A 57,671-nucleotide genomic window follows, 5' to 3' on the forward strand; every position below is an offset into this window, starting at 1 on the left:
GTATTACGACGAATCTTTGAATAAAGCTTATGCATGATTAAATTATAAATTCAGCGGCGATATAAAAAATAAAACTAAAATTATAACAAAATAAAATAGATAAAAACAAAAAAAGGACTTATTGGATAAATACCAATAAGTCCTGAAATGCAGATTTAACAAATGGTTCAGGAATTAAATAATATAGTTGACTTTTTCTTTAAGAAACTTGAAAAAAAAAAAATTTATGGTATATTTTAAACAGGAAGTAAAAATATTCAAATATCAAAGAATAAGGAGGTTTGAATTATGAAAAAACTTGTTAAATTTGACCCTTTTTATCCTATTAGGAATGAGATTGAAAAAAGCTTTTTTGACTTTTTTAGTCCTGCGGTTAGAAATACGGCCGGTTATATAGAGCCTGCCGTGGACGTCGTCGAGCAAGACGAAAATATTATCGTAAAAGCGCAAGTTCCGGGAATACCTAAAGAAAATATAGTAATAGAGGTTAACGGCGACCAGCTGACGATAAAGGGCGAACACAAACAGGAAAAGGAAGAAAAAAAAGAAAATTTCTACCGGCAGGAGATTCAGTACGGTTCTTTTTACAGAATAATAGACCTTCCGTCGGAAGTAGACAAAGAAAACGCGAATGCCGAACTTAAAAACGGTGTGCTTGAAGTTACCCTGAAAAAGAGTAAGGCTTTGTCGCCGAAAAAAATTGAGATTAAATAAAATGCATCTGCGGTAATGAATAGACCGTTAAAGCAGATTATCCTTAAAGATTTCGGGGGAAAATTCCGATATGTCATCGGGAGATTCTCCCGTTCCTATAAATCTTACCGGCAAGTTCATCCTGCTTATTATGTCTATTATAATGCCGGCTTTTGCGGAACCGTCCAATTTCGTAACTATAACTCCGGTAATATTTACTATTTCCTTAAACTGTTCTACCTGCACCAAAGAATTTTGCCCTAAACCTGCATCTATAACTATAAAAATTTCGTCCGGTTCGCTGCCGTAAGATTTTGATATTACTCTTTTGATTTTGGCTAGTTCTTCCATCAGATGTTTTTTGTTATGAAGCCTTCCTGCGGTATCTATAAGCAAAATATTATAATCTTGTTCTTTAAATTTCTGGACGGCGTCGTGGGCTACGGACGCCGGGTCTTGATTTTCCTTGCCGGACACGACTTCTATTCCCGTTCTCTGCCCCCAGACCTCTATCTGCTCCTTTCCCGCAGCCCTGAAAGTATCGCACGCCGCTATAATAACTTTTTTGCCCCTGTCTGCGTAATACTTGCCGAGCTTTCCCACGGTCGTCGTTTTTCCTACTCCGTTAACGCCGACTATTATAAAAATATTTTTGTCGTTTCCGTCTTTAATTTCCGGAAATTCAACGGATATTTTATCCCCTACTTCGTCTTTTAATGCCTGTTTTATAATATCGGTAGTCAAGTCTTTATTTTTTGCAAGTCTTTTTTTAACGCTTTCTATTAATTCTACGGCAGTTTTATATGAAATATCCGACAAAACCAGCGCTTCTTCTATTTTTTCGATATCGGCGGCATCAATTTTGCCGGCGCCGAAAATAGAACTTATCTTATTCGATAGTTCCTGCTTAGTTTTTTTAAGGCTTTCACCTAAATTTTTAAATTTTTCGAATATTTTCATTATGTCGCCTCCCGTTTATCTTGTTTTATATTTTCTTAAATATCGCGCTTAACGGCTTAATTCATAGCAACCGACACTATTCCGGAAATACCCGGATGTTTAGAGGTTACGCCGAAAATGTTTTTACCGACTTCCATAGTTTTTTTATTATGCGTTATCATAATTATCTGGGAATAGTTAGATATTTCCTCAATTAATTTATTATACCTTGCGTTGTTGGCAAAATCTAACGGAGCATCGACCTCGTCTATAACGCAGAACGGAGTTTTTTTCGTTAAAAAAATAGCGAATAAAAGGCTTACGGCTACCAGAACCCTTTCGCCCTGAGATAAAATATTAATTCCGGTAAATTTCTTTCCCGGTATCTGGACGTTTATTTCCATTCCCTGAGTTTCTTCGGCATCCGCTTCTTTTTCATTTAATTCGGGTTTTTGGCTCGCTTCAAATTCTATTTCTTCCGAAACCTTAGAAACTACGCTTAATATATCTGCGTTTCCGCCTCCAAACAAAAAAACGAAAAGCTCTTTAAATTTTTGCCTTATATCGCTCATGCTTGATTTAAATTTTTCTTTGGACACTGCATCCAATTTTTTAATAATACCGTTGAGCGTTTCGATTGAGTTTTCTAAGTCTTTTTTCTGTTTTCCAAGAAAATCGAAACGTTCCAGCGCCGTTTTGTATTCTTCGGCGGCATTCATATTTACGTTGCCTATTTCTAGAATTTTTACCGAAAGTTGTTCTATATTTTTTTTAATATTATTATCGCTTAAATCGGCTATGCCGTCTATAAAAATTTTATCTTCTTCGGAAAGTCCGCCGGCTAAACGGACTGCGGCACTATTTGAATCTATTTCGGCAAGTTTTTCGTTATTAATATTTATATAAGCCTGCAAAGAGTTCTGTTTTTTTTCTATATCAGACTTGCGTTCGTTTGCTCTTTCAATATCCTTTTCGGCTGCCGAAATCTTTTCTTTTAAAGATTCTAATTTAGCTTCGGACTCTTTAATAAGAATGTCGGCTTCTTTAACCGATAAATTAAGAGCCTCGATGTTTTTTCTTTTTGCGGACAAATCTTCCGATGCGGCATTAATCTCGCGAGCATATTTTTCGTTCTGTTCGCGCAATGAGTTAATCCTTTTATCGTAATTCGACAGGTTGTATTCCAAGTCTTTTATCTGTTTTTTTAAAAAATTAATATTCTGTCCCGCCGAGTTAATCTCTATCCTTAAAGCAGTTTCTTCCTCTTTGATTTTTTCAATATCTTTTTCCGCAGCCGCTAATTTTTGCTCTTCTTCATTTTTTGCGGCATTTTTTAATTTATACTCGCTTTCCAATAAAATTATTTCGTCCTGCAATTCCTCTTTTTCCCCGTATTCGTTCTGTTTTTCTTTTTCTAAGTTTGCAGATTCTCTTATTAATATATTGTATCTTTCTTTTGATTTTTCGACTATGTTTTTAATATGCTTCAGGTCGCTTTCGATAGCAAACCTCGCCATTTCCAAAGCCCTGATTTTGCCGCTTATCTTTTCTTTATTTTCCTTATGTTCTTTAATTTTGGACTGAACGGAAGCCAAAGAGGTTTCTATCGATTTAAGTTCCTCTTTTTTCACCGATTCTAATGCGGAATATTCGGACAGTTTATTCTTATTTATAAAAAGATTTGCTCCGTCGTCGTCTTTATCTTTTCCTGCCGATATAAAACCGTCCGACGTAAATATCGACCCGTCATCCGTTATTATATTAACTTCAGGAAAAAAATTATTGCGCTCTATATAGTCTAAAATTTTATTTTTGTCTTCGCAGTAATAAAAATCTTTACCTATATCCTCAAACGATATATTTTTATAATTTAATTTAATTTTTTCTTTTATCGGAACAAGGTTTAACTCTCTGCAAACTTCGCATTCTAAGCCGCCGTTTTCGGAATCGTTTTTATTTTTATTTTTTCCCGGAATAAAAATTTTAATTTTTCCTCTTTTATCGGCGTTAATGTATTCTATCGCCTTCCTTGCGTAGCCGATATTATCTAATATAACCGTTTCCACGGCATCTCCGAAACTCGCCGCCGCCGCATTTTCAAAACCGGGTTCGATTTCTATCGCGTCGTATAAAGGGAATGTCTCGTAGTCTTTTTTTGATTTAAGAAAATCTTTGACGCCTTCGGAAAATCCTTCCCTGTTTCCGATAAACTCTTTAAGTTTAGTTATTTCAACATTAACTTTTATAAGCTCTTTTTCTAAAGCGTTTTTTTGGGAGAAATATTCATTGAATTCTTTGTCTAACCTTATAAGTTCGGCTTCGTTATCCGAATATCTCTTTTTAACGGTTTCGGCGGACAGTTCGTTATCTTTTAAATCCAAGTTTTTTTGGCTAAAAGAAACTTCCGCATCTTTTAATTCTGCGGAAATTTTATCTGCGTTATTTTGCGTTTCTATAATTTTTGCTTCTATGTTTTTAATATTTTTATCTATAAAAATAATTTTGTTTTTTCCGTTTTGCGATTTTTCGATGATATCTAAAATCTCGTCTTCGATATCCGCAAGGATACCTTTGGCTTTCAGCATAAACTCTTTTTTTTCGGAAAGAGATTTTGCCGTTATATTTAATTTTTCGTTAAGGTTTTTGAAATTAGATTCGTCGTTCAAAAGTTTTTCCTTCAACCCCGTCAATTTTTCGGCGTTTCTTTTGCGTGATTCGTCCTGCTCGTCCGCTTCTTTGGTTTTTTTTGTTATTTCTGATTCCATATCTTTAATTTTTATTTCTAAATATTCTATATCGGAACCAAGCTTTGCAAGTTCTATCAAGCGACTGTTTTTTTCGTTTGCCGCTGTTTTATAAGTTTTTTCTATATCGTCAAACGAAGTTTTAGCATCGGTTAGCATGTCTAATAAAGAAGCGATGCGCGCGCCCGCTTCCGCAAGCTGAGCCGAATAAATTTCAAGCTCGGACTTATACTTTTCTATATCGGAAATTATTTTATTTTTCGACCTGAAGTACAATACGTATTCATAACGGTTTTTTTCGGTTTCGGCGAGCCGGTATTCTTCTAATTTTTTAGCCGATTTCTCCAAATCTTCGAGACGGCTTTCGACTTCGCCCAGCAGATCGCCTATTCTTAAAAGATTATTGACGGCGGCCTCAAGTTTTTTAGAAGCCGATTTTTTCTGGATTTTATATTTGGTAATTCCGGAAGCTTCTTCAAAAAATAAACGTAATTCTGCCGGCTTAAAATTTAGCAAAGAGTTAATTTTATAGGAATCTATTATGGAATAATGTTTCGATAAACCGCTTTCGTTAAAAAAATCTAAATATTCTCTGTACGGAACGGAAATCCCGTTTATTTTATACTCGGTTTCTTTGTTTTTAAAATGCCTGCGTTCAACCATTATTTCCGAAAAATCTTTATATTTAAAACTTCCGCCTGCGCTGTTTTCAAAAACGCCCCTGCACAAAGCGACGGATGAACCGTTTCTTATGTTTGAGCCGTGGAATATTATATCGTTCATGCTTTTCAATCTTAATTCTTTGAGGTTCTGCTCTCCGAGAATAAATCTTACGGCATCGACGATATTGGTTTTTCCGCATCCGTTAGGACCGACTATTACGTTTATACCTTTATCGAAAGGTATTCTTATTTTATCGGGAAATGTTTTAAAACCGAAAAGCTCTATATATTTAAGATGCATAATATACTAAAATTTTTAATACGAGTAGCATATTAAATTGGAAACCGAATAAATAGAAGCGGTAAAAGTACTCATGATGTAATCGGTCAACTTAACCTGCGTCAATCCGTATTTTTTGGAAAGTTCTAACTCGGATACCGAAAAATCGCCTTCGGGGCCTATGAAAATTCCCATAGAAATATCTTTTTTGCTAAAATCAAAAGATTCTAAATATTTTTTAAGATACAAGTCTGCCTGAGGAGCAGCTATAAGTTTGACGCCGTAATTTTCGGTCGCTTTAAATGCGTCTTCTAATGTTTCCGGTTCTTTTATCTCCGTAGAAAAATTTTTTCCCGCAATTATCATGGCGCCTTTAGAAATCTTATCCCATTTAGACATCTTTGAGCTTATCTCTTTCCTGTTTTTTAAAGTTATCGACCTTTCGGTTATAACGGGAATCACGGCGCATATTTCAAGCTCGCAAATCCTGGCTATTAGCTGATCCATAATATGTGAAGTAATCAAAGGCAAAAAAATGTTTATTTTATGTCCGTCTTCCGTATACCTATCTACCGACAAGAGTTCTAACGTTACGCTTCTTTTGCCTATTGCTATAATTTCTGCGGAAAATACAGATCCTGCGCCGTCGTAAAGCAAAATTTTTGAACCGGCTTGTTTCCTAAAGGCTTTAATATGCGAAATTATAGACTCTAAAACTATTTTTTTTCCCGAAATTTTGCCGTCTGCTTCTATTTTTTCTTCGATAAAGAATCTGTTATGCATTTTTCGTCAAAATTTTTATAAGCTATCGGGAAAAGCTATTCCGGCCGAAAGAACTATCTGGATACCCTGTTCTACTTTTAATCCGGTATCTATCACGTCTTCTTTTTTTGCTATAATATTCATTCCAATATATAAATGGTTAGTAGGTATATATACTACCGCATATTCGTCTTTGCCTCCGGTTTTTATTCCGGTAGCGGAAGTTAAAAAGCCGTATATAAATTTATCGTCGTTATATTTTACCAAAACGAATTTTTTAAATGAACTCTTGCCGGGAGAAAAAATATCTACCCACTGTTTCGTAGATTTATAAAGTAAATTTACTACCGGAATTTTTAACATTACGTTTTCGTAAAAGTTTATAATAGACCTTCCCGCTAAATTCGTAATAAGATAACCGGAAGCTAAAATTAAAATAAGCAAAAGTATTAACCCTATGTCCGGTATATAAATATGAATATAATTTTCGAGAAAAACGGAAAACGGATTAAAAATAAGGTTTATTTCCTTTAACAGCCAGACTATTATAAAAATAGTCAAAGCTCCCGGAATGACCACAGTTAAACCAGCAAGAAACCTGCTTCTTATTTTAGACAAAAAAGTTTTACCCATTAATTTTATGACATTTATTTTTTAAAAAATTAAAGCGCTTTCACTATTATTAAGAAAGCGCTTTAAAATAGTTATAAAATTATATTTATGCGGCGTCATAATTTAATTCCGGCACCGCCACAAAATGGCCTAAATTTACTGCTTTTATTATATATATTATATATCTTAATTTCTATTTTTCAAACAATAAAGTATCCTATGTCGTTGCAATATTTTTTTAAAGCGTCTTTCCACGACCTTAATTCAATTCCGTAATCTTCCTTAATCTTGGCGTTATCAAGCACGCTGTAAACTGGTCTTTTCGCCGCTCTTGCCGATTTATCGGAACTTACGGGAATGATCTCGCAGTTTGTCCTTTTAAAAACATTTACTATTTCAAGGGCAAACTTATACCACGTCGTATGTCCGTCGCTTGAATTAGTCAAATGATATATTTCGTTTTTCGAGTTATCCTTTATAATTATTTCGGATATTGCATAGGCTATGTCTTTAGTGTACGTCGGGCTGCCGAACTGGTCGTCTACGACTTCTATTTTTTTCTGGCTGTCGGCTAATTTTAGAATAGTATTTACGAAATTTTTCCCGTTTTTTCCGTAAAGCCAGGAAGTACGCAGTATTATATAGCTTGCGCCGGAATTTTTTAAAGATTCCTCCCCTCTCAGCTTAGACGAGCCGTATTCGTTTATCGGGTTAGTCACGTCGTCTTCATTATAAGGCGTTCTTTTTGAACCGTCAAAAACATAATCGGTGCTGATATGAATTATTCTGGCGCCGGTGTTTAAAGCCGCATCGGCTAAGTTTTGCACACCGACGTTATTAACGGCGTCCGCCAGCTCTTTATCAGCTTCGGCTCCGTCCACGTTAGTATAAGCCGCGCAATTAACGATATAATCCGGCTTGAAACTTTCGACGGCTGAATTAACCGCTTCCGAATTTGCAATATCCAAATTTTTTGAGTTAAAATTTTTGATTAAAAAGTTAACGCCTTTTAGGGCGGCATTTACGTCGATACCGAGCATGCCGGTCGAACCAATAAGGGCAATTTTAAGCATAATCAAACCTCATCTGTTTTCATACATTTTTTTATAATATTCTTTATAATCGCCGGATAATATTTTACGCCACCAGTTTTCGTTGTTTACATACCAGTCTATTGTATCGTCAAGACCTTTTTCGAGAAAATACTCCGGCAAAAAACCCATATTTTTATTTATTTTTGAAAAATCCATAGCATATCTTCTGTCGTGCCCTAATCTGTCTTTGACGTATTTTATTAAAGAATGCGGTTTATTGAGTTTATCGAGTATATATATAATTATATCTATATTTTTAGTTTCGGCATTGCCGCCTATATTATAAACTTCTCCAAAATCCCCTTTTTCTAAGACTAAGCATATTCCTTTCACGTGGTCTAAAACGTGTATCCAGTCTCTTACGTTTTTACCGTCGCCGTAAAGAGGAATTTCTTTATCGTTTAGAGCGTTTATTATTGTTAAGGGTATTAATTTTTCAGGAAACTGATACGGCCCGTAATTATTAGAACAACGCGTAATTAAAACCGGCATATTATAAGTGTGAAAAAACGACATGACAAGCATATCTGCGGCGGCTTTTGAAGCGGAATAAGGGCTTCTCGGCGACAAAGGAGTTTCTTCGGTAAATTTTCCGGCGTCTCCTAACGATCCGTAAACTTCGTCGGTAGAAATTTGCAAAAATTTTTCTACTTTATGTTTCATAGACAACTCAAGAAGATTTAACGTTCCTTCGACGTTAGTCCTTGTAAAAATAGAAGGTTCCAGAATAGACCTGTCGACGTGGGATTCAGCCGCAAAATTTATTACGAAGTCTATTTTATTTTCGTTAAAAATTTTGGACAAAGTCTGCTTGTCGGCAATATCAGTTTTATAAAACCTGTAATTTTCGGTATAACCTGCAAGATTTTCCGGATTTGCGGCATAGGTTATGCTGTCTATGTTTATAATATCTACGTCTTTTCGATTATCCAAAATATAACGTATAAAATTAGCCCCTATAAAACCGAACCCCCCCGTTACCAGATACGTCTTCTTCATAAAATTTATCTTACCTCCTTTCGTAAATTTTTAAAAACTATTGCTGAATCCCGGGCCGCTCATAGATAAACCTGAATTAGCCGCTCCGGGCGAAATCATATTGCCGAAACCGTATGTGCCTATTCCCCTTAAAATTAAACCGAAAGAAAAAGCCCATTGATGAAAATACGGCAGATTCATATAATTTGCAATAAAACCTATACATCCGGTTTGATATAAGACGCCTATTGAATTAGATATATCTTTATGAACAGTCAAATCTATATTTTCCGTCGTATTAACGCTGAAACCGCCGATTATATTTAAATTAGCCGATAAACTGGCATAAGACAAAGTGTTCAGGTCGGTTATAGCGGACGTCGTCTGCGGAAAAAGATTTGCGTTAGTCGAATTAAACATATTTAAAGCCGATATATACCCCTGGACGTCGTTTATTTCGGTGTAGCCTATGCCGAAAGAATCTTTTCTAAAATCGGTAATTTGCGAGTTTATATTATAATCGTGAAATATATAATTATAATCGTCGTAACTGGCGTTGCCGAAAAAATACAGATTGGAAATCGGATGTACTTTAATTCTCGTTATAATATCGGAATTTGCATTATCGTAATTAAAATAATTAACCGGATTAATAAAATTTCCCGAAATAGAATGGTACTGGTATAAACTTAATCTCAGCAAATTGCTTATGCCTTTATCGTTATAACCTTCTAAATTAAAATTTAATCCGTATTTAAATGCGCTTTCCTTTGGAATATAATCCGTCTGGTCGATTAACGGAAGACCCGACTGATTAACAGGCTTTACAAGATTATAATTTAAATAAGGAGTTAAAAAAGCTAAATAACCTGCGTTGTTTTTAGGAGAAGTCAAGTAATTATTAAACAGGGTAGTATTGTCGTCTATAGAAGCATAATAAATCTGTCTGTTCTTGTCAGTCGAAGAAACGTCGTTATAGCCGTCCGTTATATTAAAATAGCCTGTATCCCTCACTCCTATCCTCGGCGTTATATGAACTCCTTTTATTATATTTAAAGGCATATAAACCGAAGGGTAAACATCCAACCTTTCATCGTTTAAGTATGCCGGACTCCTGAAGACGTCAAAAGAAGAATGCAGATTGAAATATAAAGGATTATTAAAAAATTTACCGAGTTCGGACTGTCCGTCTAAAGAAAAAGCAGGATACTCGTTCACCGTAGCGTAGTTTGGAATAAACAGGTTATCGAGCCTCAGGAAATTCATTCTCGCCGAATAACTTTGAAAATCGTAAGTAGCGGAAAAATTAGAAGACAGCCTGTTTTTCGTCATCTGATAAACGCTTGTAGAAAAATCTGAATAAAACGCATTATCGGAAGGAATGTTAAGATTAGTCTTAACCGCAAGTTTACCGAAAAAATCTATATTATGCGAAAACAGCAGATAGCGCGTTAAGCTTGGGGACTTAGAAAGGCTTTTTTGGTCGTCGTTCTCGTGCATATAAAAACCGTAAATAGAACCGTGCGAGTATGGATTTAGGCTGTATCTGTATTTTAAAGAGTTGCCGTATCCTAAATAGCTGTAATAATTAAGTTCGTAGGTTAAATCCTGCGAACGTCCCAAGTCGAAATAATAACCTTCTCCTGCCTGATAACCAGTAAGAGAGCTGTATCCGGCGGTAGGTATTAAAAGCCCCGAAGATTTTTTGGTTTTAATAGGCGTAACCATAAAAGGAAAATAGAGGATAGGAACGTTATGGATATAAAATATAGAATTATAAGAATAAGCATAACTGCCTTCGTAAATATCGCAAAAGGAAGAATAAAGTTTCCATGAAGGCGGATGCATTTTACAGGAAGTTAAATATCCGTCTTTGACCTGATAAAAACCTTTTCCTTTATGATAAATTTTTTTGCCGTAAACGTAAATATTTTTGTCGATGTAATGTATATGGGTATTATAAGTAGTTCCTATGCGGCTTTTTAAATAAACCTTTATTTTTTTGGCCTTAGTAACCGTTCCCTTTGAATTTACTACGACGCGCCCGACGGCGACGGCGTAACCGGTTTTAAAATAATAGACTACTTTTTCGGCTTTGAGAATAAATTTTTTTCTCGTTATTATAACGTCGCCGGTAAAAGTATATGTATGATTATGTTTATTATAAACTACCTTATCGGACTTTATGTAAATAGGAACGGCTTTGCTATTAAGAGCATTGGAATTATTAACGCTTAAAACAAAAACTATTATAAAAAACGCAATAAAAAAGTATAAGCAAAATACTGTTTTTTTCATTTATTTATCGAGCCTTTCGTCAATTTTTTAAATTCCCCTATCAAATAAAGAGAACCGCATATCAATATAATATCGTCCGCGCTCTTAATTTTTAATGCGGTTTCAAGAGATTCTTTTATGCCGCTGGAAAGAAATATATCTTTAAAATATTTATTGTCTAAGGAAATTTTTTTTAATTCTTTAATTTTAAGCGCTCTTTCGTTGTTGCGCAATCCGGTAAATATAATTTTTCCGCCGAGCGTCGAAAGCCTTTTTAAAATCATGTTGTAGTCTTTGTCTTTCATAACGGCAAAAATAGTCACGAAATTATTATTCGGAAAAATTTTCTTTAAAGAAGCGATAAGTTTTTTAATTCCGTCGGGATTATGCGCTCCGTCTAAAATAATATCGTTATTTTTATATTTTATTATCTCAAAACGGCCTTCATTTTTAAATTTAAGAACGGCACTCTTTAATAATCCTTCGTTTAAATTAAATTTAAGAGCCTTAGAATAATATTTAGAAATAATTTCGGCCGCTAAAACAGCCAATTTAAGATTGTCGTTCTGATATAAAGCAAAATTAGGATTTTTTATATTTTTTATATCTATATTTAACCCTTTATACTCGAAAAAAAAACTTTTTTTGATTAATTTTACGGTATCGGACGAAAAAAACAAAGAATTTACGCCTAAAGCGTAATATTGTATAATTTGTCTTATTTTTTTATTTTTTTCTCCGCAAACGGCTATCGAATTTTTTTTTATAATTCCGGCTTTTTCGAGCGCAATTTTTTTAAGCGAATTGCCTAGTATATCTTTATGATCCGCCGATATATTCGTAATAACGGAAACTAACGGCTTTTTAATTATGTTGGTTGCGTCTAATCTGCCTCCAAGACCGGTTTCTATTACTGCAACTTCTACTTTTTTTTCAAAAAAATATTTAAAACATATTGCCGTGGTAAGCTCGAAAAAAGTAGGCTTGCCTATGTTTTTAAAAATATTTTCTTTATTCGTTATTTCATCAAAAAAACTACTAAGCCTTGCAACATCCGAATCGCTAATCGTATCTTCGCCGACTATTATTCTTTCGTTAAAATTATCCAGATGGGGAGAGGTATATAAACCGGTTTTTAAACCGTGTTCTTTTAAAATATAATATAAAAACCTGCAGGTAGAACCTTTCCCGTTAGTTCCGGCTACATGTATTATTTTGAGCTTATTTTGCGGGTTGCCGGCAAAATTCATTAACGCTTCGATTCTTTCCAATCCGAAATCCATAAAAAAATCGTTTAACCCGTTAACCTTGTATAAGCTATTCATTTATGAGAAGCGTCAACAATTTTTTTAAGACTTCACGCAAGTTTTTTCTTTCGACTATCATGTCTATCATGCCGTGTTCCAGAAGGTACTCCGACCTTTGAAACCCTTCCGGAAGGCTTTGATGTATAGTTTTTTCTATAACCCTGGGCCCTGCAAATCCTATTAAAGCTTTAGGCTCGGCTATAATAACGTCTCCTATAGTCGCAAAACTTGCCGATACGCCGCCGGTGGTAGGGTCGGTAAGAACGGAAATATAAGGCATGCCCGTCCTGTTAAATTCGGAAACTAAAGCCACCGTTTTAGACATCTGCATAAGAGAATAAATGCCTTCCTGCATTCTTGCTCCGCCGGAAGAAGTAAATATTATTACGGGAAACTTGTTTTCTATGGCATACCGAAACGTCCTTGCAATTTTTTCGCCCGCGACTCTTCCCATAGAACCGCCCATAAAATTAAAATCAAACACCGAAGCGGCAACGGATATTCCTAGTATTTTACCGATGCCCGAAACAACCGCATCCGAAAGGCCGGTTTTTTCGGTATCTTCCTTAAGTCTTTCTTTATATTTTTTTGTATCTACGAAATTAAGAAGGTCTTGAGGCTTGATATCGTCGAATAATTCCTGAAAACTGCCCTCGTCGAATATCATTTTTATTCTTTTTTCGGCTTCTATCCTGAAATGATAGTTGCATTTGGGACATACCTCAAGATTTCTTTCCAACTCTTTTTTATATATAATTTCGCTGCAGCTTGGACATTTAATCCATAAACCCTCGGACACCTTGCCAGGCTTACTTTGTTCTTTTTTACCGTTTTTTGATTTAAATAAAAGCATAGATTATAAAACCGACCTTATATCCTTCGAAAATTCCGCTATTTTCTTTAATATAAGCTCTTTATCGTTAATATTGTCTTCTATAAACTGAATTATGCGCGAACCTATTATTATTGCATCGGAATGTTTTGCGATATCTTTTGCCTGCTCCTTCGAAGATATGCCGAAACCCACTCCGACGGGAAGAGCTGTTATTTTTTTAATCTCTTTAACATTTGACTTGACGGTTTCCGGAAGATTTTTTCTAGCTCCCGTAACGCCGGTTACGCTGACGTAATATACGAAGCCTTTCGCATATGACAGAACTAGACGCATTCTGTCCTTATCGGTAGTAGGCGCAAGCAGAAAAATCTGATATATATTTCTATCTTCTATATATTTAGTAAATTCTCCGCACTCTTCCGGCGGCAAATCCACTACAAGAACGCCTTCTACGCCGGCTTCTTCGGCTCCTTCCGCAAATTTTTCGCCCATTACGAAAACCGGATTATAGTATGTAAACAAAATTACCGGAATGTCCTTAAAATCTTTTAAGCGTTTTATAAAATTGAATGCATCTTCCATAGCAATTTTATTCTTCAACGCTCTTTCGTACGACCGCTGTATTACCTTGCCGTCTGCCATAGGGTCGGAAAACGGAAAACCTAGTTCTATTATGTCGGCTCCATTTTCGGCTAAAGTTTTAGCTATATCTAAAGACGTTTCAATATCGGGATCGCCTATTGATATAAAAGGTATAAAAGCTTTCTTTTTTTCTTCTTTCAGTTTTTTAAATACGACGTCTATTTTATTATTATGTTTGAAATTTATATCGTTCCGCATTTTAATTATGCTCGTCCTCCGCACCGCTTTTGACTTTACCAAATTTAGTCGCCGAAAGATACTCCGAAATAGTATGCATATCTTTATCGCCTCTGCCGGAAAGATTTATTACTACGGTTTTACCTTTTATTTCTTTTTTTATTTTTTCTAAATATGCTATTGCATGAGAACTTTCTAAAGCAGGAATAATACCTTCAAGTTTGCAAAGTTTTTGAAAAGCTTTAACCGCCTCTTCATCGGTAACGCTGTCGAAAATAATCCTTTTTTCGTCTGCGAAATAGCTGTGTTCCGGACCTATACCCGGATAATCTAATCCTGCGGCAATCGAATGGGCATCTTTAATTCTGCCGTATTCGTCCTGAAGAAGATAAGTTTTATTTCCGTGAAGTACTCCCGGCTTTCCTCCGGTAATAGAAGCGGCGTGCATTCCGGTTTCTATTCCATAGCCTCCGGCTTCTACCGCATAAATTTTAATCCCGTCATATTTTAAAAACGGATAGAACAACCCTATAGCGTTGCTTCCTCCGCCGACGCAGGCTATTAAAATGTCGGGGAGTTTCTTTAATTGTTTTAATACTTCTTTGCCGATGACCGATTGAAAATCCCTTACTATTAAAGGATAAGGATGGGGTCCGGCAACCGTCCCTATCATATAATAGGTCGTTTGAATATTGGTTATCCAGTCTCTGATAGCTTCGTTCATAGCGTCTTTTAAAGTCTGCGAGCCCGCCTCTACGGAATTTACTTTTGCGCCGAGAAGCTCCATCCTGAAAACGTTCTGTTTTTGCCTTTCCACGTCTTTTTTCCCCATAAAAACTTCGCAGTCTAAGCCGAATAACGCACAAACAGTCGCAGTAGCGACGCCGTGCTGTCCCGCTCCGGTTTCGGCTATAATACGCTTTTTGCCCATTCTTACGGCAAGCAGAGCCTGTCCGATAGTATTGTTGATTTTATGCGCTCCGGTATGGTTTAGATCTTCGCGCTTAAGAAATATTTCGGCGTCGTAAACCTTGGATAGTCTCTCTGCAAAATAAAGAGGGCTCGGTCTTCCTACATAATTTTTCAGGTAATATTTAAAATCTTTAATAAATTCTTTATCGTTTCTTATCTTTTTATAAAATTTTTCAAGTTCTATTACGGCAGGCATTAAAGTTTCGGAAATATATCTTCCGCCGTATTCGCCGAAGTGACCGTTGTCGTCAGGCAATTTCATCCGCCACCCTCCTGAGGTTTTGAAAAAATAAACTCATCTTATCTATATTCTTTTTGCCGGGAAAAGATTCTATTTTTGAAGAAAGATCCAAACCGTATGGCTTAACTGACTTAACTATGCTTTCCACGTTTGTTTCGTCTATTCCGCCTGCTAAAATTATATCGTTCATATTTAAACCGTTAAGTAAATCCGTACTTACCCTTATGCCCGTTCCGCCGAACTTGCCGCCGTCTGCGGAAGCATCTATCAGAACGCTAACGCCGGCTTTTTTATATAATAAAATTTTATCGACATCGTCTTTAGTTTTAACGTGCACGGCTTTTATTATAAATTTTTTGTCTATGCCGAGCTTTTCTATATATTCTACCGGCTCGTTTCCGGACAGCTGAACCAGGTCTATATCGGCATCTTTAATAATTTTTCTTAGTTTCAAAGGGTCTTCGTTAACAAAAACTCCCGCAACTATAACATTTCTTTGTGCCGATAAAAATTTTTTTACGGCATTTTCGCTCAGCCTGAGGTCTTCTATTAAAAATTTAGCATCTTCAGGCCGTATGTATCTCGGCGATTTATCGTAAAAAATAAAACCTATAGCGTCCGCCCCCAGCCTTAATGCTTGGCGGGCATCCGCCGCATTAGTCAATCCGCATATTTTAACGCTTGGAATATCAGCCATAATTCCCGTAATCCATAATGTTCGTTTACTGGATATAATCGTTATCCAAGGAATACGGCGACAGAAAATTTTTTAACGTTTCGGCGGCATTTGAGGAAACAACCAGCGCTTCGCCGACAAGAAAGGAGTTTACTCCTCTTTTCATAAGCATCTCGATATCGTTCCTGCCGTTAATTCCGCTTTCGGCTACGATAAGTTTTCCGACAGGTATTCTTTCGGCTAAATTAGCCGTTTTAAATAAATCCGTTTTAAACGTTCTTAAATCCCTGCTGTTTATTCCTATAATTTCGGCATTATATTTATAAGCAATTTCCAACTCGCCTTCGTCCGATATTTCGGTAAGGACGTCTAACGAAAGTTCGTCTGCAAGTGCAAGCAATTTTTTATATTCCGGTTCTTTTAACGCTTTAATAATCAATAAAATAGCGTCCGCTCCGATTAATTTAGATTCAAAAACCTGGATTTCGTCTATAATAAAATCTTTTCTCAAAACGGGAAGGCTTACCTTATCCCGAACTTTTGCAATATCGGACGGACTGCCCATAAAAAATTTTTTATCCGTAAGAACGGAGATAGCGCTTGCTCCTCCTTCCTCGTAAAGCAATGCAAGCTCTTCGGGTTTATAATTTGCCGAAAGAAGTCCTTTTGAAGGAGATGCCTTTTTAACCTCCGCTATAATACTGCAAATCCGGTAAGAAACGGCCTCTCCGTTAGACCTTGGCTTTAAGGCGTCTTTTAAACTCCTTCTGCCGTTAAAAAAATTTAATGCCTTGCTTTTATAAGCAGATTCGTCTATGGACGACTTAAATTTTTCTACTTCTTTCTTCTTTTCATTTAATATGTCGTCTAATATCATCGTTATATTTTTATATTCTATTATTTAAGCATTAGTTACTTCTATAAGATTTTGCAAAGCCTTTAACGCCCTGCCGGATTCTATAGAATTTCTCGCCTCTTTAAAAGCGTCGTTTAAATTATCAGCTTTACCGGCAACTATAATTGCAAAACCTGCGTTTAAAATTGCGATGTCTGTTTTAGGACCTTTTTTGCCTGTTATTATATCATATAAGATTTTTGAATTTTCGGCAACAGATAAAGATTTAAAGTGTTCTTCGCTAAACAACTCAAAACCGTATTCTTCGGGGTTAAATTCAAAATATTCAACTTCCCCTTTATCGTTTAATTTATAAATATCGGTCACCGAGGACAGACTTATTTCGTCCATTCCGTCTCTGCCGTGAACTACGAATGCCTGATCAATGTTTAACAGCTTCAACGCTTTTATAACTTTTTCGGACAGGTCTCCGGAATATACTCCCATTATCTGTCTTTTTGCGCCAAAAGGATTCGTAAGAGGGCCAAGTATATTAAAAATCGTTTTAAATCCCAATTCTTTCCTGACCGGCGCCGCATATTTCATTGCGGAATGAAATTTAGGAGCAAATAAGAAACCTATATTTGCATACTCTATAGACTCGATTACCCGTTCTGCTTCCAAAGATATATTAACGCCAAGTTCCTTAAGGACGTCCGCGCTGCCGGATTTAGAAGATACCGCATAATTGCCGTGCTTTGCAATCTTTACGCCTGCGCCTGCCGCAATAAAAGCAGAACACGTCGAAATGTTAAACGTATTCTTGGAATCTCCTCCGGTTCCGCACGTATCCACCAAGTTTTTTTTATATTCTTCGCCGATGCCCGCAGATGACGACAGGGCATTTTCTCTCATAGCGATTGCCGCTCCGGCAATTTCTTCGACGGTTTCGCCTTTTATTTTTAGAGAGGTCAATAACGATGCTATCTGCGCTTGCGTAAGCAGGCCTTTTAATATTGCGTTAAATATTTCGTAAGATTCATCCCTTTCTAAAGAATAGCCGGAAGCCGCTCTAAGCAGTATTTCTTTTATTAACTTTTCTTCCATAAAATCTCAATATATTACATTTTTAAACAGATAAAAAATTATTTATTAACTGTTTGCCGTGAGAGGTTAGAATAGATTCGGGATGAAATTGAACTCCGAATACTTTATAACCTTTTACCTCTATCCCCATTATTTCGTTATCGCCTAAACTTATGGCGGTAACCTTTATAGCCTCAGGCACTTTTTCTTTATTAATTACAAGCGAATGATACCTCGTCGCTTCAAAAGGGCTTGGTATTCCGCCGTATATTATCGAAGAATCGTGTTCGATGGCGGAAACTTTGCCGTGCATTATGTTTGCGGCGCGTATTATTTCGCCGCCGAATGCATATCCTATGGCTTGATGGCCTAAGCATATTCCAAGTATCGGTATTTCTTTATAGAAACTTTTAATAACGTCGACTGTAATTCCGGCATATTGCGGAGATTTAGGCCCCGGAGAAATAACTATTTTTTCCGGCTTCATCTTTGCGATATCGGAAACGTCTATAGCGTCGTTTCTGTATACGACGGTATCGTAGTTTAGTTCGCCTATATACTGCACTATATTGTACGTAAAAGAATCGTAATTATCTATTATTAGTATCATTTTAATATATTATATCGAAATAATGCCGTTGTCAAAGTATTCTTTAACCTTTAATTCTGTATTGAAAAAGATGTCAGATAATTTTACGCCTTTTTTATAATTCAGCTAAACCTTTCAACCATCTTTAACGCAGTTATTAAATGCTTTAATTTGTTTTCGGTCTCGGCAAACTCGTTTTCCGGGGTTGAATCGTAAACTATACCGCCTGCCGCCTGTATGTAAGCTGAATCTTTTTTAAATAGGGCGGTTCTTATAGTTATGCAGAATTCCATCCTTTTGCATAAACCTTCTTCTAAAAAACCGAAATAACCTATTCCCCCGCCGTAAATTCCTCTTTTCGATTCTTCTAATTCGTTTATTATTTCCATTGCCCTTACCTTGGGAGCGCCCGTAAGAGTTCCGGCAGGATAAGTCGCCTTTATAAGGTCGAATGCATCCATACCTTTTTTAATCTTTGAAACTACGCTCGTTACTATATGCTGAACATGGGAATACTTTTCTATATACATAAGGTTGCCTATTTTCACCGAGCCTTTTTCGGAAACTCTGCCTATATCGTTTCGGCTTAAATCGACAAGCATTATGTGTTCGGCTCTCTCTTTAGGGTCTTTAAGGAGTTTTTCGGCAAAATATTCGTCTTCTTCCGGGTTTTCGCCTCTTTTTATAGTGCCGGCTATAGGCCGCGTCTCTATAGCGTCTCCTTCCAATTTAACTAAATTCTCGGGTGAAGAGCCGGTAATAACGAAATCGTCTATTTTTAGATAAAACATGTAAGGCGATGGATTTACAATCCTGAGAGCCCTGTAAAAAAGAAAAGGGGCAGGGGGATTTATTATTTTCTTTCTTCTTGAAATTTGTACCTGAAATATGTCTCCGCGAAGTATATACTCTTTTGCCGCTAAAACTTTATTTTTAAATTGTTCGTACTCTATTTCGTCGATAATTTCAAAATTTAATTTATCGTTTCCGTTTGATTCATTTTGTCCGGCATCTCTTTTTTGTATTTTATCGGACAGAGAATTTAATCTTGAAAGAGCGGATTCATATTCTTTTTTAAGTGTTTCTATATTTTTGACGTCTTTAAAAATAAACGACATTATTTTTATAGACTGTTCTATAGCGTCATATACTATGACATCCCTAGGCAGCATAAAAAAAAGGTCGTAAACGTCGGTAACGTCTTTTTTATCTGGAGGGAGTTTTTCGATAAGTCCGCTTATTTCATATCCCAAATAACCAAACAAACCGCCTATAAAACCGTCTATAAGATTATTTTTATAAATATTGAATTTTAAAAGGATTGTTTTTATATAAGAGAAAATATCCTGTTTTATATCGTCTAATTTTATATTTTCAGGATAGTTTATATCTAAGCCGGTTAGATTATCCGTACTCAGCACCTCTTTATATAAACGAAAAGTAAGCGCCGGATTTAGGCAAATAAATGAATACCTTCCCCACCTGCCTACGCCTTCCGTGCTTTCGAATAAAAAAGAATATCTTTCTTTTTTAAATGCGGAAAATATAGATACCGGAGTATCCATATCGCCGCTTATTTCTTTTATAATAGGAATTACGTTGTATGATTCCGGAGTTCTTAAAATATCGTCGTAGCTTAATACCGGCTTAATAGACATAATATGATTATTATAGCATATTTTAATTCTTTAAAATTATTCTTACGCAAAATAAAATAAACCTTTCGATATTATCTTGCGCGGATCTTTAATCTTAAAGAATTACGACTGTTTATCGTCTTTTGAAATAAACTCTATTATGCCGAGAGGACTGGCATCGCCGGCTCTGTAACCGGTTTTTATTATTCTGACGTATCCTCCTGGCCTGTCGATAAATCTAGGTCCAAGGTCTTTAAAAAGTTTGGTCGTCGCTTTTTTGCTTCTTAATCTTGCAAAAGCCAATCTGCGTCTCGCGACGTTATCGGATTTTCCCAAAGTAATAAGCCTTTCTACGTAGCTTCTTAATACTTTAGCTTTAGGCAGTGTAGTCTCGATTCTCTCGTATTCGATAAGAGAAGAAGCCATGTTTCTTAAAAGAGCCGCTCTGTGCGAAGAAGTCCTGTTTAATCTTGTTTTTATTTTTCCGTGACGCATTTTAACCTCTATATATATTTTTTATATATTTTATAATTATTTATCTTTCTTTGCAATATTAGCCGGAATATCAACCTTCATACCAAAACCTAAGCCCATAGTGGACAAAACTTCTTTGATTTCGTTAAGAGATTTTCTGCCGAAATTTTTTGTTCTGAGCATTTCTCCTTCTGTTTTTTGCACAAGTTCGCCAATAGTTTTTATATTGGCGTTTTTAAGGCAGTTTGCCGATCTTACCGACAGTTCAAGTTCTTCGACGGATTTCAAAAGATTTTCGTTTAAATTGCTCTCGTTAATCTTTTCCGTTTCCGGCAGTATTTTTCTTTCATTAGGCATATGGTCTAACTCGCCGAATAAAGAAAAAACGGAAATCTGGTCCTGCAATATAGTTGCGGCAGACCTTAAAGCATCTTCGGGAGTGATGTAGCCGTTCGTAAATATTTCCATTATAAGTTTATCGTAATCTGTAATTCCTCCGACCCTGGCATACGAAACGTCCATAGTCACTTTTTTAACCGGCGAAAAAGATACGTCTAAAGAAATAGTTCCTATCGGAGCTTCTTCTCGCGAATTTAATTCGCTGGGAACGTATCCTCTGCCGCCGGAAACAAGCATTTGTGCTTGAAAACGACCGCCTTTGGATATCGTTAATATCTTTTTATCGCCGTTTACTACCTGAACATTGTGCGGGGTTTTGATATCGGAGGCAAAAACTTCGCCTTCTTTGTCCGCGTCGATATATACCGTTTCCGGCTCTTCCGAATCCATATTAAAATCTATATCCTTTAAATTTAATATAATTTCGGTAACGTCTTCCACTATACCGGGTACGGACGAAAATTCATGGGAAATGCCTTCAATCTTAATTTCAACTATTTTGTAACCGATTATAGAAGATAAAAGTATTCTTCTTAAAGAATTCCCGATGGTTGTACCAAAACCTCTTTCCAGCGGCTCTACAATCATTTTTCCGTAATAGTCAGTATATGTATCTTTATCGAATTCTATTTTCTTTGGCTTAATAAGGGAAAGCCAATTTTTTTTCATATTTCCTCCAAAAAATTTTATTTGTAGCTTATTTAGAATAAAGCTCTACTATAAGCTTTTCATTTGCCGTAGATATAATTTCGTCTCTTAAAGGAATGCTTTTTAAATTACCGCTAAATTCTTCGGCAATCGCTTCGTAATATTCCGGACGCGTTTTTCTCGCGGACGAATCGACGGAATTTTTTATAACGTCTAATTTTTTGCCGTTTTCCGAAACGGATATCTTTTCGCTTGGCCTTAATATGTATGACGGAATATTAACCTTTTTCCCGTTTACTAAAAAATGCCCGTGGGTAATCAAAAGTCTTGCCGACTTTCTAGAAACCGCAAATCCCATTGTATAAACGGCATTATCAAGCCTTCTTTCCAATAATGAAAGCAGATTTTCGCCGGTAATTCCCTTCATTCTTTCGGCTGTTTTATATGTTTTTTTGAATTGTTTTTCCATAAGTCCGTATGTTCTCTTTAATTTCTGTTTTTCTCTTAACTGCTCGCCGTATTCAGATAATTTTCTTCTTATACCCTTATGTTCGCCCGGCGCGTATTCTCTTTTGTCGTATGAACATTTATCCGAAAAACATCTGTCGCCTTTCAGAAACAGTTTTCCGCCTTCCCTCCTGCATAATTTACAAACAGGTCCTTTGTATTTAGCCAATTTTCACCTCTTAATTTCAATATTACTTTATTTTTTATATTTTAAAATTTAAACCCTTCTTCTTTTTGGAGGTCTGCATCCATTGTGAGGTATCGGCGTAACGTCTTTAATAAGGGTAATATTAAATCCGGAACTTTGAAGCGCCCTTAATGCAGATTCTCTGCCGCCGCCAGGCCCTTTTATATAAACTTCGATATTCGATACGCCGTAATCTGCAACTTTTTTAGCTGCTTGCTCGGCCGCTACCTGTCCCGCATAAGGCGTGCTTTTTCTTGAACCTTTAAACCCGCTGGTTCCTGAACTAGCCCATGCAAGAACGTTTCCGCTTAAATCGGTAATACTCACGATAGTATTATTAAAGGTAGATTTTATATGTGCTACCGCATTTTGAATATTTTTTTTCTCTTTTCTTTTTTTTGGTGCGTTTTTCTTTATATTTGCCATCGATACCTCTTTTTATTAATTTTTCCTCAAGTTAAATTATTTTGCTTTAGCTGATGCTATAGTCGACTTTCTCGGACCTTTTCTTGTTCTTGCATTGGTTTTGGTTCTTTGGCCTCTTACCGGCAAACCTTTTTTATGTCTCAATCCTCTGTATGCGCCGATATCTATCAGCCTCTTAATATTCATCTGCACTTCTCTTCTTAAATCGCCTTCTACCTTATGCTCCCCTTCTATAGACTGCCTGATATCGTTTACCTGAGCATCCGATAAATCCTTAACTTTAGTATCCAAAGATACGGCGGCTTTATTTAAAATTTTGACGGATAAAGCGCGTCCAATTCCGTAAATATAAGTAAGCGCAATTTCTATCCTTTTATTTTTCGGTAAATCTATTCCTGAAATTCTTGCCATAATTATTCACTCCTCACGTTATATCTAAATCTTTTATATTATAATTAGTTATTAGCCCTGGCGCTGTTTATGCTTTGGGTTTTCGCATATTATCCTGATTACGCCTTTTCTTTTGATAACTTTACATTTATCGCAAATTTTTTTAACCGACGACCTGACTTTCACTTGTAAACTCCTTTTTAATTTATATTTATTACTTTCCTCTAAAAATAATCCTGCCTCTAGTTAAATCGTACGGCGAGAGCTGAACCGTAACCTTATCGCCGGCTAATATCTTTATGTAATGCATCCGCATTTTTCCGGATATGTGAGCCAGCACTTTATAACCGTTCTCCAATTCTACCCTAAACATGGCATTGGGCAAAGGCTCTACTACAGTTCCTTCAACTTCAATTAAATCTTCTTTATTAGACATAAATTCCTTATGTAAGTATTTGAGGCCCTTCTTTCGTAACTGCGACGGTATGCTCAAAATGAGCCGACAACTTCTTGTCTTTAGTCGTTACCGTCCATTTATTCTGCTTTATCTTAACCTTATATGAAGACTCGTTAATCATAGGTTCGATCGCTATAACCAATCCCTCGTTAATCAAAACGTCGTTCGATTCAATGTAATAGTTTGGAACCTGAGGATCTTCATGCAGCTTAAAACCTACGCCGTGTCCTACGAAGTCCCTTACTACCGAAAACTTATTCGTAACCGCATATTCTTCGACTGCTTTTGATATATCGTTTATTTTGTTGCCCATTACAGCCTTTGATATACCGATATTTAAAGCCTGCTGTGTAACTTCTATCAGCTTTGAAGCGTTATCGCTTATCTTTCCTACCGGTACCGTAATAGCGGCATCTGCATAATACCCGTTATAATAAATGCCGAAATCCAAACTTACTATATCGCCTTCTTTAAGCCTTCTCTGTGACGGAAACCCGTGTACGACATCTTCGTTTACGGATACGCACACCGAATAAGGAAATCCGCCGTACCCTTTAAACGCCGGCGACGCATTTAACGACGACGATATTTGTTCTGCCTTTATATCGTATTCAATAGTTCTTATTCCCGGCTTCGTTATTTCAGCGAGTTCATTTAATACTTTTCTGACTATTTGTCCTGATTTTTTTATGCCTTCTATATCTGTCTTATTTTTTAAACTGATCATTAATAAGGTTAAATCAGTGAAAGAATTTCGGTTTCCACCTCTTTCGGCGATTTCTCTCCGTTTACTCTTATTACTTTGCCTAATTTTTCAAAATGTTCTACGAGAGGATGGGTTACCTTATGATAAGTAGCTAATCTGTTTTTAATAACTTCAGGTTTATCGTCGTCTCTCGTTATCAAAGGTACCCCGCAATCATCGCAAGTTTCGTCGTTCTTAGGCTTATTATATTTCATATGATAAACTTTTTTACATTTCGGACATACCCTTCTGTTGGTTAACCTGTCTAGAATCGCTTCGTCTTTAACGTCTATATAAATTACTCTATCGACTTCAATGTTAAACTCGTTGAGCATTTCGTCCAACAGCACGTTCTGAGAAAGATCTCTCGGAAACCCGTCAAATAAAAAACCTTTTTTGTTTAAATTCTGCTGAATATTAGTCTTTATTATTTTAGCGACTAATTCGATAGGAACAAATTCTCCTTTATCCATATAAGATTTGGCTATTTGTCCGAGTTCGGTCTTTTTTTCCACATTTTCCCTTAATAAATCTCCGGTAGATATAAGTACGAAATCTTTTGTAACTGCAATATTTTTAGCCTGAGTGCCTTTTCCCGCCCCCGGAGGTCCTATAAGAATAAAGATTTTGCTTTTCATTTTTTTGCCCCTTTTTATATTTATATTATAGTTATTTTTTTGACGCTTTTTTTAACAAACTGTCGTAATTTCTGTATAACAGATGAGATTGTATCTGCACGATAGTATCCATTGCAACGACAACGACGATTAATAAACCGGTTCCGCCGAAATAAAACGGAACGTGAAATTTATTAATTAATATAGTAGGTATTAAGCATATTAGCGAAACGTATATTGCACCTATAAAAGTAACTCTGTTCAATATTTTATCTATAAAAGAGGCAGTTGATTTTCCGGGTTTAATGCCGGGTACATTACCTCCGTATTTACGCAAATCGTCTGCGACGTCGTCGACTTTAAAAGTTATAGCCGTATAAAAATAACAGAAGAAAAAAATTAAAATTACAAAAAATATATTGTATATTAATCCGTTAGGATTAAGATACTCGGAAATTTTTTCAAAAACCGGAACTTTTATAAAATTTGCAATCGTTGCTGGAAATAAAAGTATCGACATAGCAAATATAGGCGGTATAACACCTGGAGTATTAATTTTTAGAGGAAGATAGCTTGTCTGTCCTGAGTATAGTTTCCTGCCGACCATTTTTTTTGCGTACTGTATGGGAATTCTTCTCTGCGCAGATTCGACGAATACTATAAATCCTATAACTAATATCATAAATGCCACAATTAATATCAGCAGCATTATATTTATTTCTCCGGTCTGAACAAACTTTATAGTATTCATAAATGCGCCCGGAATTGCCGCTACGATTCCCGCAAATATTATAAGGGATATACCGTTTCCTATACCGTGTTCCGATATTTCCTCGCCTATCCACATTACAAAAACAGTTCCCGCAGTAAGAGAAATTACCGATATAATAAGAAAGCTTAAGCCGGGATGCATAACTACCCGCATTCCGTCGGGGCTTCTCATGGCCATAATTCCGTAACTTATGCCTATAGACTGAAATAACGATAGCAAAACTGTACCGTATCTCGTGTATTGCATAAACTTTTTTCTTCCGGCTTCGCCTTCTTTTTGCAGTCTGTCAAGCGACGGAACTACCATAGGTAACATCTGAAAAATAATAGACGAACTGATGTAAGGCATAATACCGAGCGAAAATATGGAAAAACGGGCTAAAGCTCCGCCGGTAAACATATTGAAAAGTCCGAATAAATTGCTGTTTGTAGCGTTAAAAAACTGCGATAAAGCAATAGGGTTTACGCCTGGCGTAGTAATATGCACCCCTACCCTGAAAACTATAAACATTAAAAGAGTATATAGTATCCTATTGCGTAATTCAGGTATTTTCCCGATATTTTCGTAACTTTGAGCCATTTATTATATTATCCTTACGCTTCCGCCGAGCGATTCAATTTTTTCTTTAGCGCTTTTAGATATTTTATTGCATACTATATTTATTTTTCTGTTAATATCTCCGGAACCGAGCATTTTAAATTTGCTCTCGTTTTTCTTAAGAATTCCGTTCTCTTTTAAAATATCTATAGTAATATCGCCGGTTTTTATATTTTCGATAGCAGAAAAATTAATTACGGCATATTTTTCTTTAAGGGGGTTATTAAAGCCTCTTTTGGGAACTCTCCTGCTGAAAGGCATTTGTCCGCCTTCGAAACCGGGTCTTACTCCTCCGCCTGCCCTGGCATTCTGTCCCTTATTTCCTTTGCCCGATGTTTGTCCGTGTCCGGAACCTGCGCCTCTTCCAAGTCTTTTGACCTTTTTATTATTATGTCTGCCGAATTCGCTTAAACTGATCATTATAGTGTATTCCTCTTAATGTAAATATTATTGTTTGTTTCTTCTCTTATTTAGTTCGCCTTTATAAAAAAAAGACGATATGCATTTTAAAGTAGCGTTTGCAACGTTATGAGGATTAGAAGAACCTATGGATTTTGCGTAAACGTTTTTAACTCCCGAAAGTTCAAAAATAGCTCTCATTGCGCCGCCGGCTATAATTCCCGTACCTTCAGGCGCAGGTTTCATAAATACGTATCCTGCTCCGCTTTTTCCATACTGCTCGTGAGGTATAGAATTTTTATGCACCTTAACCCGTATAAGATTTTTTTTTGCCTGCTCTGTTCCTTTTCTTATAGCTTCAGGCACTTCCTTTGCTTTGCCCAGCCCGATACCGACATAGTTTGCATCGGGATCTCCCGCGACTACTAAAGCAGAAAAACCGAATCTTCTTCCGCCTTTAACAACCTTGGCTACTCTTGAAATATGAATTACTTTGTCCTTAATATTTAAATCTTCAGCGTTTAACCTATCCAAATTATCCTCCAATTTTCATGTATCTAAAATTTTAAACCGCTTTCTCTTGCCGCGTCGGCTAAAGCTTTGACTCTGCCGTGATAAATGTATCCGTTTCTGTCGAATGCAACTTCCGTTATGGACCTTTGCAGGCACAGTTCCGCAATTTCTTTGCCTACTATTTTGGCAGTCTCTACGTTTCCCTTATGGCCTTTAATCTTGCCTTTAACTGCGGCATTGAGCGATGAGACTTGCGCAAGAACTTTATTGTCGAAAGAAAAAACCTGGACATAAATGTTGTTTAAACTCTTAAAAATGCACAAACGCGGTTTCGTGTTATTTTTCATTACGGTTTTAATATGCGCTTTTCTGCGAATTCTCTTTTCAATCTTATCTTTCATATTTTATTCCTTATGTTTTTATTCTGTTTTTTTATATTATTTTCCGGAAGCCTTTCCTACTTTCCGCTTAATAACTTCATCCGAATATTTAATTCCTTTGCCTTTATAAGGCTCCGGTTTTTTAAGTTCCCTTATTCTTGCCGCAACAAGACCGACAAGCTCTTTATCAAACCCGCTTATTTTCAGCAGAGTATTTTTTTCTACCGCTATTTTTATACCGTCCGGGATTTCAAAATTTACCTGATGCGAAAAACCGAGATTTAAAACTAAAATTTTATTTTTTACTTCAGCCCTGTAACCTACTCCTATTATTTCTAAATCCTTTACAAACCCTTTAACTACCCCTATAACCGAATTAGCTATTATAGTTCTGGTTAATCCGCTGAATTTTTCAAATTCGGGATTATCGTTTTTTAATTTAACCGAAACGGATGAATCGGTCATTTCTAATACAATTCCTTCGGGAATTCTTTTAGAAACTTTTCCGAGAGGACCGGATGAAGTAAACACTCCTTCCTTCAGTTCTATTTTAACTTCTTTGGGAATTTCGATAATTTTCTTTCCTATTCTTGACATTTTATTATTCCTATTACCTTTAAGTTTAGTATAGCCTAAAATCTATACCTGTTATTAAGCCGATTAATAAATACGACAGCGTTATTATACTATTTTAATTAAAAAACTTTCAATAATGAAAGTCCGCCTATATTTTTTTCTTTGCATTCCGCATCGGATAATATTCCGGCAGAAGTAGAAAAAACCTCCACGCCTAATCCGTTTTTATACGACCTTATATCTTTTACTTTTTTATAAAACCTTATGCCTGGAGTGCTCGTTGTCTCAATATCGATAATCGTCGGCTTTTTATTTTCAAAATAGGCTAATTTTACGTTTATCGACTTTAAAGGCACAGAGTCGGCATTTTCTATCGAATAATCTTCTATAAAACCTTTTTTCTTTAAAATTTCGCATAAATTTTCTTTTAATCCGGAATAAGGAATATTTACGTTTTCCTTTCCAGCCTTATAAGCGTTTTTAATTCTTACTACCATATCCGATACCGGGTAATTCATTTATTTTTCCTCTCGCAAATATTTATAAATATTATTATTTTATTACCAACTGGATTTAGTGACCCCTGGAATTAATCCTTTGCTTGAATTTGTCCTGAAACATATTCTGCACATATCAAATTTTCTGTAATATCCTCTCGGTCTTCCGCAAATTGGACACCTGTTATGCGCTCTTACTTTAAATTTCGGCGCTCTCTGCGCTTTCACTATCATCGATTTTTTAGCCATTTATTGTCTCCTAATTTCTAAAAGGAAAGTTAAAGCTTTTTAAAAGTTTATATCCGTCATCGTTATTTTCTGCGGACGTAACAATAGTTATATTCATACCTTTAATTTTTTCGATAAGTTCATAGCTTATTTCCGGAAATATAACCTGCTCTTTTACTCCAAGGGTATAATTGCCTCGGCCGTCAAAAGCTTTTTTCGATAAACCTTTAAAATCTCTTACCCTTGGAAGCGATATATTTATAAGTTTGTCAAAAAAATCATACATCCTGTCGCTTCTTAGCGTAACGAAACAGCCTATTTCCTGATTTTCTTTTAATTTGAACGCCGCAATAGATTTTTTAGCTTTAGATACTACGGGCTTTTGGCCAGCAATTTTGGTTAACTCGTTTAAAGACTGCTCGATAATTTTCGAGTTGGAAGTCGCCTCTCCAAGCCCCATATTTATTACAATTTTAACCAGCTTAGGTATCTGATTTATGTTTTTATAACCGGTTTCTTTAATCAAATTCGGAATTACCGAGTTCTTGTAAAATTCTTTATATCTTGATGACAATTTTTAATCCTCCAAAATTATATTTCGGATCCGCATTTCTTACAAATCCTTGCTTTTTTCCCTTTATCGTCTATATTTACGGAAAACCTGACGGCTTTTTTGCATTTTTGACAATACAATTGAACGTTAGACAAATTTACTGGAGCTTCTTTATCTACAATTCCTCCCGGTTCTTGCGCGCTTCTCGGCTTTATATGCCTTTTAATCATATTGATTTTTTCGATATAGACTCTATTTTTTTCCGAATCTATACGAATTATTTTACCGGTTTTTCCTTTTTCCTTGCCTGCGGTAACCATTACGTTATCGTTCTTTTTTAATTTAATAGTCATATTATAGGACCTCTGGGGCTAAAGATATAATTCTCATAAATTTTTTTGCTCTTAATTCGCGTGCTACCGGACCGAAAATACGCGTACCTATAGGTTCATTCTGATTATTTATTAATACCGCTGAATTATTATCGAATCTTATATAGCTTCCATCAGGACGTTTTACTTCTTTTACCGTCCTGACTATAACAGCCTTAGAAACGTCTCCTTTCTTTACTTTTGAATTTGGAATTGCCTCTTTGACGGAAACTACTATTATGTCGCCTATCTCTGCATATTTTCTTTTAGATCCGCCAAGAACTTTTATGCACATTAGTTTTTTAGCACCGGAGTTATCGGCTGATTTTAATACCGTCTGCATCTGAATCATTTTTATAGCCTCATAATTAAATTGTAATTATAAAATTGTTGCCTTAGATAACTTTTTTAAGATTCCACCTTTTATCTTTTGAAAGCGGTCTTGTTTCTATAAATATAACTTTATCGCCTTCATGCGAAATGTTATTTTCGTCGTGAATTTTAAATTTTTTAATCTTTTTTACGTATTTTTTATATACGGGATGTTTTACTATGTCCGAAACTATAACAACCCTCGTCTTGTCCATTTTATCCGATGAAACTATGCCGGTTAACGTTTTTTTCATATTTATATCTCCTGCTTCCTTTCGTTAAAAATAGTTTTTATTCTTGCAATAGATTTTCTGACGGCTTTAATTCTTTTTGGATTTTCTAAAGCGCCTAACGACTTTTGGACGACAAGATTAAATATTTCTTTTCTTAAGTCGGACTCTTTTACCTTCAGTTCATCTTCTTTCATGGCTTTTAATTCTTTGAATTTCATAATATGTTAAAATTCTCCTCTTTCGATAAATATAGTTTTAAGCGGCAACTTATGAGATGCAAGTCTGAGAGCTTCTTGCGCTACTTCTTTAGGAATACCCTCCATCTCATATAGTACCAAGCCTGGTCTGGCTACGCAGACCCATTCTTCAACTGAGCCTTTGCCTTTTCCCATTCTGGTTTCGGCAGGTTTTTTAGTAATAGGTTTATCGGGAAATATCCTTATCCATACCTTTCCGCCCCTTTTTACGAATCTGGTCATTGCAATTCTGGCGGCTTCTATCTGTCTAGCCGTAATATATCCGCATTCCGTAACTTTTAAACCGTAATCTCCGAAGGCCAATGAATTACCGCGTGTAGCCTTGCCCTTCATTCTACCCTTCATCTGCTTCCTGTATTTTGTTTTAGCAGGCATTAACATAATCTAATCACCTTTTATTGTTATTTATAATACGTCTCTTTTATAAATCCAAACTTTTATACCGATTTTGCCGTATGTCGTATTAGCTTCGCACGTACCGTAATCGATATCTGCTCTTAAAGTATGCAGGGGCACTCTTCCCTCTCTATACCATTCCGTTCTCGCTATTTCGGCACCCGCAAGTCTTCCTCCGCAGGTAATCTTTATTCCTTTTGCTCCGCTTTTCAATGCCATAGTTACGCTCTTTTTCATAGCTCTTTTAAATGCGACCCTTTTTTCAAGCTGGGAAGCTATGCTTTCGGCGACTAAAATTGAGTCTAATTCGGGTTTTTTAACCTCAAGCACGTTAATTTCTATATCTTTAGCTTTTATATTATTTATATCGGCTATCTCTTTTTTAATGTTGTCGAATTCCGACGAACCTTTTTTCCCGTATATAATACCGGGTCTGGCCGCGAACACGTCTATTAATAATTTTTCGGCTTTCCTTCCTATATTTATTTTAGATATACCTGCCGAATACAGTTTCTTCTTTAAAAAATCTCTTGTTTTTAAATCGGCATGCAAAAATTTTGCATAATTTCTGTCGCTGTACCATCCTGAATCCCAAGTTTTATTGATGCCTATCCTAAGTCCTATTGGATTAACTTTCTGCCCCAAAATCTACCTCCGTTTTAAATTTCTTCTAGAACAATTTTTATATTGCTCATACGTTTTTTAACGGTTGCGCCGCGTCCCATTGCCTTAGGCATCAACCTCTTTAAAGATAACGACATATCTACGTTAATTTTAGATACTATTAAATTATCGACATCCACTCTTCCCGTCGTCGATGCGTTAGCTATGGCGGAATTTAAAAGTTTTAATACAGGATAGGCGGATTTCTTTTTAGTAAACTTCAGAACGTTAATAGCATCGTAAACTTTTTTGCCTCTAATCAAATCCACAACTAATCTTGCTTTCTGTGGAGACACTTTAATATATTTTGCCTCTGCTTTAAACTGCATTTTCTACCCCTTATATTTTGTTTTAATGGTCTATTTAGAACCGCCGCCTGTTTTTACTTTAGCCTTCCTGTCGCCGGAATGCATTGTAAATGTTCTTGTAGCGCTGAACTCGCCTAATTTATGACCAACCATATTCTCGCTTACAAAAACCGGAATAAATTTTTTTCCGTTATGAACCGCAAATGTAAAACCTACCATGGAAGGTATAATGGTAGATCTTCTTGACCATGTTTTAATTATTTTTTTGTCGTTAGAGTCAAATGCTTTTTCTACTTTTTCTAAAAGCGATTTATCGGAAAACGGACCTTTTTTAATAGACCTTGCCAACTTTCATTCTCCTTTATTAATAAATTTATTTACCCTTTCTTCTTGAAATTATATACTTAGAGGTTAATTTATTTTTTCTGGTTTTATAACCTTTAGTGGGTACGCCCCAAGGTGTAACAGGATGACGACCTCCTGAAGTTTTTCCCTCGCCTCCTCCGTGAGGATGATCGATTGGGTTCATGGCTACGCCTCTTACAGAAGGTCTGATCCCAAGCCACCTTGATCTGCCCGCCTTCCCGATGCTAATATTTTCATGTTCTATATTTCCAATCTGTCCTATAGTTGCATAACATTTTTCTGGTACAGTCCTAAATTCGCCCGACGGCATTTTGAGCTGTGCATAACCTGCATCTCTTCCGAGCAATTCGGCATACGCTCCTGCGCTTCTTACAAGTTTTCCGCCGTTATTTGGTTTCATTTCAATGTTGTGAATCATAGTTCCAACGGGTATATTATACAACGGAATACAGTTTCCAGGCTGTATATCGGCCTTTTCGGACGATATTACCGAATCTCCTTTTTTTAAACCCGCCGGACAAAGAATATATCTTTTTTCTCCGTCGATATAGCTTAGCAGGGCAATCCTTGCAGACCTGTTAGGATCATATTCTATTTCTATTACTTTTGCGGGAACTTCTCTTTTATCCCTTTTAAAGTCGATAATTCTATATCTTCTTTTATGCCCTCCGCCTTGGTGTCTTGTAGTAATTCTGCCGTAATTATTTCTACCGGCATTTTTTTTATATTTAGCGAGAAGACTCTTTTCGGGAAAATCCCTTGTAATTTCAGAAAAATCGGAAACGCTTTGAAACCTTCTTGCGCTTGAAGTTGGTTTGTATTTTTTTATTGGCATATTATTCTCCGAATTAAACTTCTAATGCAGATATTCTCTGCCCTTCTTTAAGTTTTATATAGGCTTTCTTAGTATTTGGAAGTTTTCCATTGTACTTTCCGACTCTGCGAAACTTTCCTCTCGTAATTACGGTGTTCACGTCTTCTACTTTGACGTTAAAATACTTTTCTACTGCATCTTTTATATCTTTTTTATTTGCCGATTTATTCACGTTAAAGATAAAAGTATTGTTTAATTCTCTAAATTTTAAGCTTTTTTCCGATTGAACGGCTTTTTCAATGACTAAACTTAATTCTTTCATATTGAAAGGTTCCTCTCTAATTCTTCGTTTGCTTTAAGCGTGATTATAATTTTTTCATATTTTAAAAGGTCTATAATATTAAGCAAATTTACTAACACCGCTTTATAATTCATAAGATTTCTAGTAGATTTAATAATCTTAGAGTCGTTATTCGACGTAGGCAGTACAAGCAATCCTTTTTTTATCCCTAAATTATTAAAAATACTTGCCATCTCTTTTGTTTTTATCGCAGGCAATTCAAAATCTTCCACAAATACGATTTTATCTTCTTTTAAAAGATGCGATAAGGCTGATTTTATAGCCGCCTTTCTTGCTTTTTTCGGCATATCTTTTTTATAATTCACTTCATTCGTCGGTCCAAAAACAGTACCGCCGCCTTTCCATATAGGCGATCTGGTAGAACCCGCCCTTGCTCTTCCTGTTCCTTTTTGCTTCCATGGTTTAATACCGCCGCCGGAAACTATTTTCCTGTTTTTTGTTGAAGCTAAACCAAGTCTTTTATTTGCTAAAGTCAACAAAACAAACTCTTTTATTAAAGGTTCTTTAACCGGATACATATAGACTGATTCGTTTAAGTCTAAATTTCCTACCGGTTTATTGCTTATATTTACGACACTTGCGCTTTGACCCATTATAATAAACCTCTTTTTCTCACTTATTTAATTTTCTGCCGGACTTATCAGCCGCGTATATATATATTATGTTATTGTTTGCGCCCGGAACTGCGCCTTTAACATACATAAGATTTTGTTCGCCGTCAATCTTAACTAATTTTAAATTCAAGACGGTATTTCTTGCCATACCCATATGCCCCGGCATTCTCAAACCCTTAAATACTTTAGAAGGATATGAAGACTGTCCTATAGAACCCGGCGCTCTGTGAAACATGGAGCCATGCGTATCTTTACCGCCGCCGAAACCCCATCTCTTTACTACGCCCTGATAGCCTTTACCTTTAGAAATGCCGGTTATAGATACGCTTTTTACATCGTTAAAAACGGATATATCGATAGTATCGCCTATTTTAATTTCATCGATTTCCGCACCTCTGAATTCCTTGAGAACTTTAAGAGGAGTTAAATTATTTTTAGTAAATTTACCGAGAACAGGTTTGTTTAATCTAAAGGACTTTGCTTCTCCGTAACCTAACTGCAATGCGTCATAACCGTCAGACTGTTTATTTTTTTTTTCGACTACCGTACATGGACCGGCTTCTATAACTGTTACGGGGACTATCATACCGTCCTGGTCGAATATCTGCGTCATTCCTATTTTTTTTCCAATTAGCGCTTTTATCATTTTTAATACTCCAAGATTCAATTATATCTGCTTAATATCGACGTCTATACCGGACGATAAATCTAATTTCATTAATGCATCTATCGTCGCTTGATTCGGTTCAAGTAAATCTATAATTCTTTTATGCGTTCTCATTTCGAATTCTTCCCTTGATTTTTTATCTACATGCGGCGATCTTAGAACGCAATATTTATTAATTTTTGTAGGCAGAGGTATCGGTCCGCTAATTTTAGAACCAGTTTGCTTAGCGGTTTCCACTATTTCTGATACGGATTGGTCAAGTAAACGATGATCGTATGCTTTCAGCCTTATTCTTATTTTTTGAATTTCCATGTTAATCTTATATTTCCTCTTTATTTGTTATATTTCCAGATTACTGTATCCGTTGATTTATTCGATAACCTCTGTTATAACGCCTGCACCTACGGTATGTCCGCCTTCCCTGATTGCAAATCTTAATTCTTTCTCGGCGGCTATGGGAGTGATAAGTTCTACGGACATTGCGACGTTATCGCCGGGCATAACCATTTCGATGCCTTCGGGGAGCGTGCAGACTCCGGTAACGTCGGTAGTTCTAAAATAAAACTGCGGACGATAGCCGTTAAAGAAGGGAGTATGGCGTCCGCCTTCTTCTTTGGTAAGTATGTATGCTTCGACTTTAAATTTTTTATGGGGAGTAATAGAACCGGGTTTGGCTAAAACCATACCTCTTTCTATCTCTTCCCTTTTTTTGCCTCTTAAAAGAACTCCTATGTTATCGCCTGCCTGACCTTCGTCAAGAAGTTTTCTGAACATTTCTACGCCGGTTACGACCGTTTTTGAAGTCGGAAGTATTCCTACTAGCTCCACTTCTTCTCCGACTTTGACGATTCCTCTTTCTACCCTGCCCGTTGCGACAGTTCCTCTTCCCGAAATGGAAAATACGTCTTCTACCGGCATAAGGAAAGGTTTATCTATATCTCTTTTCGGAACGGGGATATATTCATCTACCGCATCCATAAGATCTACTATTTTCTGAGTCCATTCGTTATCGCCTTCAGACTCTAATGCTTTAAGGGCGGAACCTTTTATTACCGGAACGCTGTCTCCGGGGAAATTATAGGAGGTTAAAAGTTCTCTTACTTCAAGTTCGACAAGCTCAAGAAGTTCGGGATCGTCAACCATATCGACTTTGTTTAAAAATACTACTATGTATGGAACGCCTACCTGGCGGGCTAAAAGGATATGCTCGCGGGTCTGAGGCATAGGGCCGTCCGCAGCGGAAACGACTAAAATTGCTCCGTCCATCTGTGCGGCTCCGGTTATCATATTCTTAACATAGTCGGCATGACCCGGGCAGTCGACGTGCGCATAGTGTCTTTTATCGGTAGAGTATTCTACGTGGGAAGTAGCGATGGTAATACCTCTTTCTTTTTCTTCCGGCGCGTTGTCTATCTGGTCGTATGATTTAAAAGTCGCCTGGCCTTTTTTTGCTAGTACTTTCGTGATGGCGGCAGTTAAAGTTGTTTTGCCGTGGTCAACGTGACCTATGGTTCCTATGTTGACGTGAGGCTTAGATCTGTCGAATTTCTCTTTGGACATTTAGTTCTCCTCCTAAACTATTTACCTTGTGATTTAGCAATAATTTCTTCCGATATAACCTTCGGAACTTGTTCATATTTTAAAAATTCCATGGTGTAATTAGCCCTGCCCTGCGTTTTAGATCTTAAATCGGTAGAATAACCGAACATTTGCGCAAGAGGTACTTCGGCATTTATAACCTGAATTCCGGCTCTTGCTTCAAGATTTAATATTTTACCCCTTCTCGAATTTAAATCGCCTATAACGTCTCCCATAAACTCTTCCGGCACTAAAACTTCTACCTTCATAATAGGCTCAAGAAGAGCGGGGGCTGCTTTTTTTGCACCGTCTTTAAAAGCCATAGATGCGGCAATTTTAAAAGCCATCTCAGATGAATCGACGTCATGGAACGATCCGTCGAAAACGGCAACTTTTACGTCGACTACTGGATAACCTGCAAGAACTCCCGTAGTTAAAGCTTCCTGTACCCCTTTATTTATTGCAGGTATATACTCTGCGGGAATAACGCCGCCTTTAATCTTATTTTCAAATTCATATCCGGCGCCTTTTCCAAGCGGTTCTATTTCAAGCCAAACATGACCGTATTGGCCTCTTCCGCCGGACTGGCGTATAAACTTACCTTCCGATTCGACTTTTTTATTTATTGTTTCTTTATATGCAACCTGCGGTTTACCTACGTTTGCGTCGACTTTAAACTCGCGCGTTAATCTGTCTACTATGATTTCAAGATGAAGTTCGCCCATTCCGGAAATTATCGTCTGTCCGGTTTCTAAATCCGTCTTAACTTTAAACGAAGGATCTTCTATGGTAAGCTTCTGAAGCGACAAACCTAACTTTTCCTGGTCGGCTTTAGTTTTCGGCTCTATGGCAACGGAAATAACGGGATCCGGAAATTCCATAGACTCAAGAACTATTATGCTGGATTCGTCACAAAGCGTATCGCCGGTAGTCGTACTGCGCAATCCGACGGCTGCCGCTATATCTCCGGCATGTACCTCTTTTATTTCTTCCTTTTTATTTGCATGCATTTTTAAGAGCCTGCCGATTCTCTCTTTTGAATCTTTAACGGAATTATATACGTAAGAACCTGATGCAAGAATTCCGGAATATACTCTTATATATGTTAGTTGGCCTGTATAAGGATCGGAAGCAATTTTAAAAGCTAATGCAGAAAACGGCTCATCATCTGAAGGACGCCTTATTTCTTCTTTTTCTGTTTTAGGATTTATTCCCGTCATCGGCGAAACGTCTAACGGTGAAGGCAGATAATCGACTACTGCATCAAGCAGCGGCTGTACGCCTTTATTTTTAAAAGCCGAACCGCAAAAAACGGGCACTACTTTAAATTCTAAAGCAGCCTGCCTTATAGCTTTTTTGGCCGCATCGACGTCGACTTCTTCGCCGGCAAGATATTTTTCCATTAACGAATCGTTAAAATCACAGGCTTTTTCAATAAATTCGTCATGATATTTCTTTGATTCTTCTTTATACTCTTCGGGTATTTCGATTATGTCGTACTCAGCGCCCATAGTTTCGTCTTTATATAGATAAGCTTTCATTTTAGCAATATCTATAATCCCTTTAAAATTTTCTTCCAATCCCATCGGAATTTGCATCACTACCGGAACTGCATTAAGCCTTGTTCTAATCATATCTACGCATCTAAAAAAATTGGCTCCGGTTCTATCCATTTTGTTTACGAAGCATATCCTTGGAACTTTATATTTGTCCGCCTGTCTCCAGACTGTTTCCGACTGAGGTTCGACACCGGCAACGCCGTCAAAAACTGCTACAGCGCCATCTAAAACTCTTAGCGACCTTTCTACTTCGATAGTAAAGTCGACATGCCCGGGAGTATCTATAATATTAATCCTGTGATTTTTCCAAAAACACGTCGTAGCGGCAGATGTGATAGTTATACCTCTTTCCTGCTCCTGCTCCATCCAGTCCATTGTTGCGGTTCCTTCATGGACCTCTCCTATCTTGTAATTAACGCCGGTATAATAAAGTATTCTTTCGGTGGTCGTCGTTTTTCCGGCGTCGATATGCGCCATGATACCTATATTTCTTGTTTTATCTAATGAAATTTTATCTGCCATTTATTTTAACCCCTTACCATTTGAAATGGGCAAAAGCCTTGTTTGCTTCGGCCATCTTGAACGTGTCTTCTTTCTTTTTTATAGAACTGCCTCTGTTATTTGCCGCATCTAGTAATTCAAGCGCAAGATTTTCTTCCATGGATTTTTCGCTTCTCAATCTTGCGTAGCCTATTATCCACCTGATTGCCAGATATAATCTTCTGTCCGGCCTGACTTCGACGGGAACCTGATAGTTTGAGCCGCCTATTCTTCTAGCCTTTACCTCTAAAACAGGCTTAACGTTTTCAATAGCCTGCTTAAAAATTTTAAAACCGTCGTCTTTTGTTTTTTCGGCAATTATGTCGAGCGATTTATAAAATATTTTCTCGCTGACGCTTTTTTTCCCGTCGTACATAAGTTTATTTAAAAACTTTTGAACTACTTTATCGTTAAATTTAGGATCGCCTTCCACTATTCTTTTAACTGCTCTTTTTCTACGCGACAATTTTCCACTCCTTCGCTAAAATGCTGTTTTCTTTTTTATTATTTATTTAGCTCTTTTAGTTCCGTATTTAGACCTGCTCTGTTTTCTGCCGTTAACTCCGACGCAGTCGAGAGCGCCCCTGATTATATGATACCTGACGCCCGGCAAGTCTTTTACTCTTCCGCCTCTTATTAAAACAACCGAGTGTTCCTGCAAATTATGTCCTTCGCCCGGAATATAAGTAGTAACCTCCATACCGTTAGTCAGCTTTACCCTTGCTACTTTTCTTAACGCCGAATTCGGTTTTTTAGGCGTCGTAGTATATACTCTGACGCATACTCCTCTTTTCTGAGGAGAGCCTTTCAACGCTGGCGAAGATGTTTTTTTTACCGATTTTTTTCTTGCATTCCTTATTAACTGATTTATCGTCGGCACTTTTACTCCTTTACTTTGTTATTATAGAACGATGCTTTTCTTTCGTCCTTCTTAATTTATTATTTATTAACAGTGGAATTATTGATTTTAATACTTAATAAATTTTTTGTCAATATGTTTTTTATATATTTTTTACTTTTTTTAAATAACCTCGACATCAAGAGACGAATATTTTTCAAATCCCGTTCCGGCAGGAATGAGCCTTCCCATAATTACGTTTTCTTTTAATCCATTTAAGTTATCGATTTTGCAGTGTATAGCGGCTTCGGTCAACACCTTCGTCGTCTCCTGGAACGATGCAGCGGAAATGAAACTTTCAGTGCTTAGCGACGACTTTGTAATACCCATTAATTCTGGCTCGGCTATAGCAGGAATGCCGCCATCTTTTAAAACCCTTTCGTTTTCTGCGTCAAAAACGATTTTATCTACGATTTCGTCTTCGAGAAATTTAGAATCGCCGGGGTTTTTAATCCTTACGTTTTTAAGCATCTGTTTAACTATAACTTCTATATGCTTATCGTTAATTTTAACGCCTTGAAGCCTGTATACTTCCTGTATTTCGTCGACCAAAAATTTGGCTAGTTCCTTTTCTCCAAGAACCTTCAATATATCGTGAGGATTAGGCGACCCGTCCATAAGAGGTTCTCCTGCATTTACATAATCGCCTTCGTGTACGCTGACGAGTTTTCCCTTAGGTATAAGATATTCTCTCGGTTCGCCGTGCGGAGGCGTAATAATAACGCGTCTTTTCCCTTTAAAATCACGGCCGAATGATACTTTTCCGTTTATCTCGGTAATGACTGCCCATTCCTTCGGCTTTCTGGCTTCAAAAAGTTCTACGACTTTCGGCAAACCTCCCGTTATATCCTTGGTTTTAGTAGTTTCTCGAGGAATTCTGGCTATTATATCGCCTGCAAAAACTTCATCTCCTTCCTGAACTGAAAGATGCGCTCCGATCGGCATCAAATATGACTTTTCCTGTTGAGCAGATTTAATTATTATCTTTGGCCTTAATGTCTGGTCCCTGGATTCTATAATAACCTTTCTCGACAATCCGGTCGTTTCGTCGACCTGTTCCTGCATCGTTTCATTTTCCCTAATGTCGTCGTATTTAATTTTACCGGATATATTAGAAATTATCGGATTAATATAAGAATCCCAGTCGGCAATAAGAGTGTTTTTCTTAACGGACGACTCCGGCTCCACTTTAATTTTAGAACCGTAAGTAAGTTGTATTTTCTCAAGCTCCCTTCCCAATTCATCTAAAATAACTATATTGCCGTTTTTATTCATTACTACGTATTCATTTTCTCTATTCTTGATAACGTTTAGGTTATTAAATTTTACCTTACCTTCATATTTATTCTCTATGCTTGTCTGTTCCGTCCTTCTAGAAGCCGTACCTCCGACATGAAACGTTCTCATAGTAAGCTGGGTACCGGGCTCGCCTATAGACTGCGCAGCCATAATTCCTATTGCTTCGCCTATATTAACTAAATGCCCTCTGGCAAGGTCTCTCCCGTAACATTTTACGCAAACGCCTCTTTTTGTTTTACATGTCAAAACAGACCTTATTTTAACGCTTTCTATATGAGCATTGCTTATTTTATTGGAATGAAATTCCGTAATTTCTTCATTCGCTTTAACGATAAGTTCGCCTGAAAACGGGTCGACTATATCTTCAAGCGCAACCCTGCCGAGTATTCTCTCTTCTATAGGCTCTATAGTTTCTCCGCTTTCTACTAAGGTGGAAACTATTATGCCGTCCATAGTGCCGCAGTCTTCTTCGGTAATAATATTATCCTGCGAAACGTCGACAAGCCTTCTCGTTAAATATCCGGAGTTTGCAGTCTTTAATGCTGTATCCGCAAGACCTTTCCTTGCTCCGTGAGTAGATATAAAATATTGGAGAACCGTCAAACCTTCCCTGAAATTTGCAGTAATAGGCGTCTCTATAATTTCTCCTGAGGGCTTTGCCATAAGCCCTCTCATTCCGGCCAGCTGCCTTATTTGAGTTTCGGAACCTCTTGAACCGGAATCTGCCATTATATATATAGAGTTAAAACTTTTGCCCTGTATTTTCTTATTATTTTTTTTGTCGGAATATTCCTGGATACCGAGCTTATTCATCATGACTCCGCCTATCTGGTCGGTTGCGCCTGCCCAAGTATCTACGACTTTATTATATCTCTCGCCTTTTGTTATTAATCCTTCTTTATAGCTGTTTTCTATTTCTTCTACGGCTTTTGTAGCATCTTTAATAATTCTGTGCTTCTCTGCCGGAACTTCCATATCGCTTATACATATCGATATTCCGGACTTTGTCGAGTATTCATAGCCCATAGATTTTAATCTGTCTGCAAGAATAACTGTTTTTTTAGGCCCGCATACCCTGAATGCATAATCGATTAAGTTAGTAATCTCTTTTTTAGTCATTACCGTATTAATTAATTCAAAAGGAATTTCCTCAGGAATTATTTCAAATAGAATAACCCTTCCTACCGTAGTGCTTTCTATTTTATTTTTTATCCTCACTTTTATGGAAGCATGAAGGCTTACATGTCCGTTGTCGTAAGCAAATTTTACTTCGTCCGGATCCGCAAAAATCTTATTTTCGCCTTTAACAAACGGCATTTCTCTCGTCATATAATAAAGTCCAAGGACTATATCCTGCGAAGGAACTATAATAGGTTTTCCGCTTGCAGGCGAAAGTATGTTGTTTGTCGCCATCATTAAAACTCTTGCTTCGACTTGAGCTTCTATAGATAACGGAACATGTACGGCCATTTGGTCTCCGTCGAAATCTGCATTAAAAGCCGCGCAGACAAGAGGATGTAAATGTATGGCCTTGCCTTCGACTAATATAGGTTCAAATGCCTGAATTCCAAGCCTGTGAAGGGTTGGCGCCCTGTTAAGCATAACGGGATGTTCTTTTATAACCTCTTCCAATACGTCAAAAACTTCAGGAGCTTCCCTGTCGACTATTTTCTTTGTAGTTTTTAGAGTGTCCGTAATGCCTCTTTGCAGCAGTTTATTAAATATGAAAGGCTTGAAAAGCTCTATAGCCATTTTTTTGGGCAAACCGCACTGATGAAGTTTTAATTCAGGTCCGACGACGATAACCGACCTTCCGGAATAATCGACCCTTTTTCCGAGAAGATTTAGCCTGAATCTGCCTGTTTTGCCTTTAAGCATGTCGCTTAAAGATTTTAGCGGCCTTCTGTTAGAACCCATTATAGTGCGTCCGCGTCTGCCGTTGTCGAAAAGAGCATCGACTGCTTCCTGAAGCATTCTTTTTTCGTTTTTAATAATAATTTCGGGAGCCGAAAGTTCCATCAGCTTCTTTAACCTGTTATTCCTGTTTATAACTCTCCTGTATAAATCGTTTAAATCGGAACTGGCAAATCTGCCGCCTTCAAGAGGCACTAAAGGACGCAAATCCGGCGGTATTACAGGAATAACGTCTAATATCATCCATTCCGGTTTATTGCCGGAAACCCTGAAAGCTTCAATTAATTTAAGCTGTTTCGCAAGCTTTTTCTTTTTTATGCCGTTAGGTAATTCGGCAATTTCTTCCTTCAGGCTTTTTGACAGCGATTCTAGGTCTATATTGCTAAGCAAAGATTTTAATGCTTCGGCGCCTATCCCAGCCTTAAAATTATAGCCCTCTTTATTTAGCTTTTGGTAATTCTCTTCATTTATTAAATCTTTATATTTTAAACCTAATTTTGCCGCATCTCCGGATTCCAATATAACGTAAGATTCAAAATAAAGAACTTTTTCGATATCTTTAAGTGTCATATCGAGAATACTGCCGATTCTTGACGGCAAACTTTTAAAAAACCATATATGGGCAACGGGCGAAGCCAGTTCTATATGCCCTAATCTTTCTCTTCTAACTTTTGAAGATATGACCTCTACGCCGCATTTTTCACAGACTATGCCGCGATGTTTCATTCTTTTATATTTGCCGCAGTTGCACTCGTAATCCTTAATCGGTCCAAAAATTCTTGCGCAAAAAAGTCCGTCTCTTTCAGGCTTTAATGTTCTGTAATTTATAGTTTCCGGTTTCTTGACCTCGCCGTGTGACCATTTTTTTATAGTATCGGGAGAAGCAATTCCAAGTTTTATTGCGTTGAAACTCAAAGGATCGCTGATTCCCTCGCCGTCGTTGAGGAAAAAATTTCTTTTACCCGATTTTTCAAATATTCTCTTAAGGTCTATATCTTTTTCATTCGTAACTGCGCTTTCTTCCTCGTCCTCCGCAATATCGTCAAGACTCACCGTTAATTCGTCGTCCGTCGGATTATCCGAATATTTATCTATATCTTCATCAAACTGCATTATCTCCCTCCTTTAATAGCTCTACGTTGAGGCAAAGGCTCTGTAATTCTTTAATTAAAACATTAAAAGATTCTGGTAAGCCGACTTTAAATGAGTTATCGCCTTTAACTATAGCTTCATACATTCTTGTTCTTCCGACCGAATCATCGGATTTTACGGTAAGAAATTCCTGCAGAGTATGTGCGGCACCGTATGCTTCCATTGCCCACACTTCCATTTCTCCGAGCCTTTGACCTCCAAATTGAGCCTTGCCGCCCAAAGGCTGCTGAGTAACTAAGGAATACGGTCCGGTAGACCTTGCATGTATCTTGTCGTCGACCAAATGATGCAGTTTAAGCATATACATTATTCCTACCGTAACCTTCCTGTCGAAAGACTCTCCCGTTCTTCCGTCAAAAAGCTCAACCTGTCCTGTTTCATCGACACCCGATATTTTGAGATAATTTTTAATATCGTTCTCTTTGGCTCCGTCAAAAACCGGAGTAGCCATATACACGCCTTTTTTATATTTTCTTGCTGTTTCTATTACTTCTTCGTCGTTCAATCCTTTAATAAAATTAGACATAGTAGGTTCGGTAAATATTTCTAACAGTTTTTGCCTTACCGCTTCCGGCCCAAAATTATCTTCGATAAGCTTATTTATTTGAACGCCTAAATTATGCGCGGCCCAGCCGAGATGAACCTCTAGTACCTGCCCTACGTTCATTCTCGAAGGAACGCCGAGCGGATTTAACACCATATCGACTATCCTGCCGTCCTTCATAAAAGGCATATCGTTAAGCGGCAGTATTCTTGAAACTACGCCTTTATTGCCGTGCCTTCCCGCCATCTTATCGCCGACAGACAATCTTCTTTTTATAGCTATATATACTTTTATCGTTTTTAATACTCCAGGCGGAAGTTCGTCGCCTCTCTGAAGTCTTTCTATTTTTTCGTCATAGTAAGATTTAAGCAAATCGGCGTCTTCAAGCGAGTCGTCTTCAATTTTTTTTAACCTGTCGTAAATACCTTTTGAATTTCCTTCAAATTCTAAATTAAAAATATCCTCTTTGGTCAATTTAGCCGCTATAATCTCCGTTATAGCGTCGCCTTTTTTCAAAGAAATAGATTTATGACCGGCCGACGACAAAGTTATGCCGGATTTAACTTTTTTATTTACTATTAGATGCCTCATCTTATGAAGCGCTTCATTTAAAACGGACTTTTGCTTTGATTCCATTTCTCTGTTTAAATTTGCAACTTCGACGTCTTCTATTTCTTTTTCCTTAACGTCTTTTTCTATGCCTTTCCTAGAGAAAACTCTTATATCGACTACTACTCCTGAAACCCCAGGCGGCACTTTCAAAGACGTATCTTTGACTTCCTTTGCTTTTTCTCCAAATATGGCGCGCAGCAATTTTTCTTCCGGAGTAAGGACGGTTTCGCCTTTAGGAGTAACTTTTCCTACGAGTATATCCTGGGCTTTTACTTCGGCGCCAATCCTGATGATACCGTTTTCATCGAGATTTTTTAGTGCGTCTTCGCTTACGTTAGGAATATCGGCGGTAATTTCTTCTTTTCCGGATTTAGTTTCCCTGCACGCAACTTCAAATTCTTCTATATGTATTGAAGTAAAGGCATCTTCATGGAGCAATTTTTCGCTTACGAGTATAGAATCTTCAAAATTATAGCCGTTCCATGGCATAAATGCTACAAGCACGTTATGTCCTAGAGCTAATTCTCCATTTTTGGTAGAAGTTCCGTCTGCTATAATCTGCCCTTTAACAACATTATCGTCGGCTTTAACAAGAGGCCTCTGATTTAAGCATGTATTTTGGTTCGACCTCTGAAACTTTACGAGATCATATTCATAATCTGTGCTTAATTCTTCATCATGGCCGTTTCCGTCCGACTTTATTATAATCTTGGTCGAATCAACGTAACTTACCTTTCCGGACTGGTTAGCCGTAATGCTTACCCCTGAATCTTGCGCTACTATTCTTTCTATACCGGTGCCAACTATAGGCGGGTCGGGCATTAACAACGGAACTGCCTGCCTTTGCATGTTTGAACCCATAAGTGCGCGGTTTGCGTCGTCGTTTTCCAAGAAAGGTATAAGCGAAGTAGCTACCGAAACGAGCTGCATTGGGGAAACGTCTATATAATCGACTTCGTTAGGATAAACCATTACGGTTTCTCCGCTATGCCTTACGGGAATCAATTCGTTCTTTAGATATCCGTTTTTATCTATTTCTGCATTTGCCTGGGCTATGACGTATTTTTCTTCTTCCATAGCCGTCAAAAAATGCACCTCGTCCGTTACTTGAGCTTTGTCTTCAGTTACGTTAACTTTTCTATAAGGCGTTTCGATAAAACCGTATTCATTTACTCTTGCGTAAGAAGAAAGCGAGGCTATCAGACCTATATTAGGGCCTTCGGGAGTTTCTATAGGACATATTCTTCCGTAATGGGTAGGATGAACGTCTCTGACTTCAAATCCTGCCCTTTCTCTTGTTAATCCCCCAGGTCCAAGAGCCGAAAGCCGTCTTTTGTGCGTTATTTCTGAAAGAGGATTAGTTTGATCCATAAATTGCGACAGTTGGCTTCTTCCGAAAAATTCTTTCATTAATGAATTAACAGGCTTAGGATTAATGAGGTCGTTAGGCATGAGGGAATCTAATTTTTGAGCCGTCATTCTCTCTTTTATAGCCCTTTCCATTCTCACCAAACCTATTCTGAATTGATTTTCTAACAGTTCGCCTACAGACTTGACCCTTCTGTTGCCGAGATGGTCTATATCGTCGACGGATCCTCTTCCGTCCTTAAGCTCCATTAAATATTTTAAAACATTTAATATATCGTCCGGCGATAAGACTCTGTCGTTTAAGCTTTTATTTAAATTTAGCTTATTATTGATTTTGAGCCTGCCGACTTCCGACAGATCGTATCTTTCGGGATTAAAAAACAGGTTTGCGAAATATGTAGCGGCAGACGTTAAATGAGGAGGCTCCCCGGGTCTCATTCTCTTATATATATCTATTATAGCTTCATCTTTAGTATTTACTTTATCGGACAGTAAAGTTTCTAAAATAGATGATGAAACGTTCATATTGTCGATGTAGTAAACTTTAATTTCATTAATTCCTACGCTCTTTAATGTTTCTAAAAGCGCTGAATTTATGGGCTGTACCGATTTTGCGATAATTTCTTTTGCGTCCGTTATATCTTCGGCAATATATTTGCCGAAGATATCCGATTCATCGCAAGGCAAAAAATCTATTCCCAATTCTTCGAGCTTGTTAATTAGCTGTCTTGTAATCCTTCTGTTTTTTTTGATTATAACTTCATTAGTTTTTGGATCGATAATATCGTCGTAAGCCCTGGCTGATACAAGAAAATCTTTCGGTGTTTTTTTGAAATATTTTCCGCCTTCAATTTTGAAAGTTTCTATTTTGTAAAAATTTGCCAAAATATCTTCTTTAGAATATCCGACTGCTTTTAACAAAATCGTTGCGGGGAGTTTTCTTTTTCTGTCAATCCTGACAAAGACCATATCTCTCTGGTCGAATTCAAAATCTAACCATGAGCCTCTATAAGGAATAATTCTGGCGGTATAAAATGGTTTACCTTGCGCGTGGCTCCTAATTTTATCGCTGTCGTAAAATACGCCGGGAGATCTTTGCAACTGACTTACTATAACTCTTTCTATACCGTTAATGATGAAAGAGCCGTTATTGGTCATTAGAGGAATTTCACCGAAATATATTTCCTGTTCCTTAATATCCTTTATATCTCTCTGCGTGCTTTCGCCTTCGTTAATTCCGTTTCCAACCTCGTATGTAACAAGATCGAACAATACTTTTAACGAAGCGCTGTAAGTAAGACTTTTTTGTTTGCATTCATATTCGCTGTATTTCGGGTCGCCTATAGTATATCCCTTATATTCCAACGAAAAATTTTTATTTAATCCTTCTATAGGAAATACAGATTTAAAAACTCCCTCAAGACCGAAATTAAGTCTTTTATCTTGAGAGAGTTCTTTTTGTAAAAATCTTCCGTATGAATTCCTCTGAACCTCAAGAAGGCTTGGTATATCTATAACCTTTTTGATTTTAGAGAAGTTCTTTCTTAATATAATGGGATTACCCATTCCTATATTTATTTCGGATTTTGCTTTTGACATTTAAATTTAAACTCCCGTTTTTTTATAACTTAAATACGACTATATTTTAATTTATTTCACTTCAACGGTAGCGCCGACTTCTTCTAATTTTGCTTTCATTTTTTGCGCATCTTCTTTGTTTACTCCGGTTTTAAGGGGTTTTGGCGCTCCGTCGACTAAATCTTTAGCTTCTTTTAATCCAAGGCTTGTAAGCTCTCTGACAACTTTAATAACTTGAATCTTATTGGAACCTGCATTTGCAAGAACGACATCGAATTCCGTCTTTTCTTCAGCCTGTGCCGGAGCTGCAGCTGAGGCGGCGCCTCCTGCGGCGGGAGCAGCCATTGCAATCTGGTCGGCTTTAACTCCGAATTTTTCTTCTATAGATTTAATAAGCTCGTTCAATTCGATTATTGATACGTTTTCGATATAGTTTAAAACATCTTCTTTAGTTATGGCCATTCTTTTTATCCTCCGATAATTATTTAATATTAAATGAATTAATTATTTTAAAATTTACGGCATTTACGCAGCCGCTTTTTTTGCTTCCAACGCTTTCAACGTTCTTACGAAATTCACGACAGGCGCTTTTAACGTAAATACTAAGCGTACTTCCGGCGACTTAATAATAGAAATAAATCTTCCGATTAAGACGTCTTTGGAAGGCAGCGTGGCAAGAGTATCGATTGCGGCTTTATCAAGAACAGTTTGATAATAACCGGCTTTAATCTCGATATTATCAGGATTTTCTTTGGCAAATTTCGACAGAGCTTTTGAACTTGCAAGCGGTTCGTTTGTAAATATCAAAAAATTAGGTCCGTTTAAGAATTCAGATAAAGATTCTACGTGCGTTCCTTTGAATGCAATCTTACTCAGCGTATTTTTGAAAACTTTGAGCATTGCGCCGGCTTCCCGCGTCTGTTTTCTTAAAAAACTAAATTTCTCTACCGTTAAACCCTGATATTTTCCTATGAATACCGCCTGGTTAGACTCAAGGCTTTGCTTTAGAAATTCAATTTCTTGACTCTTTCTTTCTTTTTTCAATTTTTTCTCCCCTCCTTTCTTTTAAATTTTCTTGAATACGTCAACAAACCAAGAGCAATTTAAAAGAAAATCAGGAAATTTAGCTCTTATGTCTGGGCAGGATTTACTTGTTTTACCTGTCGTCATTGACGATAAAGAATTTTTTGAATTATTATTTTGTATGTTTAAATCATTTTAAGTTTTAAAGTATCCACGTTGACTCCCAAACCCATAGTTGAAGATAAAGAAACTTTTTTTACGTACACGCCCTTGCTTGCAGCCGGTTTCAATCTGTTAACGACTTCGAGCAGTGCAGTAAAGTTTTCCTTAAGCTTATCGGCACCGAAAGATACTTTGCCTATAGATGCCTGAACTATGCCGTTTTTTTCGGCTTTGAATTCTATTTTTCCTTCTTTTAATTCTTTGACTATTTTACCTACTTCAAACGTTACGGTTCCGACTTTCGGATTCGGCATTAAACCCCTTGGACCTAATATTTTCCCGAGTTTTCCGACGCTTGCCATCATATCCGGCGTTGCGACGACTCTGTTAAAATCCATAAAGCCCTGCTGTACTTTTGCAATCATATCGTCTTGTCCTACATAATCAGCGCCAGCAGTCTGAGCTTCACGCTCTTTTTCGCCCTTTGCGAAAACTAAAATTTTAACCGTCTTTCCGGTTCCGTGAGGCAAAAGAACCGCTCCCCTAACCTGCTGGTCGTTCTTCTTTACGTCTATCCCAAGATTTATTGCTACGTCTACCGCTTCATCGAATTTAGCATAGTGCGATTCGACCACGATTTTTATGGCATCGTCCAACGTCATATTTTTATTGCCTGCGTCGGCTTTTTTTAATGCGTCTGTATATTTTTTTCCTCTTTTCATATATTTATAGTCTCCTTTGATATTGAATTCAATCTTTAATCGGTAATATCTATGCCCATGCTTCTTGCCGTTCCTTCAATAATCTTCATCGCCGGCGTTAAGTCGTTTGCATTCAGGTCGGGCATTTTTATTTTGGCTATTTCCATTACCTTAGCCCTTTTAAGAACCGCAACCTTATTTTTATTCGGCTCTTTTGAACCTTTTTCTATTCCTGCTGCCTGCTTCAACATTACGGAAGCGGGCGGAGTTTTTAAAATAAAATCGAATGATCTGTCTGCATAAACAGTCAGTACTACCGGTATAACCGTACCTTCCTGCGATTTAGTGCGTTCGTTGAATTGTTTGCAAAATTCCATTATATTAACGCCATGCTGACCTAAAGCAGGTCCGACGGGAGGAGCCGGATTTGCTTTGCCCCCGACAATCTGCAATTTAACCATTGCTTGAACTTTCTTTACCGCCATATTATTTATCCTCTTTATTAAGAAACGGATTAAATCCGCCTCGTTTATATTTTAATTAATTTCTTTCTACCTGGGTAAAATCCAATTCGACCGGCGTTGCTCTGCCGAATATCGATACAAGAACTTCCAATTTGCTTTTATCGGGTTTAATTTCATTAATTATACCGTTAAAACCAGAGAAAGGACCTTCCGTAATTTTAACGCCGTCCCCCTTGGAAAACTCGATTTTTGCTTTAGGTCTCTTGATTCCTTCGGTTATCTGTGCGACTATCTTTCCCATTTCAGATTCGTCGACGGGCATAGGATTTAGCTGATCTCCTACAAAACCGGTTACTTTCGGAGTCGCTTTAAGAAGATGCCAAGAATCGGTATTCACGTTCATTCTTATAAAAATATAACCGGGGAAAAATTTTCTTTTTATTTTTTTCTTTCCGCCTTTTGCGGTTTTTTCGATTATATCTTCTTTTGGAACAATTATATCGCCGAAATATTTTTTTAAACCGCTGGAAACAATTCTCTCTTCCAACGCCAGCTTAACGTTATCTTCAAAACCGGAATAAGTATGGACGGCATACCATTTTTTCGGAATAGAGTCGTCTTCGGCGGATTCGATAATTGCGGCATTTTCTTCAGCTTCGCTTGCCGTATTTTCTTCCGATATTTCCTTTTCTTCTTTAGTCATTTATTTTTATTTTTATAATTACGATTAATTAAATTTGAAAAAAATACGAAAATATTTTTGAGAAAAATATATCGGTTAAACCAAGAAAAGCCGTGACAAGTACGATAAAAATTAACACGACGTAAGTAGTTTTAGTCGCTTTATCTCTTTCAGGCCATACTATCTTGCTTAATTCCGCCCTGACTTCATACAGGTATTGTTTGCTTTTTTTTATGAAATCAGAAACTGGATTGCTTTTCATATTTAATATACCGATTATTTTTATACAATTAAATTATATCTACGTGCCGATTTACTGGCAGGCCAGGAGGGATTCGAACCCCCAGCCCTCGGATTTGGAGTCCGATGCTCTAGCCGTTAGAGCTACTGGCCTATAAAAGTATTATTTTGTTTCTTTGTGCTCCGTATGAGTTTTACAAAATTTGCAATATTTTTTTACGGATAATTTTTCCGAAGAAAGTTTTTTATTTTTAGTGGTTGTATAGTTTCTTTGCTTGCATTCGCCGCATGCCAGCGTTATTATTTCTCTCATTGTTTATTTATTTCCTCTTTATTTGTTATATTTCCAGATTACTGTATCCGTTGATTTATTCGATAACCTCTGTTATAACGCCTGCACCTACGGTATGTCCGCCTTCCCTGATTGCAAATCTTAATTCTTTCTCGGCGGCTATGGGAGTGATAAGTTCTACGGACATTGCGACGTTATCGCCGGGCATAACCATTTCGATGCCTTCGGGGAGCGTGCAGACTCCGGTAACGTCGGTAGTTCTAAAATAAAACTGCGGACGATAGCCGTTAAAGAAGGGAGTATGGCGTCCGCCTTCTTCTTTGGTAAGTATGTATGCTTCGACTTTAAATTTTTTATGGGGAGTAATAGAACCGGGTTTGGCTAAAACCATACCTCTTTCTATCTCTTCCCTTTTTTTGCCTCTTAAAAGAACTCCTATGTTATCGCCTGCCTGACCTTCGTCAAGAAGTTTTCTGAACATTTCTACGCCGGTTACGACCGTTTTTGAAGTCGGAAGTATTCCTACTAGCTCCACTTCTTCTCCGACTTTGACGATTCCTCTTTCTACCCTGCCCGTTGCGACAGTTCCTCTTCCCGAAATGGAAAATACGTCTTCTACCGGCATAAGGAAAGGTTTATCTATATCTCTTTTCGGAACGGGGATATATTCATCTACCGCATCCATAAGATCTACTATTTTCTGAGTCCATTCGTTATCGCCTTCAGACTCTAATGCTTTAAGGGCGGAACCTTTTATTACCGGAACGCTGTCTCCGGGGAAATTATAGGAGGTTAAAAGTTCTCTTACTTCAAGTTCGACAAGCTCAAGAAGTTCGGGATCGTCAACCATATCGACTTTGTTTAAAAATACTACTATGTATGGAACGCCTACCTGGCGGGCTAAAAGGATATGCTCGCGGGTCTGAGGCATAGGGCCGTCCGCAGCGGAAACGACTAAAATTGCTCCGTCCATCTGTGCGGCTCCGGTTATCATATTCTTAACATAGTCGGCATGACCCGGGCAGTCGACGTGCGCATAGTGTCTTTTATCGGTAGAGTATTCTACGTGGGAAGTAGCGATGGTAATACCTCTTTCTTTTTCTTCCGGCGCGTTGTCTATCTGGTCGTATGATTTAAAAGTCGCCTGGCCTTTTTTTGCTAGTACTTTCGTGATGGCGGCAGTTAAAGTTGTTTTGCCGTGGTCAACGTGACCTATGGTTCCTATGTTGACGTGAGGCTTAGATCTGTCGAATTTCTCTTTGGACATTTAGTTCTCCTCCTATAAAAAAATATTCGTTTTTAAAATATTCTAAATTATTTTTATTGGAGCCCATGATCGGGATTGAACCGATGGCCTCTTCCTTACCAAGGAAGTGCTCCACCACTGAGCTACATGGGCATACATCATAAACGTATCTTAAAAAATGGAGCGGGAAACGGGGTTCGAACCCGCGACATTCAGCTTGGAAGGCTGACGCTCTACCAACTGAGCTATTCCCGCATTAAAAAAAATATTAATATTTTAAATCATAACTTCATATTTCAATAATATTTACCGAATATGAAATATATTTAAAATTAAGACTTAAATGGTGGAGAGGGAAGGATTCGAACCTTCGTAGACTCGCGCCGACAGATTTACAGTCTGTTCCCTTTAGCCGCTCGGGCACCTCTCCTTAACACCCAACCCAATCAGATTTAAATCTTAATTATAGTAAAATTATTTCTAAAACTATATGGAGCTGGCGATGGGAATCGAACCCGCAACCTGCTGATTACAAATCAGCTGCTCTGCCATTGAGCTACGCCAGCAAGTCAAAAAAATTCCCAAAAACCCCGCAATATTTAGAAACTTTAATAATAACAAAATCTTTAATAATTTGTCAACATTTTTTTTCCTTAAACCATTCATACGTCATTTTAATACCTTCGCCGAAATTTACTTTAGGCTTAAAACCAAGGTCTTTTTCTATCTTTCCGATATCTAAACAGCTTGTTTTCTGCTCTCCCTGCTTAGCAGGACCGTGAACCTGTTTAAAACTTTTATTAAAATTTTTATTAATTTCTTCAAATAAAGTGTTAACGCTGATTTCTATAGATGTTCCGACATTATATATGCCGACTTTATCGATATATTTAAGAGCTAAAATATTCGCCTCGGCAACGTCTTTAACGTATACATAATCTCTAGTCTGCTCCCCGTCTCCGTTTATTACCGGCTGCTCTTTTTTTAGCATTTTATTTAAAAAAATAGCGACTACCCCCGCTTCGCCGTGGGGATTTTGCCTTGGACCGTAAACGTTGCCGTAACGCAGAGAAATATATTTTAATCCGTAAACTTCATGATAAAAATTTAAAAATTTATCTGCAGTAAGCTTTGCTATGCCGTAAGGAGATAGCGGCCATTCCGCATGAGTTTCTTTTGTAGGCCTATCGTCCGTATCTCCATATATAGCTCCGCCGGTTGAAGAAAAAATGAACTTTTTAATCTTAAAATCGTTAGAAAGTTTAATTAAATTAATGGTTGCCATAATATTAGTCCTGGCATCGAAAATAGGATCGGCAACGGACTTTCTGACGTCTATCTGGGCAGCTAAATGATATATTATATCCGGCTTTTCTTCCGAAAATATTTTTTCAATTCCGTTAAAATCGTTAATATCCGACCGTATTAATTTTGCAGTTTTATTGACGTTATATTCAAAACCGCTTGAAAGATTATCGATTATCGCAACCTCATGATTATTATCCGCAAGCATATCGACTATATGGCTGCCTATAAATCCCGCTCCCCCAGTTACCAATATTTTCATCGGTTAGTTTTCTCCTTAAATATTATAATTAAATTTTTTTATAGCTCTATAAATAGTACGATTAAGCGTATCCGGTATAGAAATATATGTTGTATATATCCTCGCAATATTTCTAAAAAATATTTAATATTGTTAGAAATTTATCCGATCAGTTTTGCGGCATAAAGCGAAAAATAGGTTATAATAATATCGGCGCCCGCCCTTTTCATAGAAGTAAGCGTTTCTAAAACCGCAAGTTCTTCGTCGACGTAACCCATTTTAGCGGCGGCCTTTACCATGGAATATTCTCCCGATACGTTATAAGCGGCAAGAGGTCTTTTAAAAGTCTGTTTTATTTTGTAAATTATATCCAGATAGCTTAACGCCGGTTTTACCATAATGATATCCGCGCCTTCTTCTAAATCAAGCTCGGTTTCCAGTACCGCTTCGTCTGAATTCGCCGGATCCATTTGATATGATTTTCTGTCGCCGAATTTAGGGAAACAGTCGGCTGCATCTCTAAAAGGCGAATAAAATGCGGAAGCATATTTTGAAGAATAAGACATTATAGGTATATTTACAAATCCTTCATCGTCTAAAGATTCCCTTATTTTTCTTATCCTTCCGTCCATCATATCCGAAGGGGCTATAATATCCGAACCTGCTTTTGCGTAAGAAACGCTAATTTTTGCAAGATATTCCAACGTTTCGTCATTTTTAACGTAACCTTTTTCATCGACTATACCGCAATGGCCGTGCGAAGTATAATCGCACATGCATACGTCGTTAATAATTAAAATATCGGGATATCCGTCTTTTACGGCTTTCACGGTCTGCTGCATTATTCCGTTATCAGAATAAGCCTCGGACGCAAATTCGTCTTTATGCTCCGGAATACCGAAAAGAAGTATGCCGCCTATTTTTAAATCTTCGACTTTTTGAAGTTCTTTTAAAAGTTCGTCTATAGAATAGCGAAACTGCCCGGGCATAGTGCCTATAGGTTCCTTAATTCCTTTTCCGTGCGAAACGAAATAAGGCATAATAAATTTTGACGGGTCCAATTTAGTCTCTTGAACTAATTTTAATAATTGAGGCGAATTGCGAAGCCTTCTAGGTCTTACGAAAGGATAGTTTAAATTCATAATTTTAACCGTGTAATATAATTATTTTTTTCTATTATACACTTATTTTAGAAATAATAAAATAAATTTGAAACAAGCGGTTGTATAAAAAACCCGTCAACGCTTTATTATTTCAATATTTCAAATGATTTTGTAACACAAATTTAACATAAATTTAACATAATTGTAACAAAAATTTCATAATTTTTTAACTAAATTTATGATATAAATGAAAAACGCGCTTAAATTTATAATATTAATTAAAAAAATAAAAAGGAGGTACTTATTTTGGACAAAAGAAAACTTCACAAAAGGAAAAAGACTGTGCTTAAGAAGAAAAAAATGGGCTATCAGGAATTCATCGATAAAATAAATTTAATTCATAAAGAAAGACGCGAAATGGAAAATTTTTTGAGAAGAGTGTGGGTGTTTAACGCCGAAGACGTCCTCGAATATATGGAAATAAAGAAAAAAAACGAAAAAATTCTTGAAGAACATATAAGACAAAAAGCATTGAGAGAATCAGGCGGAAATCCGGATAATGCCGAATTAAATACAAGTTTAAATGCCGAATCCGAATTAACGTCAGGCCTTCATATAGATAAAATGACCGAATAGGATTCGCATTTCACATACAAAAAAAAACAAAAAGCATGACCAAGCGGGCCAAAGGAAAAGCTGTTTATTTTCCGCATACGAAACAGTCAATTTAACATAAAAGTTATTTGCAGAAAATTAATCCGACGCTTTTTCCTTGGCTATCATTTAACAAATAACAAAATTTTCTGCCGGTTTCCCCGTATAATAGCCCTGGGCGTAATCGACTTTAAACTCCTTAAGTTCGTTGAGAACTTCTTCGGATTCGATAAATTCGGCGATAGTTTTTATGCCCATTTCTTTTGCGATAGAAATAGAGCTGACGACGACTGCCCTGTCCATTTTATCTTCAAAGATGCCCATTATAAATTCGCCGTCTATCTTGAGAAAATCTATGGGAAATCTTTTAAGATACATAAACGAACTGAAACCGGAACCAAAATCGTCCACGGCAAACCTAAATCCTTCGTATTTAAGATTTGCTACGAACTTTTCGAGAAGGGAAATATTTTTGACGGTCTCTCTTTCCGTAAGCTCGAAAACTATTTTGGAAGTATCTATGCGGTACTTTAAAGACAGCTGTTTTACGGTCTTGACGTAATCCGCCACTATCAAAGATTTAGGGGAAAGATTGATGAACATATCCAAAGAATAATTTTCGTCTTTAATTTTTTGAAAGGCTTTCTCGAGAAGTATTAAATCCAACTTGTGGGCGACTCCTATGCTTTCGGCTATTTCTATAAATTCTCCGGCGGATATTATGTTGAAGGATTCATCGCCTTTGGAAGAGATAGATTCTAATTTTATCCTCATAAGCAGTTCGTGGGCGACGGGTCTTCCGGTTTTAATATCTATGATAGGCTGAAAATATGGCAATATTATATCTTTTTCCAAAGCGTCCATAACCATTTTGCTTTTTTCGGAAACTTCTTTAAAAGCCGCTACGGCGTCTTCCTCTTTGGCGATATATACCGTATCTTTTCCCGCTTTTTTTGCCTTATACATCATATTATCAGCCAATAAAAATAGGTCTTTGTCGTCGGAAGCGGAATTAGGATAAACCGATATTCCTATGGAAACGGTAGCGCCGACGGACTTCCCCGTTATTGGTTCTTTAAGCGTAAAAGCCTTTATATTTTCCCTTATATTATTTGCTATCATATAAGACTGCTCTTCTCCCGCTCCGGGAAGAATCATTACGAATTCGTCTCCGCCGTACCTTGCGGCTATATCTTCGTTTCTTTTATCTTTTTCCAAGATATCGGCAATACCCTTCAGGAATTTATCGCCGAAGTTATGTCCGTACATATCGTTTATAAGTTTAAAATTGTCGAAGTCTATAAATACTACCCCGAAGGTAGAATTATGCCTTTTCGACCTTTCTACTTCGTAGTGCAAAAACTCCATAAAAACGCGTTGATTATAAAGGTTGGTCAGTCCGTCCCTCGTCGCGTAATATTCTAAGTCTTTAGTGTATTTATATATCGCCTTAATTGAGCCGATGACGTTTAAAAGGGTCGTGAGAACGCTGTTTATGACAAGGCCTTTTACTCCTTCGACTTCGTCTTCGGACTGTACGCCGATGCCCACTATTCCGCCTATATGAGGGGCTTCTAGAATTATCTTTTTCGTCTGAACCATCAGATCTTCTTTTTTAAGATCCGGCAGTTTAACGTTTCTATCCGATACGTTGTGAAATATTTCGTGTTTCCCCATTCCCTGAACGATAA

Annotated in this window: 65 protein-coding genes and 5 tRNA genes (1 of these 70 running past the window's edge); 2 read left to right on the plus strand and 68 right to left on the minus strand. The window is 37.1% G+C overall.

Annotated features, from left to right (window positions below; genetic code table 11):
- Positions 1-288 precede the first annotated feature (288 nt).
- Positions 289-714, plus strand: coding sequence for an Hsp20/alpha crystallin family protein (locus EVJ48_05510; GenBank protein ID RZV38951.1), 426 nt, complete (start codon positions 289-291; stop codon positions 712-714).
- A 27-nt stretch (positions 715-741) separates the two neighbouring features.
- Here the strand turns inward: EVJ48_05510 and ftsY are convergent, their stop codons facing one another.
- The 67 genes from ftsY to hemB all read right to left on the minus strand — a co-directional run bounded on the left by ftsY (position 742) and on the right by hemB (position 55,365).
- Positions 742-1,653 carry a signal recognition particle-docking protein FtsY gene (gene ftsY, locus EVJ48_05515; GenBank protein RZV38952.1) on the minus strand — a complete coding sequence of 304 codons (912 nt, stop codon included), beginning with the start codon at positions 1,651-1,653 and terminating at the stop codon, positions 742-744.
- Between the two features lie 56 nt (positions 1,654-1,709).
- Positions 1,710-5,339 carry a chromosome segregation protein SMC gene (gene smc / locus EVJ48_05520; GenBank protein ID RZV38953.1) on the minus strand — a complete coding sequence of 1,210 codons (3,630 nt, stop codon included), beginning with the start codon at positions 5,337-5,339 and terminating at the stop codon, positions 1,710-1,712.
- 15 nt (positions 5,340-5,354) lie between these two features.
- Positions 5,355-6,101: an RsmE family RNA methyltransferase gene (locus EVJ48_05525; GenBank protein RZV38954.1), complete on the minus strand. Its 747-nt coding sequence runs from the start codon at positions 6,099-6,101 to the stop codon at positions 5,355-5,357.
- Between the two features lie 15 nt (positions 6,102-6,116).
- Complete coding sequence (locus EVJ48_05530; protein ID RZV38955.1) at positions 6,117-6,713, minus strand: DUF502 domain-containing protein; 597 nt, start codon at positions 6,711-6,713, stop codon at positions 6,117-6,119.
- 179 nt (positions 6,714-6,892) lie between these two features.
- Positions 6,893-7,765, minus strand: coding sequence for a dTDP-4-dehydrorhamnose reductase (rfbD, locus tag EVJ48_05535; protein ID RZV38956.1), 873 nt, complete (start codon positions 7,763-7,765; stop codon positions 6,893-6,895).
- A 9-nt stretch (positions 7,766-7,774) separates the two neighbouring features.
- On the minus strand, positions 7,775-8,785 hold the full coding sequence (gene rfbB, locus EVJ48_05540; protein ID RZV38957.1) for a dTDP-glucose 4,6-dehydratase: 1,011 nt from the start codon (positions 8,783-8,785) through the stop codon (positions 7,775-7,777).
- A 30-nt stretch (positions 8,786-8,815) separates the two neighbouring features.
- Positions 8,816-11,062, minus strand: coding sequence for an LPS-assembly protein LptD (locus EVJ48_05545; GenBank protein ID RZV38958.1), 2,247 nt, complete (start codon positions 11,060-11,062; stop codon positions 8,816-8,818).
- On the minus strand, positions 11,059-12,366 hold the full coding sequence (locus EVJ48_05550; GenBank protein ID RZV38959.1) for a bifunctional folylpolyglutamate synthase/dihydrofolate synthase: 1,308 nt from the start codon (positions 12,364-12,366) through the stop codon (positions 11,059-11,061). The genes EVJ48_05545 and EVJ48_05550 overlap by 4 nt, the downstream gene beginning before the upstream one ends.
- The gene (locus tag EVJ48_05555) at positions 12,359-13,201 is read right to left on the minus strand and encodes an acetyl-CoA carboxylase carboxyltransferase subunit beta (protein RZV38960.1); all 843 of its coding nucleotides are present in this window, start codon (positions 13,199-13,201) and stop codon (positions 12,359-12,361) included. The genes EVJ48_05550 and EVJ48_05555 overlap by 8 nt, the downstream gene beginning before the upstream one ends.
- Positions 13,202-13,204: 3 nt before the next feature.
- Complete coding sequence (locus EVJ48_05560) at positions 13,205-14,023, minus strand: tryptophan synthase subunit alpha (protein RZV38961.1); 819 nt, start codon at positions 14,021-14,023, stop codon at positions 13,205-13,207.
- Position 14,024: 1 nt separating this feature from the next.
- Positions 14,025-15,236 (minus strand): tryptophan synthase subunit beta, encoded by a 1,212-nt coding sequence (gene trpB, locus EVJ48_05565; protein ID RZV38962.1) that lies wholly within the window; start codon positions 15,234-15,236, stop codon positions 14,025-14,027.
- The gene (locus EVJ48_05570; protein RZV38963.1) at positions 15,223-15,912 is read right to left on the minus strand and encodes a phosphoribosylanthranilate isomerase; all 690 of its coding nucleotides are present in this window, start codon (positions 15,910-15,912) and stop codon (positions 15,223-15,225) included. The genes trpB and EVJ48_05570 overlap by 14 nt, the downstream gene beginning before the upstream one ends.
- A gap of 25 nt (positions 15,913-15,937) precedes the next feature.
- Entirely contained in the window at positions 15,938-16,768 is an 831-nt protein-coding gene (gene trpC / locus EVJ48_05575; GenBank protein ID RZV38964.1) for an indole-3-glycerol phosphate synthase TrpC, read from the minus strand.
- Between the two features lie 24 nt (positions 16,769-16,792).
- Entirely contained in the window at positions 16,793-17,833 is a 1,041-nt protein-coding gene (trpD, locus tag EVJ48_05580) for an anthranilate phosphoribosyltransferase (GenBank protein ID RZV38965.1), read from the minus strand.
- Positions 17,834-17,855: 22 nt separating this feature from the next.
- Entirely contained in the window at positions 17,856-18,422 is a 567-nt protein-coding gene (locus EVJ48_05585; GenBank protein RZV38966.1) for an aminodeoxychorismate/anthranilate synthase component II, read from the minus strand.
- 101 nt (positions 18,423-18,523) lie between these two features.
- Entirely contained in the window at positions 18,524-20,059 is a 1,536-nt protein-coding gene (locus EVJ48_05590) for an anthranilate synthase component I family protein (GenBank protein RZV38967.1), read from the minus strand.
- Positions 20,060-20,161: 102 nt separating this feature from the next.
- Positions 20,162-20,533 carry a 50S ribosomal protein L17 gene (gene rplQ, locus EVJ48_05595; protein ID RZV38968.1) on the minus strand — a complete coding sequence of 124 codons (372 nt, stop codon included), beginning with the start codon at positions 20,531-20,533 and terminating at the stop codon, positions 20,162-20,164.
- 36 nt (positions 20,534-20,569) lie between these two features.
- A complete protein-coding gene (locus tag EVJ48_05600) occupies positions 20,570-21,580 on the minus strand; it encodes a DNA-directed RNA polymerase subunit alpha (GenBank protein ID RZV38969.1) in 1,011 nt (336 codons plus the stop codon).
- Between the two features lie 28 nt (positions 21,581-21,608).
- The gene (locus EVJ48_05605) at positions 21,609-22,235 is read right to left on the minus strand and encodes a 30S ribosomal protein S4 (protein RZV38970.1); all 627 of its coding nucleotides are present in this window, start codon (positions 22,233-22,235) and stop codon (positions 21,609-21,611) included.
- A gap of 48 nt (positions 22,236-22,283) precedes the next feature.
- The gene (locus EVJ48_05610) at positions 22,284-22,679 is read right to left on the minus strand and encodes a 30S ribosomal protein S11 (GenBank protein RZV38971.1); all 396 of its coding nucleotides are present in this window, start codon (positions 22,677-22,679) and stop codon (positions 22,284-22,286) included.
- 36 nt (positions 22,680-22,715) lie between these two features.
- A complete protein-coding gene (locus tag EVJ48_05615) occupies positions 22,716-23,090 on the minus strand; it encodes a 30S ribosomal protein S13 (GenBank protein ID RZV38972.1) in 375 nt (124 codons plus the stop codon).
- A gap of 51 nt (positions 23,091-23,141) precedes the next feature.
- Positions 23,142-23,255 carry a 50S ribosomal protein L36 gene (locus EVJ48_05620; protein RZV38973.1) on the minus strand — a complete coding sequence of 38 codons (114 nt, stop codon included), beginning with the start codon at positions 23,253-23,255 and terminating at the stop codon, positions 23,142-23,144.
- Positions 23,256-23,283: 28 nt separating this feature from the next.
- Positions 23,284-23,505: a translation initiation factor IF-1 gene (locus tag EVJ48_05625; protein ID RZV38974.1), complete on the minus strand. Its 222-nt coding sequence runs from the start codon at positions 23,503-23,505 to the stop codon at positions 23,284-23,286.
- Between the two features lie 7 nt (positions 23,506-23,512).
- Positions 23,513-24,253, minus strand: a complete 741-nt coding sequence (map, locus tag EVJ48_05630) for a type I methionyl aminopeptidase (GenBank protein ID RZV38975.1) — start codon at positions 24,251-24,253, stop codon at positions 23,513-23,515.
- Positions 24,254-24,261: 8 nt separating this feature from the next.
- Entirely contained in the window at positions 24,262-24,909 is a 648-nt protein-coding gene (locus EVJ48_05635; protein RZV38976.1) for an adenylate kinase, read from the minus strand.
- A 31-nt stretch (positions 24,910-24,940) separates the two neighbouring features.
- Entirely contained in the window at positions 24,941-26,239 is a 1,299-nt protein-coding gene (gene secY / locus EVJ48_05640; protein ID RZV38977.1) for a preprotein translocase subunit SecY, read from the minus strand.
- A 3-nt stretch (positions 26,240-26,242) separates the two neighbouring features.
- A complete protein-coding gene (locus EVJ48_05645) occupies positions 26,243-26,677 on the minus strand; it encodes a 50S ribosomal protein L15 (protein ID RZV38978.1) in 435 nt (144 codons plus the stop codon).
- A gap of 27 nt (positions 26,678-26,704) precedes the next feature.
- On the minus strand, positions 26,705-27,190 hold the full coding sequence (locus tag EVJ48_05650) for a 30S ribosomal protein S5 (protein RZV38979.1): 486 nt from the start codon (positions 27,188-27,190) through the stop codon (positions 26,705-26,707).
- A 23-nt stretch (positions 27,191-27,213) separates the two neighbouring features.
- The gene (locus EVJ48_05655; GenBank protein ID RZV38980.1) at positions 27,214-27,570 is read right to left on the minus strand and encodes a 50S ribosomal protein L18; all 357 of its coding nucleotides are present in this window, start codon (positions 27,568-27,570) and stop codon (positions 27,214-27,216) included.
- Between the two features lie 36 nt (positions 27,571-27,606).
- Entirely contained in the window at positions 27,607-28,146 is a 540-nt protein-coding gene (locus EVJ48_05660; protein RZV38981.1) for a 50S ribosomal protein L6, read from the minus strand.
- Between the two features lie 98 nt (positions 28,147-28,244).
- A complete protein-coding gene (locus EVJ48_05665; GenBank protein ID RZV38982.1) occupies positions 28,245-28,643 on the minus strand; it encodes a 30S ribosomal protein S8 in 399 nt (132 codons plus the stop codon).
- A gap of 42 nt (positions 28,644-28,685) precedes the next feature.
- Positions 28,686-28,871: a type Z 30S ribosomal protein S14 gene (locus EVJ48_05670; GenBank protein RZV38983.1), complete on the minus strand. Its 186-nt coding sequence runs from the start codon at positions 28,869-28,871 to the stop codon at positions 28,686-28,688.
- A 10-nt stretch (positions 28,872-28,881) separates the two neighbouring features.
- Entirely contained in the window at positions 28,882-29,424 is a 543-nt protein-coding gene (locus EVJ48_05675; GenBank protein ID RZV38984.1) for a 50S ribosomal protein L5, read from the minus strand.
- Positions 29,425-29,441: 17 nt separating this feature from the next.
- Positions 29,442-29,756, minus strand: a complete 315-nt coding sequence (locus EVJ48_05680) for a 50S ribosomal protein L24 (protein ID RZV38985.1) — start codon at positions 29,754-29,756, stop codon at positions 29,442-29,444.
- Between the two features lies 1 nt (position 29,757).
- Positions 29,758-30,126: a 50S ribosomal protein L14 gene (locus tag EVJ48_05685; GenBank protein ID RZV38986.1), complete on the minus strand. Its 369-nt coding sequence runs from the start codon at positions 30,124-30,126 to the stop codon at positions 29,758-29,760.
- A 43-nt stretch (positions 30,127-30,169) separates the two neighbouring features.
- Positions 30,170-30,400 (minus strand): 30S ribosomal protein S17, encoded by a 231-nt coding sequence (locus tag EVJ48_05690; protein ID RZV38987.1) that lies wholly within the window; start codon positions 30,398-30,400, stop codon positions 30,170-30,172.
- A 2-nt stretch (positions 30,401-30,402) separates the two neighbouring features.
- On the minus strand, positions 30,403-30,597 hold the full coding sequence (locus tag EVJ48_05695; protein ID RZV38988.1) for a 50S ribosomal protein L29: 195 nt from the start codon (positions 30,595-30,597) through the stop codon (positions 30,403-30,405).
- 6 nt (positions 30,598-30,603) lie between these two features.
- Positions 30,604-31,017, minus strand: a complete 414-nt coding sequence (locus tag EVJ48_05700; GenBank protein ID RZV38989.1) for a 50S ribosomal protein L16 — start codon at positions 31,015-31,017, stop codon at positions 30,604-30,606.
- 24 nt (positions 31,018-31,041) lie between these two features.
- A complete protein-coding gene (locus tag EVJ48_05705; protein ID RZV38990.1) occupies positions 31,042-31,677 on the minus strand; it encodes a 30S ribosomal protein S3 in 636 nt (211 codons plus the stop codon).
- Between the two features lie 14 nt (positions 31,678-31,691).
- On the minus strand, positions 31,692-32,024 hold the full coding sequence (locus EVJ48_05710; GenBank protein RZV38991.1) for a 50S ribosomal protein L22: 333 nt from the start codon (positions 32,022-32,024) through the stop codon (positions 31,692-31,694).
- Positions 32,025-32,054: 30 nt separating this feature from the next.
- Positions 32,055-32,351, minus strand: a complete 297-nt coding sequence (locus EVJ48_05715) for a 30S ribosomal protein S19 (GenBank protein ID RZV38992.1) — start codon at positions 32,349-32,351, stop codon at positions 32,055-32,057.
- 25 nt (positions 32,352-32,376) lie between these two features.
- On the minus strand, positions 32,377-33,204 hold the full coding sequence (locus EVJ48_05720) for a 50S ribosomal protein L2 (protein RZV38993.1): 828 nt from the start codon (positions 33,202-33,204) through the stop codon (positions 32,377-32,379).
- Between the two features lie 13 nt (positions 33,205-33,217).
- Positions 33,218-33,505, minus strand: a complete 288-nt coding sequence (locus tag EVJ48_05725; GenBank protein ID RZV38994.1) for a 50S ribosomal protein L23 — start codon at positions 33,503-33,505, stop codon at positions 33,218-33,220.
- Positions 33,502-34,137, minus strand: coding sequence for a 50S ribosomal protein L4 (locus EVJ48_05730; protein RZV38995.1), 636 nt, complete (start codon positions 34,135-34,137; stop codon positions 33,502-33,504). Before EVJ48_05730 ends, EVJ48_05725 begins: the two co-directional genes overlap by 4 nt.
- Positions 34,138-34,156: 19 nt before the next feature.
- Complete coding sequence (locus tag EVJ48_05735) at positions 34,157-34,801, minus strand: 50S ribosomal protein L3 (GenBank protein ID RZV39024.1); 645 nt, start codon at positions 34,799-34,801, stop codon at positions 34,157-34,159.
- 24 nt (positions 34,802-34,825) lie between these two features.
- Positions 34,826-35,137: a 30S ribosomal protein S10 gene (locus EVJ48_05740; GenBank protein ID RZV38996.1), complete on the minus strand. Its 312-nt coding sequence runs from the start codon at positions 35,135-35,137 to the stop codon at positions 34,826-34,828.
- Between the two features lie 57 nt (positions 35,138-35,194).
- A complete protein-coding gene (gene tuf, locus EVJ48_05745; GenBank protein ID RZV38997.1) occupies positions 35,195-36,385 on the minus strand; it encodes an elongation factor Tu in 1,191 nt (396 codons plus the stop codon).
- Positions 36,386-36,402: 17 nt separating this feature from the next.
- The gene (fusA, locus tag EVJ48_05750) at positions 36,403-38,484 is read right to left on the minus strand and encodes an elongation factor G (GenBank protein RZV38998.1); all 2,082 of its coding nucleotides are present in this window, start codon (positions 38,482-38,484) and stop codon (positions 36,403-36,405) included.
- A 13-nt stretch (positions 38,485-38,497) separates the two neighbouring features.
- Entirely contained in the window at positions 38,498-38,968 is a 471-nt protein-coding gene (locus EVJ48_05755; protein RZV38999.1) for a 30S ribosomal protein S7, read from the minus strand.
- 42 nt (positions 38,969-39,010) lie between these two features.
- Positions 39,011-39,382: a 30S ribosomal protein S12 gene (locus tag EVJ48_05760; GenBank protein ID RZV39000.1), complete on the minus strand. Its 372-nt coding sequence runs from the start codon at positions 39,380-39,382 to the stop codon at positions 39,011-39,013.
- Between the two features lie 141 nt (positions 39,383-39,523).
- Positions 39,524-43,726: a DNA-directed RNA polymerase subunit beta' gene (gene rpoC, locus EVJ48_05765; protein RZV39001.1), complete on the minus strand. Its 4,203-nt coding sequence runs from the start codon at positions 43,724-43,726 to the stop codon at positions 39,524-39,526.
- Positions 43,716-47,855 carry a DNA-directed RNA polymerase subunit beta gene (gene rpoB / locus EVJ48_05770; protein RZV39025.1) on the minus strand — a complete coding sequence of 1,380 codons (4,140 nt, stop codon included), beginning with the start codon at positions 47,853-47,855 and terminating at the stop codon, positions 43,716-43,718. The genes rpoC and rpoB overlap by 11 nt, the downstream gene beginning before the upstream one ends.
- A gap of 84 nt (positions 47,856-47,939) precedes the next feature.
- Positions 47,940-48,323, minus strand: a complete 384-nt coding sequence (locus EVJ48_05775) for a 50S ribosomal protein L7/L12 (GenBank protein ID RZV39026.1) — start codon at positions 48,321-48,323, stop codon at positions 47,940-47,942.
- A gap of 69 nt (positions 48,324-48,392) precedes the next feature.
- Positions 48,393-48,911, minus strand: a complete 519-nt coding sequence (locus EVJ48_05780) for a 50S ribosomal protein L10 (GenBank protein RZV39002.1) — start codon at positions 48,909-48,911, stop codon at positions 48,393-48,395.
- Positions 48,912-49,075: 164 nt separating this feature from the next.
- Positions 49,076-49,774 (minus strand): 50S ribosomal protein L1, encoded by a 699-nt coding sequence (locus EVJ48_05785; GenBank protein RZV39003.1) that lies wholly within the window; start codon positions 49,772-49,774, stop codon positions 49,076-49,078.
- A 35-nt stretch (positions 49,775-49,809) separates the two neighbouring features.
- Complete coding sequence (gene rplK, locus EVJ48_05790) at positions 49,810-50,238, minus strand: 50S ribosomal protein L11 (GenBank protein RZV39004.1); 429 nt, start codon at positions 50,236-50,238, stop codon at positions 49,810-49,812.
- A 55-nt stretch (positions 50,239-50,293) separates the two neighbouring features.
- Positions 50,294-50,827: a transcription termination/antitermination factor NusG gene (gene nusG / locus EVJ48_05795; GenBank protein RZV39027.1), complete on the minus strand. Its 534-nt coding sequence runs from the start codon at positions 50,825-50,827 to the stop codon at positions 50,294-50,296.
- 121 nt (positions 50,828-50,948) lie between these two features.
- Positions 50,949-51,134, minus strand: coding sequence for a preprotein translocase subunit SecE (gene secE, locus EVJ48_05800; GenBank protein RZV39028.1), 186 nt, complete (start codon positions 51,132-51,134; stop codon positions 50,949-50,951).
- A gap of 82 nt (positions 51,135-51,216) precedes the next feature.
- A tRNA-Trp gene (locus EVJ48_05805) sits at positions 51,217-51,293 on the minus strand.
- 9 nt (positions 51,294-51,302) lie between these two features.
- The gene (gene rpmG, locus EVJ48_05810; GenBank protein RZV39005.1) at positions 51,303-51,452 is read right to left on the minus strand and encodes a 50S ribosomal protein L33; all 150 of its coding nucleotides are present in this window, start codon (positions 51,450-51,452) and stop codon (positions 51,303-51,305) included.
- A 55-nt stretch (positions 51,453-51,507) separates the two neighbouring features.
- Positions 51,508-52,698 carry an elongation factor Tu gene (gene tuf / locus EVJ48_05815; GenBank protein RZV39006.1) on the minus strand — a complete coding sequence of 397 codons (1,191 nt, stop codon included), beginning with the start codon at positions 52,696-52,698 and terminating at the stop codon, positions 51,508-51,510.
- A gap of 57 nt (positions 52,699-52,755) precedes the next feature.
- Positions 52,756-52,830 (minus strand) — tRNA-Thr (locus EVJ48_05820).
- A gap of 26 nt (positions 52,831-52,856) precedes the next feature.
- A tRNA-Gly gene (locus EVJ48_05825) sits at positions 52,857-52,932 on the minus strand.
- Between the two features lie 89 nt (positions 52,933-53,021).
- Positions 53,022-53,107, minus strand: a tRNA-Tyr gene (locus EVJ48_05830).
- Positions 53,108-53,168: 61 nt separating this feature from the next.
- Positions 53,169-53,243 (minus strand) — tRNA-Thr (locus EVJ48_05835).
- Positions 53,244-53,314: 71 nt separating this feature from the next.
- Complete coding sequence (locus tag EVJ48_05840; protein ID RZV39007.1) at positions 53,315-54,244, minus strand: NAD-dependent epimerase/dehydratase family protein; 930 nt, start codon at positions 54,242-54,244, stop codon at positions 53,315-53,317.
- A 140-nt stretch (positions 54,245-54,384) separates the two neighbouring features.
- Positions 54,385-55,365 (minus strand): porphobilinogen synthase, encoded by a 981-nt coding sequence (gene hemB / locus EVJ48_05845; protein RZV39008.1) that lies wholly within the window; start codon positions 55,363-55,365, stop codon positions 54,385-54,387.
- A gap of 267 nt (positions 55,366-55,632) precedes the next feature.
- Between hemB and EVJ48_05850 the strand changes: the two genes are divergently transcribed.
- Positions 55,633-55,962, plus strand: coding sequence for a hypothetical protein (locus EVJ48_05850; protein ID RZV39009.1), 330 nt, complete (start codon positions 55,633-55,635; stop codon positions 55,960-55,962).
- Positions 55,963-56,109: 147 nt separating this feature from the next.
- Here the strand turns inward: EVJ48_05850 and EVJ48_05855 are convergent, their stop codons facing one another.
- A protein-coding gene (locus EVJ48_05855; protein RZV39010.1) for a bifunctional diguanylate cyclase/phosphodiesterase crosses the window boundary here: on the minus strand, positions 56,110-57,671 show its 3' portion. Its footprint extends 1,051 nt past the window's final position; 1,562 of the gene's 2,613 nt are visible here — the last part of the coding sequence; its start codon lies off the right edge, out of view — the gene reads right to left on this strand; its stop codon occupies positions 56,110-56,112.

Source organism: Candidatus Acidulodesulfobacterium acidiphilum, from assembly GCA_008534395.1.
Classification (GTDB): Bacteria; SZUA-79; SZUA-79; order Acidulodesulfobacterales; family Acidulodesulfobacteraceae; genus Acidulodesulfobacterium_A; species Acidulodesulfobacterium_A acidiphilum.

Coding starts and splice junctions, on each gene's coding strand:
- EVJ48_05510 (RZV38951.1), top strand. CDS start 289: ATGAAAAAACTTGTTAAATTTGACCCTTTTTATCCTATTAGGAATGAG.
- ftsY (RZV38952.1), bottom strand. CDS start 1,653: ATGAAAATATTCGAAAAATTTAAAAATTTAGGTGAAAGCCTTAAAAAA.
- smc (RZV38953.1), bottom strand. CDS start 5,339: ATGCATCTTAAATATATAGAGCTTTTCGGTTTTAAAACATTTCCCGAT.
- EVJ48_05525 (RZV38954.1), bottom strand. CDS start 6,101: ATGCATAACAGATTCTTTATCGAAGAAAAAATAGAAGCAGACGGCAAA.
- EVJ48_05530 (RZV38955.1), bottom strand. CDS start 6,713: ATGGGTAAAACTTTTTTGTCTAAAATAAGAAGCAGGTTTCTTGCTGGT.
- rfbD (RZV38956.1), bottom strand. CDS start 7,765: ATGCTTAAAATTGCCCTTATTGGTTCGACCGGCATGCTCGGTATCGAC.
- rfbB (RZV38957.1), bottom strand. CDS start 8,785: ATGAAGAAGACGTATCTGGTAACGGGGGGGTTCGGTTTTATAGGGGCT.
- EVJ48_05545 (RZV38958.1), bottom strand. CDS start 11,062: ATGAAAAAAACAGTATTTTGCTTATACTTTTTTATTGCGTTTTTTATA.
- EVJ48_05550 (RZV38959.1), bottom strand. CDS start 12,366: ATGAATAGCTTATACAAGGTTAACGGGTTAAACGATTTTTTTATGGAT.
- EVJ48_05555 (RZV38960.1), bottom strand. CDS start 13,201: ATGCTTTTATTTAAATCAAAAAACGGTAAAAAAGAACAAAGTAAGCCT.
- EVJ48_05560 (RZV38961.1), bottom strand. CDS start 14,023: ATGCGGAACGATATAAATTTCAAACATAATAATAAAATAGACGTCGTA.
- trpB (RZV38962.1), bottom strand. CDS start 15,236: ATGAAATTGCCTGACGACAACGGTCACTTCGGCGAATACGGCGGAAGA.
- EVJ48_05570 (RZV38963.1), bottom strand. CDS start 15,912: ATGGCTGATATTCCAAGCGTTAAAATATGCGGATTGACTAATGCGGCG.
- trpC (RZV38964.1), bottom strand. CDS start 16,768: ATGATATTAGACGACATATTAAATGAAAAGAAGAAAGAAGTAGAAAAA.
- trpD (RZV38965.1), bottom strand. CDS start 17,833: ATGGAAGAAAAGTTAATAAAAGAAATACTGCTTAGAGCGGCTTCCGGC.
- EVJ48_05585 (RZV38966.1), bottom strand. CDS start 18,422: ATGATACTAATAATAGATAATTACGATTCTTTTACGTACAATATAGTG.
- EVJ48_05590 (RZV38967.1), bottom strand. CDS start 20,059: ATGTCTATTAAGCCGGTATTAAGCTACGACGATATTTTAAGAACTCCG.
- rplQ (RZV38968.1), bottom strand. CDS start 20,533: ATGCGTCACGGAAAAATAAAAACAAGATTAAACAGGACTTCTTCGCAC.
- EVJ48_05600 (RZV38969.1), bottom strand. CDS start 21,580: ATGAAAAAAAATTGGCTTTCCCTTATTAAGCCAAAGAAAATAGAATTC.
- EVJ48_05610 (RZV38971.1), bottom strand. CDS start 22,679: ATGGCAAATATAAAGAAAAACGCACCAAAAAAAAGAAAAGAGAAAAAA.
- EVJ48_05615 (RZV38972.1), bottom strand. CDS start 23,090: ATGGCAAGAATTTCAGGAATAGATTTACCGAAAAATAAAAGGATAGAA.
- EVJ48_05625 (RZV38974.1), bottom strand. CDS start 23,505: ATGTCTAATAAAGAAGATTTAATTGAAGTTGAAGGAACTGTAGTAGAG.
- map (RZV38975.1), bottom strand. CDS start 24,253: ATGATCAGTTTAAAAAATAAGACAGATATAGAAGGCATAAAAAAATCA.
- EVJ48_05635 (RZV38976.1), bottom strand. CDS start 24,909: ATGAAAAGCAAAATCTTTATTCTTATAGGACCTCCGGGGGCGGGAAAA.
- secY (RZV38977.1), bottom strand. CDS start 26,239: ATGGCTCAAAGTTACGAAAATATCGGGAAAATACCTGAATTACGCAAT.
- EVJ48_05645 (RZV38978.1), bottom strand. CDS start 26,677: ATGATCAGTTTAAGCGAATTCGGCAGACATAATAATAAAAAGGTCAAA.
- EVJ48_05655 (RZV38980.1), bottom strand. CDS start 27,570: ATGAAAGATAAGATTGAAAAGAGAATTCGCAGAAAAGCGCATATTAAA.
- EVJ48_05660 (RZV38981.1), bottom strand. CDS start 28,146: ATGTCAAGAATAGGAAAGAAAATTATCGAAATTCCCAAAGAAGTTAAA.
- EVJ48_05665 (RZV38982.1), bottom strand. CDS start 28,643: ATGAATTACCCGGTATCGGATATGGTAGTAAGAATTAAAAACGCTTAT.
- EVJ48_05670 (RZV38983.1), bottom strand. CDS start 28,871: ATGGCTAAAAAATCGATGATAGTGAAAGCGCAGAGAGCGCCGAAATTT.
- EVJ48_05680 (RZV38985.1), bottom strand. CDS start 29,756: ATGACTATTAAATTAAAAAAGAACGATAACGTAATGGTTACCGCAGGC.
- EVJ48_05685 (RZV38986.1), bottom strand. CDS start 30,126: ATGATTCAGATGCAGACGGTATTAAAATCAGCCGATAACTCCGGTGCT.
- EVJ48_05690 (RZV38987.1), bottom strand. CDS start 30,400: ATGAAAAAAACGTTAACCGGCATAGTTTCATCGGATAAAATGGACAAG.
- EVJ48_05695 (RZV38988.1), bottom strand. CDS start 30,597: ATGAAATTCAAAGAATTAAAAGCCATGAAAGAAGATGAACTGAAGGTA.
- EVJ48_05700 (RZV38989.1), bottom strand. CDS start 31,017: ATGTTAATGCCTGCTAAAACAAAATACAGGAAGCAGATGAAGGGTAGA.
- EVJ48_05710 (RZV38991.1), bottom strand. CDS start 32,024: ATGCAGTTTAAAGCAGAGGCAAAATATATTAAAGTGTCTCCACAGAAA.
- EVJ48_05720 (RZV38993.1), bottom strand. CDS start 33,204: ATGCCAATAAAAAAATACAAACCAACTTCAAGCGCAAGAAGGTTTCAA.
- EVJ48_05725 (RZV38994.1), bottom strand. CDS start 33,505: ATGAAAGAATTAAGTTTAGTCATTGAAAAAGCCGTTCAATCGGAAAAA.
- EVJ48_05730 (RZV38995.1), bottom strand. CDS start 34,137: ATGGGTCAAAGCGCAAGTGTCGTAAATATAAGCAATAAACCGGTAGGA.
- EVJ48_05740 (RZV38996.1), bottom strand. CDS start 35,137: ATGGAAATTCAAAAAATAAGAATAAGGCTGAAAGCATACGATCATCGT.
- tuf (RZV38997.1), bottom strand. CDS start 36,385: ATGTCCAAAGAGAAATTCGACAGATCTAAGCCTCACGTCAACATAGGA.
- fusA (RZV38998.1), bottom strand. CDS start 38,484: ATGGCAGATAAAATTTCATTAGATAAAACAAGAAATATAGGTATCATG.
- rpoC (RZV39001.1), bottom strand. CDS start 43,726: ATGCAGTTTGATGAAGATATAGATAAATATTCGGATAATCCGACGGAC.
- rpoB (RZV39025.1), bottom strand. CDS start 47,855: ATGGGTAATCCCATTATATTAAGAAAGAACTTCTCTAAAATCAAAAAG.
- EVJ48_05785 (RZV39003.1), bottom strand. CDS start 49,774: ATGAAAAGAGGAAAAAAATATACAGACGCATTAAAAAAAGCCGACGCA.
- rplK (RZV39004.1), bottom strand. CDS start 50,238: ATGGCGGTAAAGAAAGTTCAAGCAATGGTTAAATTGCAGATTGTCGGG.
- rpmG (RZV39005.1), bottom strand. CDS start 51,452: ATGAGAGAAATAATAACGCTGGCATGCGGCGAATGCAAGCAAAGAAAC.
- tuf (RZV39006.1), bottom strand. CDS start 52,698: ATGTCCAAAGAGAAATTCGACAGATCTAAGCCTCACGTCAACATAGGA.
- EVJ48_05840 (RZV39007.1), bottom strand. CDS start 54,244: ATGAAAATATTGGTAACTGGGGGAGCGGGATTTATAGGCAGCCATATA.
- hemB (RZV39008.1), bottom strand. CDS start 55,365: ATGAATTTAAACTATCCTTTCGTAAGACCTAGAAGGCTTCGCAATTCG.